We start from the raw sequence: 40,433 nt of genomic DNA, 5'->3' as shown, positions 1-40,433 counted from the left end.
TGTCCTTCATCATGGCCTGCGCTTCTTTAAACTTACTGAGTGATTCCCGGACTCCCACCACTTCAATATCGGCAGCACGCTTTGTATCCGTCGCCGCTTCAACAAGATCATCGCCGGCTTTCTTTAATTCACGGGCACTTTTGCCGAGAGTGCGGGCAATTTCCGGAAGCTTATCGGGACCGAACACAATAAGGGCGACGATAAAGATTAGTATCATTTCACTCATGCCTATATTAAACATGAAATGTATCCTCCTTAAAAATTTCTGTCTGTTCAGTATATCATAAGCGGAAATCAGAGAAAACGAGATTCCTTATACGACCTTTTTATAAAAAGGATAAAATAAAAACAGCGCCCCTTCAGGGCGCTATTTTACTTGGTGCCGGAGGTGGGACTTGAACCCACACGACTATTCATCGCTTGATTTTGAGTCAAGTGCGTCTGCCATTCCGCCACTCCGGCAAGCGGACCCGTGCATTAGCACGTTATTAATTATATCGGTAAAAGGATGGTTCGTCAAGAAAAAGACAGGCTGCTTCAGCCTATATCAAAAACCCGATATCGTGCAACTCTTTCGGTCCGGATTTCCAAGGAAAGAAAAAGATATAAATCAGTCAAGCCGCCCGGGAAATTTCTTTCAGGCGGCTTGTCGATCAGGTACCTTTACTGTTTTTCCACAACAAATTCCCTTACTGTTTCTTCCGCTTTCTTTTCCTCTATGTGTGCAAAATACGCCTTTGTTTCGGCCACGACAATGCTGCTCAACCCGATAAGGGCTACAAGGTTGGGAATCGCCATGAGCCCGTTTACAATGTCGGCAAGGATCCAGATAACATCAAGTTTAACAAAGGCTCCGCAGGCTACAAGAAAAATGAAAAATACACGGTACGGCAAAATCCCTTTAACCCCTACAAGGTACGCAATGCAACGCTCACCGTAATAATTCCAGCCAAGGATCGTCGTAAACGCAAAGAGAGTGAGGCTGACACAAAGGACAAGGCTGCCGACTGCCGGGTATGCCTGTTGGAAAGCTGCGTTCGTAAGCGCCGCCCCGTTGAAATCGCCCGTCCAAGCACCGCTGATGACGATAACAAGACCCGTAAGCGTACAGGTAATAATCGTATCAATAAATGTACCTGTCATGGAGATAAGCCCCTGTTCCGATGCCCATTTTGTCTTGGCCGCCGCCGCTACGATAGGAGCGGAGCCAAGTCCGGATTCATTGGAAAACACGCCGCGGGCAACACCGTTGCGCATGGCTACGAGCACGGAAGCTCCGAGAAAACCGCCTGCCGCAGCCGTCGGTGTGAAAGCGTCCGTAAGAATTTCCATAATAGCTGCCGGCACCTGGGCATGACAAATTATAAGGAAACCGACTGTAACGATGATATAGAGGACCGCCATCGCCGGAACGATTTTCGAAGCCGCTCTGGAAATAGACTGTAAGCCGCCAATCGTTACGGCTGCAACAACAATTGTCAATACAGCCGCCGTGTACGGCACGGGAATATCCGTAGCCAGCTGCGTAATTTCTACAATCGCATTGACCTGTGCAAAGGTGCCGATACCGAAGAAAGCTACAAGAACACCGAAGACAGCAAAAATAACCGCTAACGGTTTAAACTTTTTACCAAGGCCGCGTTCGATATAATACATCGGTCCGCCGGCAATATCGCCGTTCTCGTCCACCGTTCTGTATTTAACGGCAAGGCAGCCTTCCGCGTACTTCGTTGCCATACCGACAAAAGCGGCCACCCACATCCAGAAGACGGCGCCGGGACCGCCGGCATGAATAGCCGTTGCTACACCGACGATATTCCCGGTCCCTACAGTTGCCGCTAAAGCCGTACAGAGAGCTTTAAAACTGTCAATATCACCGCTGCCTTTATTCTCGGCCGTAAAAATAAGCCTTAACGCGCGCGGCAACTTGAAGATCTGGATAAGCCCCAAGCGGACGGTAAGCATAATCCCTGTCCCGATGAGGAGTATCAGGAGAGGCGGCCCCCAAATAAAACTGTCTACAGCATTTAACATCTCTACATTCATTACAATCGGCTCCTTTTCCTTAAAATAAAAAACCTGTCACCGACATCTCCGGAGACAGGAACAAGGAAAACACATCTATATACGTTTATCTGCGTCGTTATAGATTATCCTAAGCTCTGTCCTTTTGCCTGAGAGATAAGAAGTACTGGTACTTCGTGCACCTTCGGCGCCCGTTAGGGACTCTCCAGAGATATGTCCACATACGGTCCCGTCCTTTCGGACACCTGAGAGTTTAACTCCTTCGGTAGACTTCCGTCTTCTCCCATATGCTTCATCCATCTATATGCGGTTGTGTGCCCATTATAAAGCAAGGTTGTTTTTTATGCAATACCTCTTCACTAAAATTTTATTAATCAGTGGTTATGAAAAATCAGATGCGCAACCGTTTCCATCGCGGCGGTTGCCGTCTGCTGCCAGCGCAAAGGCGTAACTGTCACATGACCCCTGCGGATACCGGCTATATCACTGAATCGCGGTGCCGTCGACATATCACTGTCCCCAACGACGCGAAAGCATGTCGCTCCGTCGCGATCTTTCTTTTGCAGAATGACGTTACGATAAATCTGTACCGCCTGAGGTACTACAACAACATTATCAATACTGATTTTCCCCTTTTTTCCGGGAACGTTGACATTCAAAATACCGGGAAATTTACCGCCTACAATAACACGATCAATAATTTCCGCGACAAGCCCGGCCGTTTCATAGCCGCGGACTTCCGTAAGTTTACCGATAGATACGGCAATAGCCGGCATCTGATAATACGGCCCTTCCATCGCTGCCGAAACGGTACCGGAATAAAGGACATCGCTGCCGAGATTATACCCGTCATTGATGCCGGAAATAATGAGGTCCGGCATATCATCGGCCAAAAAGAATTCCAGCGCTGTTTTCACACAGTCGACAGGCGTGCCGTTGACAGAGAATTTACGGACATTGGGATAATTGCTCTCTATTTCCTGACAATAAAGATCCTTATTGATGGACATGGAGTGAGACGCGGCACTGCGTTGTCCTACGGGTGCCACAACAGTGACTTTATCTGCATGGACAGACATAACTTCTTCAAGAATACCTATGCCGCGAGCCGAAACACCGTCATCGTTAGTTAATAAAATGTGCATGACATACTCCTATTTCTTATTTTCTTTTCGCAAGAGAGCCGTACTGTCATAAGAAACGGCGCGCGTATGAAGAGTATGGCTCCACCTCATATCATGACGATCTTTAAAACCGAGGAAATTGACGGGAATCCAGCTGTACATAAAGAGCGGATAGACGATGAGATAAGCCCACGATTTAAGAGGTACTTTAATTTGCAGGAGAACGATAATCGGAATAGCGTATTGCGCTACAAAGAGAACCGTCCATATTTCCATCGGCACAAGTTGATTTAAAATGTTGGTGTAGAAAGGGTACCAGGTTGTATTAATGTATGAAAAAAAAGCGTAAATAGTCGACATCATCATAAAATACGGCTGCGACAGCGTAATAATCCCGTCGAGCATACGAATATTACCGGTCCGAATGCCTTTCACAAAAAGCTTCGGCATGAACCGCTCCCCGCAGTCCGTCTGCCCTTGTGCCCAACGTTTACGCTGGCGGCAGGATGCTCTGAAACCGACGACTTTTTCGTCATAAATGATGGCATCATGAGCCCAGCATGTACGTACGCCTTCGAGAAGTATTTTCATAGAAAATTCCATATCCTCTGTAAGGCAGTCACATCCCCAGCCGTAGGTGCGAACAATATCCGTAGCGATGCACATGCCCGTTCCGCCGAGAGCCGTCGAAAGACCGATATTGTACTTAGCGCGATGCCACATATGGTTGATGAGCCAAAAGGCGATAGAAAAGGTCCCGGCAACCCACGAGTCCGTCGGGTTTTTCGAATCCATATAGCCTTGAATGACCTTTTCTCCTTTGCAGAGATGATTGTTCATTTCCCGTAAAAATTCGGGATGAACCAGGTTGTCCGCATCGAAAACAACAAAGGCATCATATTGCTTTTCCTGTTTTAAAAGCCGGTCAAACATCCAATCCATAGCAAAACCTTTACCGACTTCTTTTGTATTGACGCGGACTTTTACGAAGGCCCCGTGTGCTTCACAGACCTTAGCCGTATTGTCCGTACAATTATCGGCAACGACATAAATATCGTACATACTGCGCGGATAATTGAGTTCCTTCAGATTATCGATAAGCTCACCTACGACGGTTTCTTCATTATGTGCGCAAATGACGGCGGCAAAGGTATGTTCGGGCGGTGCCATGGTTTTATCTTCTTTTTTTATTAAGCCAGACAGGGCAAGAACAAAGTAATAGAGCGTATAGAATACGATTATTACCTGTACGGGGATCATAAGCAGATCCGCTATGTGTTCCATTCTCAACTCCCAGTTTAAATGAGTTTCCCATTCATTGCCGTATTAAGTAAACCGTATACGATATATAACGCAAAAGGCAGGGTAATAGCGAGATGCCAATCATAGACACACATAGCGGCACCGGCGGCAAGGGTAATAAAAAGAGCCGATTTGTGCAGCATGTCCGCACTTTGTCCCTTGAAATCGGGGTGATGTATTTTACTGACCAAATCATACCCGACCAGAATTACGATTACGGCGATAAGCGGCGCCGGCAGATGAACGCCCGAAAGGACATACGTCGCAAAAAGACAGCCGCCGTTAGGAATCGGCATGCCTTGGAAATAGCCGTGAACAGTATCCGTATTAATGTTAAAACGCGCTAGACGAATACCGCCGAGAGCAGAATATATAAGGACCGGAATCACGCCGATCCACCCCAACGTATGAAGGGTGTAATTATACATCAAAAACGCGGCGGCGGCACCGAAAGAAACGCAGTCGGACAAAGAATCCAACTCTTTGCCGAAGTCACCGCTGACGCCGAGCGCACGAGCGGAACGGCCGTCCATAGCGTCACAAAGCATGGCAAAGAAAATACATAAAGCGCCCCACGTAAAATTCCCCTGTGAGGATAAGATCATACTGAGAACACCGAAGCATAAATTTCCGGAAGTAAATAAGCAGGGATTTATGTATTTCTTTCACAATCCTCCCTATTATTGATTCTCCGCCGCGAACGCGATCACCCTTTTTAACAGAGATCTCCACATTATCCTGCACATAGATTTCAATGCAGGAGCCGAATTTGATCATACCGTACAACTGACCGTGTTCCAGTACGTCACCCAAGGTAACCCATGAAACGACACGTCGTGCCAAAACGCCTGCAACCAGAGTAATCAATAACCGTGTACGCCCGTTATCAATACCCAGGGCATAGCGTTCATTTTCATAGCCGACACCGTCCTTATAAGCAGGTCTGAAACGGCCGCACGTGTACTGTTGAAATTTAATGACCCCCGACAGCGGCGTGCGGTTGACGTGGGCATCAAAAATGGACAGGAAAATAACTATTTTGCAACAGTCCTGCCCCAAATATAAGTCTTCATGGGCCGGTTCCACACTGACAACGGTACCGTCGGCCGGTGAGACGAGAAGCGTTTCATCGCTCGGAATGGTCCTATGAGGATTGCGAAAGAAATACATAAAGTACGCCGACAGGACCAGAGGCACTACGGCAACATAGAAATTGACAAAATACGCCGCAAGAACCGCTAAAAAAAAGGGTACGGCAATAAAAGGATATCCGTCCTCAATTATAAAAGGTTTTTTCATCTCTGTCACCTCGGCCTAGGAGTTACTGCCGAATTTCACGGCAGCTACAAACTTAGGCAGAGCCAGCATACGCCATGCCCTGCTCGGCTCTTTGCAGAGGCGGTAGAGCCATTCGAGACGATTTCTCCGCATCCATTCGGGTGCACGGCAGACCTTTCCCGCCAGTACGTCAAATGTACCGCCAACGCCCATGCAGACACAGGGACCCAATTCATACAAGTGCCTGCTGATCCATTTTTCCTGCTTCGGCACGCCGAGAGCGACAAAAAGAATCTGCGCTCCCGAATTCCGAATATCATTGACAATAGATTGTTCTTCCGCTGCCGTAAAAAATCCGTCATGCATGCCTGCAATATTAAGCTCACCTACTTGCGCCCTCATATTGGCCGCAGCCGTTTCGGCAATACCCGGAGCGCCGCCGAAAAAGTATATCTTCGTTCCCTTAACGACACAATTTTTCATAACGGCATAAGCCAAATCAACGCCGGCGACACGTTCTTTGAACTTTCTGCCTTGTTGTTCCGCGGCCCAAAGTACGCCGGCGCCGTCGGGAACTACCATATCGGCATCTTTTAAAATCCGGGCCAGTTCACTGTCTTCGCGGGCGCGGATAAGCATTTCCGCATTTGCCGTAGCAATTGATGCGGCCTTTCCTTCTTCGATGCAGTTAAAAACAAACTCCGTTGCTTCCTCCATCGATACATTATCGACAGGGATGGACAATATTTCGATAGTGCCGTCCATTACGCCCCTCCGCTTCCTAGTTTACGCTGTAGTTCGGAGCTTCCTTCGTGATGCTGATATCATGAGGATGGCTTTCACGCAAGCCTGCGCTCGTGATCTGAATAAATTGCGTATTTTCGATCATTTCCTTAACCGTATGGCAGCCGCAATACCCCATAGACGCGCGCAGCCCGCCGACCATCTGGAAAATAGTACTTGCAGCAGGCCCTTTGTAGGGCACGCGGCCTTCAATGCCTTCAGGAACGAGTTTCTTCGCATCTTCCTGGAAGTAACGGTCCTTACTGCCTTTTTCCATGGCACCCATGGAGCCCATGCCGCGATAAACCTTATAGCTTCTGCCCTGATAAATGATCGTTTCACCCGGGCTTTCTTCCGTACCGGCAAGAATATTGCCGATCATACACACATTGCCGCCCGCGGCAATGGCTTTAGCCATATCGCCGGAATATTTGATCCCGCCGTCGGCAATAATAGGAATGCCGAAACGCTGTGCCACTTGCGCGCACTCATAGACGGCCGTAATCTGCGGCACACCGATGCCGGCAATGATGCGAGTCGTACAGATAGAACCGGGGCCGATACCGACTTTAACCGCATCCACGCCGCATTCAATAAGCGCTTCCGTTGCATCGGCCGTAGCGACGTTACCGGCAATAACGGGCAGATAAGGAAAGGCCTTTTTAATTTCTTTAAGCGTATGCAAAACGCCTGTCGAATGACCGTGTGCCGTATCAATGACGACAACGTCCACTTTAGCCGCTACAAGCGCATCAATACGATCAATCATATCGTGCGTTACACCGACAGCCGCAGCGGCAAGAAGACGTCCGTCCGAATCTTTGGCGGAATTCGGATATTTAGTGGCTTTTTCAATATCTTTAATCGTAATGAGGCCTTTCAGGTTGTTATCCTGATCGACTAAAGGCAGTTTTTCAATGCGGTGGCGGCGAAGAATTTCTCTTGCTTCCGCAAGAGACGTGCCTACCGGAGCCGTAACCAGGTTTTCCCGCGTCATCGTATCGCCGATACGCCGGCTCATGTCTTCTTCAAAACGCATATCGCGGTTTGTAATAATACCGACAAGCTTGCCGTTAACGGTAATAGGTACGCCGGAAATACGGTATTTTCCCATCAATTCGTTAGCATCGGCCAAAATGTTGTCCGGATGAAGGAAGATCGGATCAATAATAATACCGTGCTCCGAACGCTTTACCTTGTCCACTTCGCGAGCCTGTTCGGCAATGGACATATTCTTATGAATAACACCGATACCGCCTTCACGGGCAACGGCAATAGCCATAGGCGCTTCCGTAACGGTATCCATACCGGAACTCATAATAGGCACGTTCAGCTTAATGTCCCGTGTCAAGTTCGTGGAAATATCGACGTCTTTCGGCAGCACATCGGACTTTGCCGGCACCAGCAGCACGTCATCGAAGGTTAAGCCTTGCATACCAAATTTATCAGTTCTCATATTCACACCTCTATAGTAAATATAAAAAGGGGAATTTCACCCTCAACAGCTTTATCCCTAATTATAACTGATAAACCTCTTTCTGTATATATTTCCGGCCCATAGTAATTTAATTATTGAGAATCTTTGCAAAGCTGTCGCCGAACCGATGTTTCAGCGCTTTAACGATAATTTCCTTCCGCCCCGGTTCACGCAAATAGTGTTGTGCCGCTTCTCTCGCCGGCACGAGAAGAGCCGCGTCACCGACAATATCGGCTACACGCAAATCAGGTAAGCCGTGCTGCATATACCCGAATAGCTGTCCCGATCCGCGCAGAAGCAAATCCTTTTCAGAAAGCTTGAACCCGTCATGTATCGTTTCCATCCATTTCATGCGCTGCCGCGTCTCTTCACTGCCGCTCTTGGCAAGCAGGATACAATAAGCTTGAAGGATGCCGCGGCCGACCCGGCCGCGCAATTGATGGAGCTGAGCCAAACCGAAACGCTCAGCTCCGTCAATGAGCATAATCGTTGCATTCGGTACGTTTACGCCTACTTCTATAACGCTTGTCGCCGACAGGATATTAAGGTCCCCCTGTCGAAATGCATCCATAACGGCATCTTTTTCTTTACCGCTCATACGCCCGTGGACGAGGCCGCAACGGTATTCTTTAAAGGCATGCCGACTCAAATCCTCATAAAGAGCCGAGGCTGCCTGTAAATCGGCGCTTTCCGATTCTTCCACGAGAGGACAGACGACATAAACCTGCTGCCCTTCGGCAATTCGTTTCTTCATAAACGCGTAAACACGCGCACGCATGCCTTCACCGACGGCGTACGTTTTAACGGGTTTACGGCCCGGCGGCACCTCTCTAATAGTTGAAACATCCAGATCCCCGTACACGGAAAGCGCCAATGTCCGCGGAATAGGCGTAGCCGTCATATAAAGCGAGTGGGGGGCTTTTCCTTTATCGCGCAATTTTACCCGTTGTTTTACACCGAAACGATGCTGCTCATCCGTTACGGCAAGAGCCAAATCGGCAAAAACGACATCCTCCTGAATGAGCGCATGAGTACCGACAAGAATATCTATATCCCGATTTGCCAACCCTCGGAGCAGCTCGGCTCTTTCCTTGGCCGTTGACCGTCCGGTCAAAAGAGCGACCGTCACGGGCAATCCGGTAAAGAGACGGGTAAACTCTTCATAGTGTTGCACTGCCAAAATACCTGTCGGCGCCATCAAGGCGCCCTGATAGCCGTTTTCCACAGTCTTTGCCAAGGCCAGAGCGGCAACGACCGTCTTACCGGAACCGACGTCCCCCTGTATCAAACGCTGCATCGGAGACTCCGTTTCCACATCATTTTGTATATCCGAAAAAGCGTCTATTTGCCCCTGCGTCAGGGTAAAGGGTAGGTTATTGAGAAGTCCTTTGACAAGTTTCCCGTTCGGACCGAATTTGACGGCGCGCCCCGCTTTATTTTCCTGCCGCTTGAGAAGAAGTCCCGCCTGCAGTGAAAAAAGTTCTTCAAAAGCAAGGATTTTACGCGCCTTTTTAAGTACCTCAAAGTCAGGCGGAAAATGTATGGCTTTATACATCTCCGCCGTCACGGCACGACCCGTTACTTCTGCAGATAAACAGGCCGGCAACACATCGCCGTATTCTTTTGCGTACGCAAAAGCGGCGGTGACGGCCTTACGAAAATCATTTTGATAGAGTCCGTCCGTCAACGCATAGACAGGAACCAAGCCGCCCGGCGCGGCAACCCCCGGCTCGGCTTCAGGCGAATTCATCTGCAAACGGCCGTACCGGTGTTCTATTTTACCGAAAGCATGTACTTCCATGCCTTTACGGAACATACGCTTTTTAAAAGGCCGGTTAAACCAGATGAGTTCCACTGCTCCCGTACTGTCGCTTATAAAAACTTTAAGAATCGTCATGCCGCGACGGGGCCGTACTTCCGTCACGGATGAAACCGTGCCGTTGATAAGAACGGACAGGCCTTCCGCCGCGGCGGCTTCACCGATCGGTACAATGTGTGACCGGTCTTCGTAAGCGCGGGGAAAATACTGCAGTAAGTCCGTCACGGTCCTGATCCCGACTTTGGCAAAGAGTTTTCCCTTTTGCGCACCTATTCCTTTTATTTCCGTAATGGCAACAGTCATTATTTCTCCTCTTATCTACACACGCGAAAGAGTCCGCTTGTTATTTTACCCGTTTTATTGTACCATACCGTGTATCTTGAATCATGAATAAACAGGCAAATAATTCTTGCCTCACCTTATTTTTTATGCTATTATTTTTATGTTGTACTGTGACACTGCAAGGAGGTGTGTGCGTTATGGCAAATTATTGTGAAATTTGCGGCAAAGGTACCATGAGCGGTATGAACGTCAGCCATTCCCATTTAAAAACAAAGAGAACGTGGAAACCGAATATCCAAAGAGTACGTGCCATCGTAGACGGAGAAGTAAAACGCATTAATGTTTGCACTCGTTGCCTTCGTTCCGGCAAAGTACAGCGTAATGCGTAGTTTACCATAAAAAGAGATGATCTCGGACAGGTCATCTCTTTTTATTATGAGCCATATACTGTAAGTAAAGGCGTGCGGCACCATTCCCGCACGCCTTCTTTTATTCATCGTATAATTCTTTATTGCGCTTAATAATATCGAGAACAAGATTAGCCGTTTCTTCAATGGCCTTGGCAGACACATCAATGACGGGACAATGAAGCCGGCGCATGACATTTTGAGCATACTCCAGTTCTTCATTAATACGGTCTACATCGGCGTAGCTGGCATCCGGTTCGAGTCCCATCGTACGGAGGCGTTCGGAGCGGATAAAATTCAATTTATACGGATCGATGATCAGACCGACGATCTTGCGGGCCGGTACTTCAAAAAGTTCCTGCGGCAGAGGTACTTCCGGCACGAGCGGTAAATTAGCCGCTTTTACGCGCTTATGAGCCAAATACATGGATAACGGGGTCTTCGATGTACGCGACACACCGATAATAACAATATCCGCCTTTAAAAACCCGAGAGGATTCTTACCGTCGTCAAATTTCACGGCAAATTCAATGGCATCGACGCGTTTAAAATACTCACCGTCCAGGCGGTGGATCATACCGGCCTTAATAGTCGGCTCCGTATCGGTGAGTTTACCGATCCCCCTCATCATGGGGCCGATAATATCAATAACGGGAATATGGGCCCCTTCCGCCAACGACTGTAAACGTTTACGCAATACGGGCGAAATGATAGTATAACAAATCATAGCGTTCTCGTCCGTTGCCTTCCGAACAATTTCTTCTATTTGCTGTTCCGAACGAATGTAAGGCAAGCGGACAATATTAAACTCCTGCTTGTCATATTGGCTGGCTGCCGCACGAGCAACACGTTCCGCCGTTTCACCGAGCGAATCGGAGCAGGCGTAAATAATCGGTTTTTCCATTTATGCTCTCCTTCCTGCGGCACAATCCGTAAAGAGCCGGGTAATATTGGTTTTTGATACGCGCCCCAAAATATGCAACCCTTTCTTTTTTGTTGCTCTGTCTTCAACGATACGCACAACGGGAAGGCAGTCGATTTCATATTCCAAAAGACGCTGTGCGGCGACAAGAGCTTTTTCATCTTCTTCGACATAAATGATCTTGCTCACCGGCGTCATGACCATACGCACCGGCAGGGAACGAAGATCATTATTCCCCATGGCCGCTTTCAAAAGATCTTTGCGCGATACGAGACCGACAAGCATGTCATCGGCCATAACGAAAACTGTCCCCACATCTTCTGTAAAAAGGGCGATAACCGCATCATAGGCAGTCATTTTTTCATCAACCGCAACCGGCTGAGACAGGTAGTCGGCCACTTTGATTTCCGTCAGGGTGCGGGAAAGAAAGTCTTCTTCCTTATTGCCCGTATAAAAATACCCCAACTTCGGCCGTGCGTCAATGAGTCCCAACATGGTCAGAATGGCCAAGTCGGACCGTAAAGCCGCTCTGGTAACGTGGAGCCGCTCCGCTATATGCTGCCCCGTCACGGGGCTGTTAGTTCTGACAATCTCAAGGATTGTCTCCTGACGTTCCGATAACACGTGTTTCACCTCCGACACGTGAATAAAAAAATGTACTGCTGTTTCTCACCGTACTCACGATCATTTTTCGAAAAAAAGCCTTGCCAAAAATTCAGCAAGGCTTTTTATCTAAAACAAAGCGCTCTGTCCGTGCAAAAGCCGCTACACAGGCTTACCATATAGTCTTCCGCATCCGCTCTGCCTTTTCCCGTAAGAGAATCCATGAGAATACGCTGTTCGATCTGCGCTACACTCTTACGCGTTGAAGCAACGACATCGGGATTGACGGAGATGGAATCGATGCCGCTCTTAATAAGGAATTCCGTGAAGTCCGGATACACGCTCGGGGCCTGACCGCAGATAGATACAGTCTTGCCTTCTCCATGCGCCACTTCGATAAGATGGCGTATAGCCCGCTTAACGGCAAGATTACGTTCGTCGAAGAGAGAGGCAACCGTTTCGTTGTCTCTGTCACATCCCATAACGAGCATCGTCAAATCATTGGATCCTATAGAATATCCGTCAACGAACTTGTTGAATTGGTCTGCAAGAATGATATTGGACGGAATTTCGGCCATAAGCCATACTTTAAAATCCGGCCCGCGATGGAGGCCTTCGGCATCCATAAGGGCGACGATTTTTTCCATTTCGTCAACACGACGGCAGAAAGGAACCATAACATTGAGATTCTTCAAGCCGAATTCTTCACGGACCTTGCGTACAGCCTTCAATTCAAGCTTAAATGCTTCAATGTATTTCGGATCATAGTAACGGGAAGCGCCGCGCCAGCCGAGAAGAGCGCTGCTTTCATTCGGCTCGAATTTATCGCCGCCTTTAAGGTCGCGATATTCACTGGACTTGAAATCGCTGAAACGGAGCGTTACAGGGCGGGGCGCCATAGCCTGGCACATCTTACGGATGCCTTCGGCAAGTTGATCGACAACGCGTTCGGGATGCCCGATTTCGATGAGGTACAGGGGGTGCTCATGAATAAATGTTGTCCAAATAAATTCTTCACGCATGAGACCGATACCGTCGCACGGTAAGACACTGTATTTTTCAGCCATATCCGGATTCCCGAGATTCATGTAAATCTTCGTTCCCGTAATAGGAGCCGCTTCCGCAACAGTCATGACACCGCCCTCAGCATGGCTGTCTTTCGCTTTGACAAGGTCTTCCACATATCCTTCGTAAACAACACCGTTAGTGGCATCGACCGTAATTTCAGCACCGTCCCTGATTGTCGTTGTAGCTTCCGTACTGCGGCTTTTTGTGCCGACAATGCAAGGGATACCGAGTTCGCGACTGACAATGGAGGCATGGCAAGTCATACCGCCTGCATCCGTAACGATAGCTCTGGCTTTCTTCATAGCCGGCACCCAATCAGGGGCCGTCATGGTCGTGACAAGGATTTCGCCGTCTTTAAATTCTCCGATACGGGCCGGATCCAAAATAACGTGGGCTTTACCTGCCGCACGGCCGGGACTTGCAGGCAGGCCTTTAACTACTATTGTACGTTCTGTCGTCGTTTCCATGGGTTCTCCTTCCGATACGGTTTTCTTATCTGTCATTCTTGCAGACCAAACAGTTTCAGGCCGGGCCTGGAGCAACCAAATTTTGCCGTCGCGCTCGTCAACGCCCCATTCCATATCCATGTAGCAGCCGTAGTGTTTTTCAATCGCTTTAGCATAGGCCGCCAGCTCTTTAACCTGCTCCTCCGTCAGAACCGATGCCTTTTGAAGTTTTTCCGGCACAGGCAATTCTTCACAGTCGCCGCCGGCTTTACGGACGAGTTGAACCGGCTTCGCATTAATTATTTTCGATACGATAGAGAGATCATCTTTTTTAATGCGGAAATTATCGGGCGTAACCGTGCCTTGCACAACATATTCACCAAGACCCCACGCCCCTTCAATCGTAATGGTTGAATCATCACCCGTAACGAGGTCAACCGTAAACATAACGCCGGCACACTTGGAGAAGACCATCATCTGAACCGCGGCGCTGAGAGCGACATCCAAATGGTCGAATCCCTTCTTTGTGCGATAGTATGTCGCACGATCCGTAAAAGTGGACGCAAGCATTCTTTAACCTTCTGAATAACCATATCGGCGCCGCTGACATTGAGATATGTATCCTGCTGACCGGCAAAACTCGCGTCAGGCAGATCTTCAGCGGTGGCGCTGGAGCGAACGGCAACGAACGGTTCCGGTTCTCCTACTTTTTCCGCCAATTCCCGATATCCCTTACGAATTGATTCAGCAAGCTCTGCCGGCATTTCTTCAGCACAAACGGCTTCACGAATCTTTGCCGTTACCGAGCGAAGTTGTACAGGATCTTCTACATCGGTCAGCTCTTTCAACAATTCTTTTATCTTCTTATTAAGGCCCGTCTTCGTCATAAAGTATCTGTAGCCTTCCGCCGTCGTTGCAAAGCCGTACGGTACAGGTACGTTCGTAGCGGACGTCAATTCACCTAAAGATGAGGATTTGCCGCCTACAAGATTAACGTCACTGCGACGAAGTTCATCGAACCATAAAATAAAAGCACTGTTTCTATCCATGTCTTTTACCTCCAATTAAGATATCCTCATTTGTAAATACCAATTTCTTATTCCCGCCTCTTTATGGTATATCACTTATTCTATTTCTGTCAACTGTTTTACGATAAACAGTATTTTTTATTTTATTAGCATACTCTATTTTCCCGTGCACTGTTCCTTATGTATAAAAGGCGGGAAGATAAGGCTATATTCTGTTTCCGAACGGTCTACACAGTTTCAAAAACATTTCCCTATCTCATACAGATGCGATATAATAGGAACGATAATATAAAATGTAGTACATTTCGTACGGCAAATTACATTCGAAATAGTACAGGAGGATATAATGTATACACCCAGACGCAGAGCCAACCATGCGAAAAAACGCGGACCGCTCCACTCTTTCCGCGTCATGGCGGCTCTGGTACTCGTCATTATTGCAGGCCTCACGTTCGGCTATATTTTCGCAGCCTATCACAGCCTGCCGGAGGTCGGCAATAATATGCGTCCCGCCGTGTCATCGCAAGTCTTTGACAGTCAGGGTAAATTAATTACCATTCTGCATTCCGACCAAAACAGATTACCCATTGACATCAATAAAGTGCCGCAAAATCTGCAAAATGCTTTTATTGCCGCGGAAGATAATCGTTTTTACGATCACATCGGTATCGATCCTATCGGTATTCTCCGCGCTGTCGCCGCCAACGTGACACATCGCGGCATCGCCCAAGGCGGCAGTACCATTACGCAGCAGCTCGCCAAAAATGCCTTTCTTTCTCAGGATCAGACACTAAAACGCAAGATCCAGGAAGCCATGTTGGCTCTTGAGCTGGAACGTAAATACAGTAAAAAAGAAATTCTCGAAATGTACATGAACCAGATTTATTTCGGTCGCGGCGCATACGGCATTCAAACAGCGGCAAAGACGTACTTCAATAAAGACGTCGGTGAATTAACCCTTGCCGAATGCGCCATGATCGCGGGCCTGCCGAAGAGCCCGAATTATTATTCTTCCAGTATCAGTGAAGCGACGGCCCGCAAAAATGTCGTCGTCGGTCAGATGGAAAAATACGGGTATATTACTCCGCAACAAGCGGCAGAAGCGAAGCGGTCGGAGCTGGATATCAAACAAAAGACGACGAGCGATGCGACGGATGAAACGGCATACTTTATCGACTACGTAACCCAGGAAGTCGCTCAGAAATACGGTGACGACGCGCTGTATAAAGAAGGCCTGAAAATTTATACAACCCTTGATACGGACAAACAACATGCCGCCGTCACAGCCATGGATAACCTGCCGGAAACACATAAAGACGATCAAGGTTTGACACAGCCGCAGGGAGCTATCGTTTCGATTAACCCGAAAAACGGTTACATCCTTGCCATGGTCGGCGGTCGCGGCCAGGACAGTTTCAACCGCGCCAGCATGGCCGTCCGTCAACCCGGTTCGGCCTTCAAGCCTTTCGTCTACATGACAGCATTGGAACACGACATGTCTCCCGACACGACAGTGGAAGATAAGAAGGTATCCTACGGCAGTTGGTCTCCGAACAACGCGGATAACACGTTCCGGGGCAGTATGCCTCTCTGGAAAGCACTGGCGCTCTCCGTTAACACGATCGCCGTTCAGCTTGCCGATAAAGTCGGTCCTGCCAACGTCATTGCCAATGCCAAGAAACTGGGCATTACAACGCTTGTTGAAGACGGCAGCCCGAATGACGATAATCTGGCCGCCGCCGCCCTCGGCGGCTTGACGAAAGGCGTTACACCGCTTGAAATGGCCAGTGCATACGGCACCTTTGCCAATAAAGGCGTTCACATCAAACCGACAGCCATTATAAAAATCCTTGACAGAAACGGCAACGTTCTCGAAGACAACAGTTCGGACAGCGAAATGCAAAAGACGCAGGTTATGTCCGAAAAGACGGCCTATGAAATGACCTCCATGCTCGAAGGCGTTATCACTCGCGGTACGGGTACGGCCGCTTCCATCGGTCGTCCGGCTGCCGGCAAGACGGGCACGACCGATGACAATCACGACGCCTGGTTTATCGGTTACACCCCGGATATAGTAACGGCCGTTTGGGTCGGCGATGACACGGGCAGCCAGAGCCTCGGCGAAATTTACGGCGGCACTGTACCGGCTCAAATCTGGCATGACTATATGGTTTCGGCGGTAAGCGGCACGCCTGCGGATGACTTCGAGGTTCCTGCGGGGATGAGCAAAGCATATTACGAAGAACCTAAAGAAGAAGTCAAAGAGGTCAAAGACGATAAGGACAGCGATAAGAGCGGCGATAAAAAAGATGCCGTCAAGGAACAAAAGGACAATTCAGACAAGCAGGACTCACAAAAGCAACAGAAACAATCAAAAAAGAAACGGTAAAAATAAGACCCCGTTCGTTCGAACGGGGTCTTTGTGTTAACATCCCTAATTTTTTATAATCTTATGAAGAGCAATGCTCAGGAGCATAATAATCACTATAACCGGAAAGGTTACACCGAGAGGCGTATCCATATCAAGCACCTGACGATAGAGGCAGAACCCCGCTATCCAAAGAATGATATTAAGGACATTGACGCCCTCCTCTCTTCGGTCGGCACCGAGAATGAAGTAATCCGCCAAAAGTATGGCCGTCATCGGTGCGAAAACAGAACCGATGAGGTACAGAAACGCCTCGAACTGTCCGGCATCGGCAATCACCGCCAAGACAACGCCAATGATGCAGGCAACAAGGGCCGCTCCCGTTTCGGAAAAAGAGTCCGCAACGGTCTTGCTGCTAATGCCGGCGGACAACGCATCGAGAAACGTAGTCGTAACCGTCGACAAGAGAATAATTATAATACCGGCAATACCCATACCGGCCTGGGCCATAATACCGGCCAGGTCGTCATTACCGATATAAAGGACGGCACCCATACCAATGAAAAACATCCAGCAGCTGGCAATAAAATAAGCGAGACAGCTCCCTGCAGTGGCGGCAGCGGGTCTCTCGGCAGTCCGCGTATAATCGGCAATAACGGGCAGCCATGAAAGAGGCATGGCGACAGCCAGTTCAACAGCCCCGCCGAAAGTCATACTCCCTTCCGCAATATGCAATGTACCTTGAAAAATAACATGGGAGAGGAATACGGTCAACCCGAAAAGGGCTGCCATGACGACGATATTAATCCTGCCGAGGTTCTTCAGGCCCAAGACGATCCATAAGGCAATCCCGGCGCCGACAACAATGCTCCACACTGTATTGCCGAGCGGTACAAGCACATCGGCTGCAACGGCAGCCACGGCAATCATGACGGCAGTCCAACCGATAAGCTGGATAACATTTAAAAAGGCAAACCATCTGCTGCCGTTGCGGCCGAAAGCGAGGCGTACCGTTTCCATTGCGGATAAGCCGGTACGTGCACCGATAAGACCGGCACCGTACATAATCAGACCGCCGATAATATGACCGAGGATAATAGCAGCGGCCCCTTGCCGAAACCCGAGCGGCGCAACAAGCATACCTGTCAAAATTTCGGCAATAGAAATCCCCGCACCGAACCACAACAACCCGTTACTTATAACAGAAGTCTTTAACTTTTCCATCTATATCTCCTTTACATAAAAAAGGAGCCATCTGAAAGATGCCCCGTCACAGTTCCGATTGTTTCCTACGGTGGGATTATCCACATCAGGTTCCGGGTCGAAGCAGTACTTCCTCTCAGCTGTTACGCTCCCCTGTTGAATTTTGTTTTCAGTATAAGCACCTTTGTAAGAACTGTCAATGAAAATACGGTCCTTAATTTACTATAAACGGGATTCATCAAAAATCCATAAATTCCATACCGTATATACACAAAAAAAAGTAACGATATCCCCGCTTTTATGGTATACTGGTACTCAAGTCTTTAAAATATTTTTCTAAACGGCTTTGTTGCCGGCAGGTGAGGACATGAAATTAACCAGACAATTATTTATGCGAAAACGTAAGGCCCTTATTGCAGCAGCTCTCATAGCATGCTGTGCAGTCGGTGTCTATGCCTATTTTCAATACACGGCAACATCACAAAACAGTGCGGCCACCGACACGGTTGAAGTTACACACATGAACATCAAATCCGTTGTATCGGCAACCGGTGTTATCAGCCCGGTCAACTCTGTCGAAGTTTCACCGAAAATTACGGCCCGCCTGAGTACCGTACCGGTTAAAGAAAATGACCGGGTCGAAAAGGGACAGGTTGTGGCAACACTGGACGGCAAGGACTACGCCGCTAAGAAAGACCAGGCACAATTCAAACTGACTAATGCGGAACTGAAATTCGAACGGACCAACTCATTGTACGAACAAGGGGCCGGCTCCAAGCAGGACTATGATGACGCAAAATTCGCCTATGATACGGCAGCCAGCGAACTGAGCGAGGCCGAATCGGACGTTGCCGAAACAGTCATTACGGCGCCGATGAGCGGCGTCATCGTCGGCGAACCGAAAACCCCCGGCACAATGGCCGTCCAAGGCAACAGCAATCCGACAGTCATCATGCGCATCGCCGATACGGGAACAAAGCAAATCATCGCCAAAGTCGACGAAACGGATATCGGCAAGATAAAGGTCGGTCAGGAAGCAACCTTTACCGTAGACACATATATGAACAAAACATTTACAGCCCATGTCTCCAAAATTTCTCAAACCGATACGGGTAACTCATGGGACACAACAAATACCGGCAGCACCACATCATCCTCACCTGCCGGCAAGTGTCATTTATTACTATGTCACCTTAGACGTTGACGACCCGAATGATGAACTTCGACTCGGCATGACAGCCCGCGTCGACATCAATACATCAGAAAAAGACAATGCTGTCGTTGTTCCCATTGCGGCGCTTAAAACCAATAATAACGGGGCTTACGTCATCGTTGTCCATGAAGACGGCTCGACGGAAAATGTTACTGTTACAACGGGTATATACAGTGACGAATACGTCGAAATTACACAAGGCCTCTCTGTAGGGGAAAAGGTATCGGTATCCTATACTTCAACCGAAAATAAATCAAGCCACCAAGGCGGAGGCCCCCCCATTTAAGGCAGGATAAAGATATGGATAAAATAATGATAGACTTACAGGACATCCGCAAAACATACCGCATCGGCTCACAGGATTTTGCCGCCCTTGCCGGTATTACACTGCAAATTGCAGAAGGCGAATTTGCAGCCCTTATGGGGCCGTCCGGATCCGGTAAGTCTACACTCATGAATATTCTCGGCTGTCTCGACCGCCCTACATCGGGATCTTACAAACTCGACGGCAGAGAGGTGGCAAACTTGTCCGACAATGAGTTGGCCTTAACAAGAAATAAAAGTATCGGCTTCGTATTCCAGAACTTTAATCTCCTGGGTCGTATTTCTGCCCTCGATAATGTTGCCCTTCCCCTAGTATATGCCGGTATAGGCAAGGAAGAACGGACAGAAAGGGCCATGGAAAAGCTCCGTGCCGTCGGTCTCGGCACATGGTCCCACCACAAACCGAACGAACTCTCCGGCGGGCAGCGGCAACGCGTCGCTATCGCCAGGGCACTGATCAATAATCCTCATATTATCATGGCCGACGAACCGACAGGCAACTTGGACACAAAGTCAACCCACGAAATTATGGATATTTTCGAAAGCTTACATCAGGAAAAGAAAACGATCATTCTCGTCACGCACGAACCGGAAATCGCCGCCCGTGCGAGCAGACAATTGCTGCTGAGTGACGGTGTAATTACGAAGGACGCCGGCAAAGGGGTGGTCATGGATGTTGTTTAGAGAAAGTATTTCCATTGCCTTAACGGCGCTTTGTTCCAATAAACTGCGTTCCGTTTTGACGATGCTCGGCATCATTATCGGAGTTGCCGCGGTTATCATCATGATTGCTATCGGTATGGGCGTCAAAAAGAACGTTACCGACTCCATCGCCAGTCTGGGCAGTAATATGCTCATCGTTACGCCGGGCTCAACGAACTCCCGCGGCGTCCGTTCGGCAGCCGGTTCTGGACAGAAACTGAAGCTTGATGACGCAACGGCAATTAAGAAAAAAATCAAGAATATAGATTATGTGGCGCCGACTGTAAACAGTGCCTACCAGATCGTCAACGGCAATGAAAACTGGAATACTTCCGTCTATGGCGTCACTCCGGAATACCTTAATATCCGGTCGCTTATTGTTACATCGGGCTCTTTCATCAGTCAGACTGACTTGGATTCTCGTAATCGCGTCGCGGTTATCGGCCCGACCGTAGCTTCCAATCTCTTCGGCACGGAAAATCCTGTAGGCCATAATATTCGTATCAACAACCAGCCTTTTAAAGTCATAGGGGTGCTGGAACCAAAAGGCCAGGCTTCAATGGGAGGAGATCAGGACGACGTTGTTCTCGTTCCGTTAACAACGGCACAGGAACGTCTCATGGGAATTACGTTCATTCGTTCCATCAATATCCAGGTATCTTCCCCCGACAAAATCAACGAAGTACAAAGTCAGGTGGAAGCATTGCTGCGTCAACGCCATCATATTACAAACGGCAAGGAAGACGACTTTACCGTCAACAACCTGACAAGCATCCTGGAAACCATGAACAGCACGACCGCCATGCTCACCCTCTTTCTCGGCAGTATCGCCGCAATCTCCCTCATTGTCGGCGGCATAGGCATCATGAATATCATGATGGTATCCGTCACGGAACGGACAAGGGAGATAGGCATCCGCAAGGCATTGGGCGCAACATATGAAACGATTATGACTCAATTTCTCATCGAAGCCGTCATTATCGGCGTAATCGGAGGTTTCCTGGGTATTCTCATCGGCATAGGTATCGCTGAAGCTGTCAAATCAAGCGGCGCCTTCACACCGGTTATCACGCTCAGTCCGATCATCATATCCTTCTCCTTTTCTGTCGGTATCGGACTCTTCTTCGGTATCTATCCGGCCAAAAAAGCGGCAAAACTCGATCCCATCGAAGCACTTCGATATGAATAAACTCAACATATGCCAAAGGTCCGACCGCACAGTCGGACCTTATTTTATGTTTATGTAAATTTTCTTTGCCGCCATATATGCTGTACAAACCCGATACCCGTACCTGCAGTCACAACCGCTGCTATACCTGCGGTTACTGCGGCAATACCCGCAGCATGCGGTCCCGGTCCCAGGAGCGCAAGACTCGTGCCGCAGGCGGCCGTCGCAAAGATGACAAGAGGAAAAGTAAAAGACGCCATAGTCGGATAAAATTTTTGTTCTCTCCAGAAGCGAATGATAACGACAAGGCTGCAAATATAGAAAAAAAGCCCCGACACGGCAAGAAAAACCAAGAGAGGTAAATCAGGCAAGCCCACCGTATGAATGTACGCGGAAAGACAAAGCGCCGGCGGGGCCGAAAAGATAACCAGCGTCGGTATTTCAAAGGGCTTCAGAGGGATATATCGCAAACGATAAAAAATAAGGCCGCCTATAAAAATATAGGCCGTAAGCCCCCAAGCAAGAAGTATTGTTACCAACCCGATACGGCTGAAGGGTTCCTCCGGAACGGAGGAACTTATCGCCCCTATGGTCCCGCCTGCAGTGAGAGGCATGGTTATAACCGAGATGACAATACCGACATAGACGACAAACCACGACGGCAGCACCCGTTCGAGCCGGAAATTACGAAGTGTCCGTTCCGTGAAATCGAGAATATACCAGCCGTGCCAAAGAAAGCCAATATACCGCAGACAAAGCCCCGGCACGGGATGAAGCTCGGAACCATAGCCGGAAAGGGCGAGGATCGTCATGGGCAATAAGGGAATAATCGGCGCCGTCAGCGGGTTCTCCTTTTCCTCTTTATAAAGAGGACTTTTCACATAGCGCAGCAGAAGACACACTAACAGCGCCGCAGCTGTCAGCCCGCACAGGTCTTGCAGAAAGACGGCATATGCTCCCAAAAGCCGGCCTAAGGAGGCGGTCGCCAAAGCTATTCCGGCAACGGGTAACGGTAACGAGGCAAAAAATTTCATATCCCCTCCGCAAGTACAAGGTCAACGGGCGGCAATATCTTTCAACGCGGCCGCGGCCGCCCGCACTTCTTCTTCCGTCGTATAAAGGCTGAAAGAAAAACGGACGATTCCCCGCTTATCCGTATGCAATTCTTTATGGATGAGAGGGGCGCAATGAAAACCGGCACGCGTAGCCATTTCAAATTCTTCCCAAAGAATCTCACCGACGAGGGCCGCTTCCGCTTCGCCGATATTGACGGCAAAGACATTAACGCGGGGCCGCCGGAAATCGGCATATAAGGTGAGATTGGGAATATCTTGTATCCCTGCCGTGAAAATATCTGCCAAATGTTGCTGCGTAGCCATGATCCCGTCCTCCCCCCGTTCCAGGAGCAGACGTACGCCTGCTGACAGTCCGGCAATACCGGCAATATTTTCCGTTCCCGCCTCAAAGACGCCCGGCACGGTATGAGGGAACTCACGGTCAAAGGTATGCAGCCCGTCGCCTCCCGTAATAAGAGGTTTCACGTCGAGTCCTGTGCGCACGACCATACCGCCGGTTCCGCCGGGACCGTAAAGAGACTTATGCCCCGTAAAGCAGGCTGCCGTAATGATACCGTCAGCCATATCGATCGGATAGGCACCGGCAGTCTGAGACATATCGACAATGAGCATAAGACCGTGTTTCTTACAAAACCGCTTGATAAAATCAAGATCCATGATGTTCCCTGTTACATTCGACGCGTGATTGCAAACAACGGCCTTTGTTTCGGAACGAAGAAGTTTTTCGAATTCATCATAATGCAGGGCCCCCGTCCCGGCATCGGACGTGACAAAGTCAAGGCTTGCCCCCGCCGCTTCAAGCTGATATAGAGGACGCAGGACAGCGTTGTGCTCCCATGTCGTCGAAATGATATGATCACCTGCACCTAACAGCCCTTTGATAATCATATTCAAGGCAACGGTCGAATTATGCGTGAAGGCGACTTCATATGCATTACCGGCACGAAAAAGGGTTTTTATATCTTCTTTAGCCGCCGCGATAATACGATAAGCACGCATGGCGTAATCATGTGCGCCGCGGGACGGATTACCGTATTCTCCTGCAGCTAACGCATCATAAACAGTTCTGGCAACGATTTCCGGCTTGTGTGCCGTCGTTGCGGCGTTATCAAAATACACAGTTAAAAACCTCCTCCGGAAAAAACCATCCGCACCGCCGCAGCAATATAAGTACAGTCAGTTATCTTACAAGCCGAAACGAGCAAAAATCGTATCAACGTGGCGGAGCATTTTTTTAACGTCAAAGCATTCCTCAATTTCTTCGTTTGTCATGACGGCAGCAATATCTTCGTCTTTTTTCAGGTTATCCAAGAAATCTTCCCCTTCAAGCCATCGTTTCATTGCATTACGCTGTACCCAACGGTATGCCTGTTCGCGAACGGCTCCTTTTTCGACAAGCGTATTAAGAAGAATGGGGCTGAAGATAAGGCCGCCTGTAAGTTTCAGATCTTGCATCATTTTTTCCGGATAAACGATAAGCCTGTCAATAACACGAGTGAACGTGGTGAGCATATAGTCGAGAGCAATCGTACTGTCCGGAAGAATGATGCGTTCCACGGAAGAATGAGAAATATCGCGTTCATGCCAGAGCGCTACATCTTCAAGAGCAGCCTGCGCATTGCCGCGGATAACACGGGCTAAGCCGCACATACGTTCGCATGTAACGGGATTACGCTTGTGCGGCATAATGGATGACCCTTTTTGTTTGGGACTGAAATATTCTTCCGCTTCGCGGACTTCCGTACGCTGAAGATGACGGATTTCCGTTGCGAATTTATCAATTGAGCTGGCAATAACGGCCAAGGTCGTCATGAATTCGGCATGACGGTCCCGCTGCAATGTTTGTGTCGAAACGGGCGACGGTGTAATATCCAGTTTTTTGCAGACATACTCTTCGACGAAAGGATCTATATCCGCATAAGTACCGACGGCACCGGAAATTTTGCCGACAGAAACGACATTTTTCGCACGCTTCATGCGTTTAATATTGCGTTCCGTTTCGGCAAGCCACACGCAGAGCTTTAAGCCGAAAGTTGTCGCTTCGGCATGAATGCCGTGCGTACGCCCGATAGTCGGCGTATATTTAAATTCAACGGCACGACGGCGTAAGACATTACGGAATGCTTCCAAATCCTTGCCAGGAGAATCTCAGAAGCTTGTTTTAACATGTAACCCAAAGCCGTATCCTTAACATCTGTAGACGTGAGTCCGAGATGGACATATTTTCCTGCTTCGCCGATATTTTCGGAAAGGTTGGAAACAAAAGCGGCAATATCATGATGCGTTTCCGCTTCTATTTCATGAATGCGTTCAACGGAGAAAGCCGCTTTTTCACGAATTTCTTCAGCTGCTTTTTTCGGAATATTGCCGAGTTCGGCCTGTGCTTCACTGGCAAGGATTTCCACCAGTTTCAGCGTATCCCATTCGTTCTGTTCACTCCAAATATGACCCATTGCTTCATTGGTATAGCGTTCAATCACGTTAACTCTCTCCTTTGTGCGCAAGCATGAATATAATTTATATTCTTTATTATACACCATATCAGGCGATTTTTTTATGTCTTTTAACTTATCTCAGTATCGTGCACTCCGGTACAACTTTTACTGAAGCGCGTTTCCGAAAGGCCGCCCGTTTCAGCTCCAGAAAAGCCCATGTGGCGGGATTGATCAATTTTAATCATTCATTAAGGATCTGTCCGTTTCTTACGGCTAAAACATCCCGCTCATTCACGGGATTATTTACACAAATATATACAAAAAGAAGGCATGCATCACACGATGTATGCCTTCTTCAATACACCTAGTCAATAACAAGGTCAGCATCTTCTTTTGCCGTTACATGGCCGATGATTTGCCCGCACGGCAGGCTGCCCTTCAATTCTCTTTCCAAAGCGATTGCGTCTTTTTCACTGACAGCGATCATGAGGCCGCCGGAAGTTTGCGGATCATAGAGAATATCCAGAACCGGGGCGCTCACATTACCTTCTATGCGAACATGGCCTTCCGTATAATCACGGTTGCGATAAGCTCCGGCAGGAATGAATCCCTGCTCTGCCATTGCAATCGCTTCTTCATGATACGGCACGTCCGCCGCATCCAGGTGAATGGTCACACCGCTTCCCGACGCCATTTCATAAGCATGCCCCATAAGGCCGAATCCGGTAATATCCGTACAGCTGTGTACATCATACTTGATCATGATATCACGGCCGTACTTGTTGAGTTCCGCCATTTCTTTGAAGAGCTGCCGTTCCAATGTTTCATCAACAAGGCCTACCTTGGCGGCCGTCGTCAAAATACCGACGCCAAGCGGCTTCGTCAGAAGCAAGATATCTCCTTCCCTGGCTGACGAGTTGCTGAGAAGTTGAGCGGGATGCATGAAACCGGTTACGGAAAGGCCGTACTTCGGTTCTTTATCTTCAATGGTATGCCCTCCCGTAATAAGCACGCCCGCTTCATAAGCCTTACTGTAGCCTCCCTGCAAAAGGTCCCGCACAGCCTCCTGCCCCATGGCCGAATTGATAGCCATAACATTCATTGCCAGTTTCGGTTCAGCGCCCATAGCGAAAATATCGCTTAACGAGTTTGCTGCCGCAATCTGTCCGAACGTATACGGATCGTCTACGATAGGAGGAAAAAAGTCGACGGACTGAACAATCGCCAAATCGTCGCGCACTACATAGACAGAGGCATCGTCACTCTTATCATACCCTACGATAAGACGATCATCGTGGTGGCGGGGAATGCCGTCCAACATTTGCGCCAGTACACCGGCGCCGATTTTAGCGCCTCAGCCGGCGCAGGACGCCATTTCCGTTAATTTAATATTACTGCTCATTGTAATCACCCTTTATGTCGAACTGTAAATCTGTTCAAAACCGTTGTCCGTTTCACGAACGACCTGTTCGACTTCACCACTTTCATCGCATTGATAGGTATAGTCGTCAGGTGCCTCGAAACGGGCACACGTGCCGCAAGACGAACTCAGGTTTCGCGGCACGGGCATCAATTCAATCGACGTCACCGAAGAGTGCGCTTCGTTTTTAAAACGAATGGCACCGAAGTGCGAGTAAAAAGTAGCGATATAACGCATGATCACACCTGTTTCTTCGTCTCTATTTCTTTTTAAAAACGAGCCGGAAATCGCCGCCTTCCGGGGTGGAAGTAACGGCATACCCGTTACGCGATACATAACGAGTTACATTTTCCATGGCCGTATGAGTGTCAACCATCATTTCATATTCCTGTTCACCGGATTCCAACGCTTTTTTTGCCATAATGACCGGTTCAGGGCAAGAATATCCTCTTGCGTCTATCATCGTAATCCCTCCTTTTTACGCGTTTTGCTTACGCGTATTTGCGACGGCGATAATGAATGCTATGACAAACCCGAAAATAACAGCCACTTCACCGTTAAATGTCGGGCCCGCACCGGAAGCGGCCAAGCCGAAATTATGCGAAAATGCCGCACCTGTCGCGAGTCCGAGAACGGCAATTGCCGAGTCGGAGTTGCCTTCGCCCGTTAAAATGAGCTGGCGTAAAGGGCAACCGCCGAGAAGAATGCTGCCGAAACCGGCAAGTGCCATGCCGAGAAGGTTCCACAGGCCGTCTGTATGGGCAATGGGCTGATTAGCGAAGCCCGGATGGAAGTTGCCGAATGCGAGATTTACGAGAAATGCCGCAACAAATACAGCTACAAACCCCATAATCAATTTTGTTTCGTGGAACAAAATTATATCACGAATACCGCCGACCATGCAAAGGCGCGTATACTGCGCCAAGCCGCCGACTACGAGACCGGCAATAAGGGATACCGCCCAGAATGCATGCGTTGCACCGGGACCTTTTTCACTGAAGAAGATAAAGGCGGGGGCCGTAACGAGAAGAATCAATAAAACAGCCGTAATAGCCGGCATCGCTGCCGAATCAAGTTTGGTAAGCGTATATGTGCGTTTCAGAGAATATCCTCTTTTAAGGAAAATCGTGCCGATACCGATGCCGACAGCAAAACCGACAAATCCCATAACGGCATTCCAGTCACCCCCGGCAAGACGAAGAATCAGGCGGAAGGGGCAACCCAGGAACATGAGGCATCCGATCATGACGAAAAAGCCGAGGACAAAACGCGTCAGCGGCGACGAACCGCCTTTCGTCTGATGTTCACCGCGGATAAGCGATAAGAAGAACGAACCTAAAATAAGACCGACAATTTCAGGACGAATATACTGTACAGGCGCGGCGCGGTGCAACCCCAGCCCGCCGACAGTATCGCGGACAAAGCAGGCAATGCAAAAACCCATGTTTGCGGGATTTCCGGCAAGAACCAGGAATCCGGCGATAGCGCCGATGATTAAACCGGCAATGATAATAGCTCGTTTTTCATGTGTTAATTCCAAAATAAATCCTCCTTTCAAATCCGAAAACTGCACCGTTCTGCATTACATATTTTATTTTTCTGTATTTAAATATCCTTATTAATATTTCTCATCCGGATATTTGAAAAACCTCCCCATGTCCACTATACTGAACGGAGTAAGGGAATTTACATGGAGGAGACAGAAAATGCAAAGAATATACTTGGACAACGGCGCGACAACCTTTCCGAAACCGGCGGCCGTACCCGCCGCCATGAGTGATTTCATCACAAACAGCGGGGTCAATATCAACCGCGGTTCTTATGCTCCCGCTTACGACACGGAAGAAAAAGTCTTCATGACCCGACTCTGGCTGAAAGAACTCTTCGGCGGCAGCGACGTGAAAAATGTTATTTTTACACAGAATGTAACTATGAGTTTAAACATGGTCATAAAAGGACTCTTTGGCAGAGGTGACCATCTCCTTGTTTCGGAAATGGAGCACAATGCCGTTATGCGTCCGATCGTGCAACTGGAAAAAGAAGGCCTTACCTTTGACAGGCTTCCCTGTCATAAAGACGGCAGCCTTATCCTCACAGAGATGGACAACTATGTCCGGCCCGAAACAAAAGCCGTAGTCATGACCCATGCTTCTAATGTATGCGGTACCGTTATGCCTTTAAAAGAAGTAGGCGCGTTCTGCAGGAAGCATAATCTCTTCTTTATTGTTGACGCGGCGCAAACGGCGGGGACAGTCCCCATCAATATGGCGGAGATGAACATTGGCGTCCTCTGCTTTACCGGTCACAAAGGGCTCCTCGGCCCGCAGGGCATCGGCGGTTTTGTCATCACCGATGAACTCGCCGAAGTAATGACACCCCTTTTGCAGGCGGCACAGGCAGCCTCTCTCATACGGAAGAGATGCCGGATTTTCTGCCGGATAAGTTCGAAGCGGGCACGCTGAACCTTCCCGGGATTATCGGTCTTCATGCGGCCCTGGAATTCGTCCGCACGGAAGGTATCGAAACCATCCATAAAAAGGAACTGTCTTTAACAGAACACTTTCTCACGGGAATCTCCGATATGACAAGCATTACCGTTGCCGGCAGGACGGATATCATTGATCGTACAGCCGTCGTTTCCATAGCTGCCGAGGACATGGACAACTCGGAAATAGCCGTTCGCTTAGAGTCGGAATACGGCATTTTAACTCGCGTCGGCCTTCACTGCGCACCGTCGGCCCATAAGACCTTAGGCACTTTCCCCTGCGGAACTGTACGCTTTTCTTTTGGTTATTTTAACACAAAAGAGGACATTGCTACAGCCATAAAAGCATTACATACCATTTGCGGCTGACGGAGTAAAAGACCTGCTCTTCCGGCCAGGTCTTTTATCGTCTATTCTGCCCCGAGTTTACCGCAGGCATCGGCACGGCAACGACTGCAATGGGTCATTTGCCGCATATTTTGCCCGATAAATTGACGCAAGCGATGAATGTCTTTCTGAGACGGTGTTTTTTTGCCTGCAAAAGGAGTGTCGTGAACGGGAATCATGGCCATACAGTTCATAATATTCGCGCCCCAGGCCTTCGCCTTGGCCGCGATTTCGGGAACATGATCCATATTGACCTCGGGAATGACGACTGTATTGATTTTTACGATCATGCCCTTTTTTTTCAACTTCCGAATACCTTCATCCTGGCGTTCCAAGAGAATTCTCGCACCTTCAATGCCTTTATAAGTTATGCCGTTGTAACGCACCCACGCATAGACATCGGCGCCTACTTCGGGCCGAACCGCATTAACCGTAACGGTCACGTGACTGACGCCTACAGAAATGATTTCATCAATATGTTCGGGCAACGCCAGTCCGTTCGTTGAGAGACAGAGCATAAGGTGAGGAAACCGGGCCTTACACTTCTCGAAAGTAGTCAGAGTTTCATCGGCATCAGCCATAGGATCCCCCGGTCCGGCAATACCGATAACGGAAATATCACTGCGCTTTGCAAAAAGTTTTTCCAGATACGGGACCGTTTCGTCAGGTTTGTATACCTTTTGGGTTACGCCGGGACGATTTTCGTTGGCACAATCATACATCCGGTTACAGAAATTACATTGGATATTGCAGTGCGGCGCAACCGGCAAATGTACGCGGCCCCAATTGACAGACGCTTCCTTATTGAAGCAGGGGTGATTATTAAGGAAGGACTGCGTCTTACTGCCTGTCATCATTTTTACCCTTTCGCCCGAATTTGATGGCATCGGCATGACACACATTCAGGCAATCACCGCAATTAGTACAGTTCATTTCGTCAGGACGCGTACCCATTTCACACTTACGCAAACATGCATCACAATTGTCGCAGGCTGCCGTCTTATAAACGCGGAAAAGAGAAATCTTGCGGACAAGTTCCATCGCTCCGCCGACGGGACATACAAAACGACACCAGAAGTTGGCAATAATAAGTGACGCCGCAATGAGCGAAACGACTATAACCGTACGAACGGCCCAGTACCAATCGGAAAACCGGACGGACATGATGACGGCATTAAAATATTCATCACTCGTACGGATCGGAATCATGACGCGCGGGTTATCATAGGCAAAGTATACCCACAACCCGATGAAGACGGTCAGAACCATGCCGATTTGTGCCAAACGCATGTACTTATTACGAACTTTCAACTTCGTAACAGCCAATTTACCGAGCAGTTGATTGACAAAACCGCTCGGACAGAGCCAACCGCAGAAAGCACGTCCCAAAAAGACGGCCAGAAGCGGAATAAAGAGCCAGAAACCGAAGAAGTAAGCGGTAATACGTCCCCAACAGGTGATGACAGGACATCGTTCACAATTGACAAAGGGAACGATAAAGGGACATCGGAATATTCCGTAATAGATCCATTTGCCCATGACTGCGAGGAAAACGAGTTGTACAAGACGACGCAGCTTGGGGAGGTAAAATTCTTTTGTTTTTGCATTATTGGACATCTTTTACGCCGAACCTTTCTATTAAATCCAGACCGCGAGCCGAATGAACGGACGTGAAACCGCCCTTCTCAAGAATTGACTGGCCTTCTTCGGAACGGACAAAATCCGCATAGTCATCTGCCAGCTTTTTATCCTGAACATACTTCATGATATTAATAGTAAAAGTAAGCGGTGCAGGCGGGATAAATTTCGGTTCAATAGGCATGTATTCAATCTTATCTTTGAAACGAGCATGCGTGGTAAGCCGTTTTTCAATGATGGAAACATCGCCTTTGCCCTCAATGAGACCGCACAGCATCTTGATAACACACGTTTCATTGACAGTCATGTTTTGCATGATCGGATCCGTAAGGCCCGACTTTTTCAAAATCCCCTGAACGGAGGCGCTGCCCGGTGGAGACGCGCCTAAAGGCAACATAACCCGAACACCCGGTTCGGACAAATCTTTAAGGTCACGAATGCCTGCCGGATTGCCCTTCGGTACTGCAATGACATAATCTGTAAAACAAAGCGGTTTAAACCCGAGGCTGATACCTTTTTTGCGCATATTCTGCGCCAGCTCCAGGCCGCGCGCACCGAAAACCTCGGTCTGCCCTTTAAGGGTCAACAGAGCCTTGCCCAGTGCGCCCGCAAACGCACCCGTATATTGAATATTATGCCCGGTTTTCGCTTCATATAAATCATTTATCTGAAGAAAAGCTTCCGATAATCCCCCGCAAGTCCAGACATCCAAAGAATCGGATTTAAACGGCGTATAACCCGCCGAAATCAGGTTCGGCACTGCAGTGGCGGCGGCTGTAGCGGCGACCGCACTCTTAATAAGCTGCCGTCTTGAAATCCGCTCTTTCCAAAAATTCATACTGACTGACCTCCTTTCTGTATAGACTTTATATATTATATCTTTGTTCTCATTTTTCGCATAATATTTATAAAAAATATCCATAATCAGCAGTCTGCCGATTATGGATGGTAATAAATTATGCAAAGTATGATTACTCTTTTTAATGATTAAAAGGTCACTTATTTTTTGGCTGAACCTTTCCGCTCCCGACAGGGATGACAAAACATGGTCCATCCTTGAGGAAAGTAGATATCAAACAGCCCGCAACAGACAGGTCCCCATGGCTATTAAAATATGACGCCCCGTTCCGGCATTAAATACAGTATCCTTAACGACGTTCCCGTTCACGGACGGCTATTTCCCGCCCGACCGTTACGCCTGCCGCCGATGCCTGAATAAGGCCGCGTGTAATCCCGGCGCCGTCGCCGATAGCAAAAAAATTCTTAATCTTCGTTTCCAGATTCGGGCTCAATTCAATGCGGTTCGAGTAGAATTTAACTTCCACCCCGTATAAAAGAGTATGCCGCGAATTGGCGCCGGGCGCCACCTTATCCAGCGCTTCAAGCATTTCTTTAATATCCTGCAAGTGCCTGTACGGTAAAACAAGCGACAAGTCACCGGGCGTTGCCTTATCCATAGTCGGGCGGACGAGTCCGCGCATGATTCGTTCAGGCGTAGAACGACGGCCGTCATTAAGATCCCCCAGACGCTGCACTATAACGCCGCCTCCGAGAATATTCGCAAGGTTGGCAATATATTTACCGTATTTAATCGGTTCCCTGAAAGGTTCTGTAAATTTTTTGGAAACAAGAACGGCAAAATTCGTATTTTCACTCTTCTTATGGGCATAACTATGGCCGTTTACCGTAAGCAGGCCGTCATTATTTTCTTCAACAACGAAATCAAAGGGGTCATGCAAAACGTGCGCACGCGGTCATCAAATGAACGGCTGAAATAAACAAGCTTCGACTCATAGATGACATCTGTAATAGATTCCAGAACTTCCGCCGGCATTTCCACACGCACACCGATATCCACGGCGTTACTGGTCAACTGAATACCGAGTTTTTCCGCTTCTTCCATAAACCATTCGGATCCCTCGCGGCCGGGAGCGCTGACAAGATAACGACAGCTGTAAAGCTGCCCGCCAATGATGACCCCTTTGATTTCATCCTCTTTCGCCACAATGTGTTCCACTGCCGTATCGGCCATGATATCTACTTTACCTTCAAGGAAATCGCGCATATTCGTCAGAATTTCCGCATTGACATCCGTCCCTAAATGACGGATACGCGCCGGTATAAGACGCAAGTCCGCCGCCGTAGCTTTGCGTTGCAGCTCACGGATAAGCTCCGTATGCTCGTCACCGTATACTTTACGTTCAGCGCCTCCGAAAAGACAGTATGTATCGTCTACATAATTGATTTTCTCCGTCAAATCGGCCTTGGACATATAATCATCCAGATTACCGCCGAATTCGGTCGTCAGAGTCAGCTTCCCGTCACTGAAGGCGCCGGCACCGCCCCAGCCGCAGACGACGTTACGCATCTTGTCTTTGGCGGGCGCATTCTTATTGCGGCTTGTCACTATACGCTCACGAATATCCTGCCCCTTTTCGACCATAAGGATTTTCAGTCCCTTATCGGCCAGCTCCAGAGCCGTAAAGATACCGGCGGGACCGGCGCCGATAATAATCAGATCATAGGCTTTAACGGGTTTCATTATTCATTTCTCCTCTGCCGAAGATTCGGCGCAATGTGCTATAATAACGTAGACCATGCAGTATGGAAAGGAGTTCCTCATGTCACGTCACAGGCAACGTCACCGCGATTACGATATATCTGATCCGCAAAGAGATTTACACTTGCAAATCGGCATCTTTTTGTGGACCCTCCTGCTTATGATTATACTACTTACAGGTTTCTTTTTCCAAACACCCGTTACTGTCTCGGCAACCGTCGGAGGCGTTCTCTTATTTTCAACAATTGCCCTTTATATTAAATTCAAACGCTTTTATACTCTTCGTGACAGAGGCCAACGAACCTGGTGCGCCGTAATCGCTCTCTATATCAGTTTCATCCTGACGAGCGGCTGTCTCTACGTCTATGGGCAAACGGAAGTACTGACCTGGGATTACGGTCTCGTCTTCCTCTTCGGCTTCCTCTTCTTCACCGATATGGCGTACAAGAGTCTGTCCCGCACAATGGTTGTCGGCAACAAACGCGTGCGGCAAAATCGCCACTGATACAATCAAACTGCCGGACGCGCCTATTCCCATACAAAAACGGTAACGCGATTACTCCCGTTACCGCAAGCAACTAAAACAAAAACCTCATCCCGAAGGATGAGGTTTTTCTCGATGGTGGGCGATGACAGGATCGAACTGCCGACATCTTGCTTGTAAGGCAAGCGCTCTCCCAGCTGAGCTAATCGCCCGAGTGTGGTGACCCCTACGGGATTCGAACCCATGTTATCGCCGTGAAAGGGCGGTGTCTTAACCACTTGACCAAGGGGCCGTGGCTCCTCAAGTAGGACTCGAACCTACGACAAATCGGTTAACAGCCGATTGCTCTACCAACTGAGCTATTGAGGAATATACAATTTCCTCTAAAGAGAAAAATGGAGCGGAAAACGAGGCTCGAACTCGCGACCCCCACCTTGGCAAGGTGGTGCTCTACCACTGAGCTACTTCCGCATGACAACAAATATGTTATCATAACTTTTTTACTCTTGTCAATGATTTTATGATCGGCCATTGTGATTTCTCTCTGTAACCACCATCAGGATGCCCGTTCATAGTAACAGAACGGCGATCTGCTGTCAAGTCGGACACCCCGGCCGGCCTGTCGATGACAAAACTTTATTTTATGATGTCTGCAACCAATCGATATACATCTTCATGAATAGATTCAGCAGAACGCAATTCACCGTCAACGGCACAAGCAACTTTCTGCCAGCCGTATTTATCAGCCAATTCACCGTATGCGGCATGGCATTTGCGAAGAAAATCACGATCTTTTTCATGAATATCTCCCGTTTCACCGCCGGTTTTTCCCGTGCGCACAGCCATCAGCCGCTCACTGACATCCTGCGGTACGTCCAGAAGAATCACTCCATCCGGTTCGGGCAATCCGAGCTTATGAAACTCAAATTCCCAAATCCAGTCAAGGTATTCTTCCTTTTCTGCAGGATCATTTATCTTTATCATCTGATATAGCATATTGCTCGTCGTATACCTGTCAGCGAGGACAATACCGCCGGCAGTCAGAAATCCCTTCCATTTTCGCTCATATGAAGCTACCCGGTCGACCGCATAAAAGGCCGAAGCGGCATACGGATTTACGGCGTCCGCTTTGGCGCCGAAATCACCGCGTAAGTACATCTTCACAAGTGCGCTTGATTCACTGCTGTAATCAGGAAAGGCAACGGCCATAACAGAATGACCGTCCGTTCGCAGACGGCGACGCAGAAGTTCCGTCTGCGTCGCTTTACCGCTGCCGTCACTGCCTTCAATAATAATTAATTTTCCTGCTGCCATATGTTCTCCTATGTCGGGATAATCTGCAAGGTCCGCACAGTCTTATCCATACAACCGTGTGCATCATATCCTTCACTTCGTTTCTTCTTTATATATGTGACGCACTGGGCAGTCACTTTCTCACCGGGAGTCAGGACAGGTATACCGGGCGGGTAAAAAATCACCGGTTCTGCCGCTACGCAACCGACTGCATGTGTAAGAGCGCACGGTTTTGCCGATCGCTGCCAGGCTTGACGCGGCGACAGGGCTACTGTCGGTTCCGGCAGCGGTATTTCTTCATATGTGCCGGCACCTGCCGTAACATCGTGTTTTGCGGAAATTGCCCGACACGCTGCAACGAGTGCCTGCACACTTTCTTCATCGTCTCCGATAGTAATGAGACAGAGAACATGTCCGCCGGCAGTAAGTTCCGCTTCTACGCCTTCATGACGTAGAAATTTTTCCGCTTCTGCGCCGGTCAATCCGAGACCGCTGAAATCAATAGTGATCTTCGTCTCATCAAAGGCGGAAACTCCTTCATATGCGGTAATTTCCGCACCGAAAGAACATATGCCGGGAATCTTATTCAGGTCGATCCTGGTTTGTCGAGCCAGTTCCAATGTCCTGCAGAGCAGCGTTTCTCCTTCAAGCGCCAATTGTTGCCGCGCGCTGTCAAGAGACGCCAGAAACCAATAATGCGGACTCGTAGACTGAACGAGCTGCATGGCTGCGGCAACTCTGTCAATAAACGGCAAATTTCGCCGGCAATGGAGCATCGAGGTCTGCGTCAAAGAACCTGTTGATTTATGCGTACTCTGGGCCACACAATCCGCGCCGTACGCCAAAGCGGACAACGGTAATTCGGGATGCATCCCGAAATGGGCGCCGTGCGCTTCATCAACAAGAACATACATACCTGCCTCATGAGCAAAAGATACCATCCGTTTTAAATCGACACAAACACCGTCATACGTAGGGTAGGTAAAAAGGACGGCTTTTGCCTGCGGATGGGCTGCCGCAACCCGTTTCAATTCAGCCGGGTCGGAACCGAGTGAAACCTGTTCAGGTACGGCAAAACGGCTTTTCATATAGACCGGTACGGCGCCGCTCAAAATAAGTCCGTTCATGACACTTTTATGGGCTTCTCTGGAAATGATGATTTCATCTCCTTCCTTGCAGACAGCCAGAATCATGGCTTCTACGCAGGCCGTCGTCCCGTTAACGGAAAAGAAGGTCCTGCCCGCACCGTACAGGTCGGCGGCCAGCTCCATGGCTTCGCCTAAAGGGCCGCCGGGATCAAACAGATCATCCAACGCATACATGAGCCCCAGATCTCGGCGCAAGGCATCTCCGAAAAGCTTCCGCAGGTAGGCTGATCCCCCCTTGCCGAGCTTATGCCCCGGCGTATGATAAGAAAAAAACCGTTCGTTACAATACTCCTCCAATGCCGTTACAAAAGGAGCCGCAATCTGTTTTCTATTCATTAGCCACCTCATGGGGAGCCGTAACGAAAATTTTCAGCAAATCCGCCGTCTCCGCTTTCCAGGTTTTCATCTGCTCCAGCGCATAATGCAGAGAACGGTGAATAGGATACCGATATAATTCCCCAGGCTTTACCCAGGCATAAGTCAAATGCTCACGGGAGACACAAACATCGTTTTTATCGGTCGTAGCCATAAAGATTAACCCGTTCAAAAGCTGTCCGTTCCGTTTCTTATATTGCCATGTACCGGCAATACCGTCCACGTTAATGTGCAGCCCCGTTTCTTCCGCTACTTCCCGTTTCAGGGCGGCAAGAAAATTTTCACCGCGCCGCAGGCCGCCGCCGGGAAACTCCCAATGATGCACCTTTTCGCCGTCATTTTTCTGCAAGAGCAGCAGTTTTCCCTCAAAAAAAATCATTGCTTTCACACTTAAATCTATAGTTGTGTCTCCGGCCTGTACCATACGTACCTCCACACAAATACAAATAAATCGCCGTGATTGTATTATTGTACCATAAGTAGCATACCTGCGATAGTAGAGACGACGGTACAGTTGAGCGGTCTTATACGGTGATTCTGTCTATTTACAAACCGAGTATTCTCGCAATAAAATATAAGTACAGTTTTTTTTCGAGGAGGTACATGTATGTCTGCAAAAAGAGTCTTGGCTATTCATGATCTATGTTCTTTCGGCCGTTGCTCCCTAACGGCCGCCATCCCCGTCATTTCCGTATTGGGAAGTCAAGTATGCCCTTTTCCCACGGCTGTATTCAGCAACAATTTGACTTACGGTGAATTTACGAGCACCGACCTGACACAGCAAATGCCGGGCCTCATCACTATGTGGGAAAAGCTCAATCTTCATTATGACGCCGTCTACAGCGGTTTTCTCGCAGGCCCCGCCCAGGTAGACCTTGTTAAAGAAACAATTGACCGCTTTGCCTCTGCAGACAGTTTAACCGTCGTCGACCCGGCAATGGCCGATAACGGCGCCCTTTATCCCGTCTTCGATACATCTATCATCGCTGCTATGCGGTCACTTATCGCCAAAGCCGATTTAATTACACCGAATTATACGGAAACCGCCTTCCTCCTGGAAACCGCTCCCGATACCGCCACTATGCCGACAACAAAAAGCTTGCTCGAAAAATGCCGCGCTCTCGTTAAAATGGGTCCGAAACAAATCATTATTACGAGCGTACCCACAGCTGAAGGCATCAAAAATATCAGCTATGACGGTATGAGTGAATCTTTTGACGAAGCGATCACTCACAGAGTGGACTTTTCCACCTGCGGTACCGGCGATCTCTTTACGAGTACGGTTACAGGCTTGCTTTTACGAGGCAGCGATCTGCACGGTGCCGTAAAAACAGGAACTACATTCTTGACTCATGCCATTGAATATACACGCAAAGCCGGCTCGGATCCGCGAGAAGGCGTACAAATCGAACCGTGCCTCGGCCTTTTGGCGACACCGGAAAAATTATAATAAAAAAAGAGGGAAGGCTAAGAAATGAGGTATGAGGTGACCTCAAAAGCCTTCCCCCTTTTATGTCACAGGACCATTACAAGTGTTCCTGCCGCAATAAGAATCGCACCGGCAAGTGTCTTTGCCGTCAAGGCTTCACCGGCAAACAATGCCGCCAGACCCACTGTCAGAACAATGCTGAACTTATCGATTGCCACAACTTGGCCGACCTTACCCATCTGCAGGGCCTTGAAGTAACAAATCCAGGAAAATCCTGTTGCCAATCCGGAAAGGACGAGAAAAATCCAGTTGCGCCGTGAAAAAGCATGGATATGCTGCATGTCGCCGGAAGCCCAAACTATCCCCCACGAGAAGAGCAGAACGACAGCCGTCCGAACGGCTGTCGCCAAGGTCGAATTAACCCCGTCTAATCCGAGTTTGGCTAATACTGTAGTCAACGCCGCAAACAAAGCCGATGCCAATGCATATACAAGTACCACGAAATCGCCTTCTCCCATCGTTTCTTTCACCGCCGTAATACACTGAACGGGAACCGCCCGTTGTTGCTGCTTCATATATTCTTTAAAAACGCAGCATAGAACGCAAGAAATTCTGCGTCCGTTCATTTTCAGGATGCTCAAAGATCCGTTCAGGCTTACCTTCTTCCTGAATAATACCGTCCGCCATAAAAATAACTCTGTCCGCCACTTCTCTGGCAAAGGCCATTTCGTGAGTAACAATAATCATGGTCGTTTCTATCATCGGCCAGCTGCTTAATGGTGCGTGAGACTTCACCGGTCAATTCCGGATCGAGTGCCGATGTCGGCTCATCGAAAAGCATAATATCCGGTTTCATAGCCAAGGCGCGCGCGATAGCGACACGCTGTTTCTGTCCTCCTGACAACTGAGACGGATAAACATCCCGTTTTTCTTCAAGACCGACCTTATGCAAAAGCTGTTCCGCCAAAGGAAGAATTTCCGTATCTTTCATTCCTTTAACGACACGCGGCGCTTCAAGAATGTTATCGAGAACCGTCATGTGCGGAAAAAGATTAAATTGCTGGAATACCATACCCATACGGCGGCAGATCTCACGCACTTTAGCCGGTGCCGCATACACGGCCCGCCTGCTGCCGTCCGGCTGACTGGCCATTATTTCACCTTCCACAATGATTTCGCCTTTATCAATTTTTTCAAGTTCACAAAAACAACGCAAGAATGTACTCTTACCGCTGCCGGACGGACCGATGATAGAAACGACTTCGCCCGCGTCCATATGGAGGGTAACGTCTTTTAATACTTCCAAATTCCCGAAGTATTTGCCTATATGATTCATTTCAATAAAGCTCATCACTTCCCCTCCTAACCTTCATATACATTAAAACGTTTTTCAAGATACATGAACAACCGCGTCAGAACAAAAGTAAATATCAAATAGAACACGGCTGCCACAACAAAAGCCGTCGTATCGAAGTCACGCTGTACAATGGAGCGGGTAATGCGGAGAATATCGTTCATCGCCAGGACATACACGAGAGACGTGTCTTTTAAAAGATTGATCGTTTCATTCGCGACAGGCGGTAAAACCCGTTTTATCACCTGCGGTAAAATAATACGGCGCATCGTCTGACCGTAGGTCATGCCCAGGACTTTTGCACCCTCGTATTGTCCCCTGTCAATCGACTGAATGCCGCCGCGGAAAATTTCCGCAAAATATGCTGCATAGTTGAAGACAAAAGCAATGATAGCGGCCGGGAAATCGGGCAACCGCAGGCCTTCAATGATAAAGGGCAACCCATAATAGATAAAAAGGATCTGCAACATAAGCGGCGTGCCGCGCATTAAATAAATATAAGCCGCCATAAATTTACGAAGCGGCACAAGAGGCGCAAGCCGGGCCATCGCCATTAAAATACCGAGGGGTAAACTGAAAACTATGGTAATAACAAAAATTTTTAATGTTACTTGTAAACCTTCCGCAACGGAAGGGACAATTGTAAGAACGTAATCCATGAAAACTCCTCTGAACGCAAACGAAATGAGGGACCGGAGCCCCTCATTCGCAAGTTTGCAAATTATTTACGGACTTTAATCGTAATATCTTCACCGAACCATTTCTGTGATAAGGTTGTCATCGTGCCGTCTTCACTCATCTGTCGGA

The 40,433-nt window shown here is 48.7% G+C and carries 35 protein-coding genes, 5 tRNA genes, 5 pseudogenes and 1 riboswitch; of the genes and pseudogenes, 10 read left to right on the top strand and 35 right to left on the bottom strand.

The window, feature by feature from the left end; genetic code table 11:
* The 10 genes and pseudogenes from HMPREF0080_RS11395 to recG all read right to left on the bottom strand — a co-directional run.
* A partial coding sequence (locus HMPREF0080_RS11395; RefSeq protein ID WP_006790771.1) for a twin-arginine translocase TatA/TatE family subunit occupies window positions 1-241 on the bottom strand: 241 nt, incomplete at its 3' end.
* 136 nt (window positions 242-377) lie between these two features.
* Window positions 378-462: transfer RNA gene (locus tag HMPREF0080_RS07320), tRNA-Leu, on the bottom strand.
* Between the two features lie 201 nt (window positions 463-663).
* Window positions 664-2,046 (bottom strand): alanine/glycine:cation symporter family protein, encoded by a 1,383-nt coding sequence (locus HMPREF0080_RS07315; RefSeq protein WP_006790770.1) that lies wholly within the window; start codon window positions 2,044-2,046, stop codon window positions 664-666.
* A 106-nt stretch (window positions 2,047-2,152) separates the two neighbouring features.
* Window positions 2,153-2,244: riboswitch (glycine riboswitch) on the bottom strand.
* Between the two features lie 155 nt (window positions 2,245-2,399).
* Window positions 2,400-3,170 (bottom strand): 5'/3'-nucleotidase SurE, encoded by a 771-nt coding sequence (surE, locus tag HMPREF0080_RS07310; RefSeq protein ID WP_006790769.1) that lies wholly within the window; start codon window positions 3,168-3,170, stop codon window positions 2,400-2,402.
* A gap of 9 nt (window positions 3,171-3,179) precedes the next feature.
* Window positions 3,180-4,433 (bottom strand): glycosyltransferase family 2 protein, encoded by a 1,254-nt coding sequence (locus tag HMPREF0080_RS07305; protein WP_006790768.1) that lies wholly within the window; start codon window positions 4,431-4,433, stop codon window positions 3,180-3,182.
* Window positions 4,434-4,447: 14 nt separating this feature from the next.
* Complete coding sequence (locus HMPREF0080_RS07300) at window positions 4,448-5,056, bottom strand: CDP-alcohol phosphatidyltransferase family protein (RefSeq protein WP_050808849.1); 609 nt, start codon at window positions 5,054-5,056, stop codon at window positions 4,448-4,450.
* Between the two features lie 58 nt (window positions 5,057-5,114).
* A pseudogene (locus HMPREF0080_RS07295) lies at window positions 5,115-5,750 on the bottom strand (phosphatidylserine decarboxylase); the annotation flags it as partial.
* Window positions 5,751-5,765: 15 nt separating this feature from the next.
* Complete coding sequence (locus HMPREF0080_RS07290; protein WP_006790765.1) at window positions 5,766-6,494, bottom strand: WecB/TagA/CpsF family glycosyltransferase; 729 nt, start codon at window positions 6,492-6,494, stop codon at window positions 5,766-5,768.
* 16 nt (window positions 6,495-6,510) lie between these two features.
* Window positions 6,511-7,968, bottom strand: a complete 1,458-nt coding sequence (gene guaB, locus HMPREF0080_RS07285; protein WP_006790764.1) for an IMP dehydrogenase — start codon at window positions 7,966-7,968, stop codon at window positions 6,511-6,513.
* Window positions 7,969-8,077: 109 nt separating this feature from the next.
* Window positions 8,078-10,111: an ATP-dependent DNA helicase RecG gene (gene recG, locus HMPREF0080_RS07280; RefSeq protein ID WP_006790763.1), complete on the bottom strand. Its 2,034-nt coding sequence runs from the start codon at window positions 10,109-10,111 to the stop codon at window positions 8,078-8,080.
* Between the two features lie 176 nt (window positions 10,112-10,287).
* Between recG and rpmB the strand changes: the two genes are divergently transcribed.
* A complete protein-coding gene (rpmB, locus tag HMPREF0080_RS07275; RefSeq protein ID WP_006790762.1) occupies window positions 10,288-10,479 on the top strand; it encodes a 50S ribosomal protein L28 in 192 nt (63 codons plus the stop codon).
* Window positions 10,480-10,579: 100 nt separating this feature from the next.
* Here rpmB and HMPREF0080_RS07270 read toward each other — a convergent pair whose 3' ends face one another.
* The 3 genes and pseudogenes from HMPREF0080_RS07270 to ppsA form a co-directional block, all read right to left on the bottom strand.
* Window positions 10,580-11,401: a pyruvate, water dikinase regulatory protein gene (locus HMPREF0080_RS07270; protein WP_006790761.1), complete on the bottom strand. Its 822-nt coding sequence runs from the start codon at window positions 11,399-11,401 to the stop codon at window positions 10,580-10,582.
* On the bottom strand, window positions 11,402-12,043 hold the full coding sequence (gene ccpN, locus HMPREF0080_RS07265; protein ID WP_040347470.1) for a transcriptional regulator CcpN: 642 nt from the start codon (window positions 12,041-12,043) through the stop codon (window positions 11,402-11,404).
* Between the two features lie 104 nt (window positions 12,044-12,147).
* Window positions 12,148-14,585, bottom strand: a pseudogene (ppsA, locus tag HMPREF0080_RS07260) (phosphoenolpyruvate synthase).
* 325 nt (window positions 14,586-14,910) lie between these two features.
* Between ppsA and HMPREF0080_RS07255 the strand changes: the two are divergent.
* Window positions 14,911-16,953, top strand: coding sequence for a transglycosylase domain-containing protein (locus HMPREF0080_RS07255; protein WP_040347469.1), 2,043 nt, complete (start codon window positions 14,911-14,913; stop codon window positions 16,951-16,953).
* A 45-nt stretch (window positions 16,954-16,998) separates the two neighbouring features.
* Here HMPREF0080_RS07255 and cytX read toward each other — a convergent pair whose 3' ends face one another.
* Window positions 16,999-18,156: a putative hydroxymethylpyrimidine transporter CytX gene (cytX, locus tag HMPREF0080_RS07250; protein WP_006790756.1), complete on the bottom strand. Its 1,158-nt coding sequence runs from the start codon at window positions 18,154-18,156 to the stop codon at window positions 16,999-17,001.
* A gap of 346 nt (window positions 18,157-18,502) precedes the next feature.
* On the opposite strand from cytX, the gene HMPREF0080_RS07245 reads away from it, so the two are divergent.
* The 4 genes from HMPREF0080_RS07245 to HMPREF0080_RS07235 are packed head-to-tail and all read left to right on the top strand — an operon-like array spanning window position 18,503 to window position 21,563.
* Window positions 18,503-19,339, top strand: a complete 837-nt coding sequence (locus HMPREF0080_RS07245; RefSeq protein WP_006790754.1) for an efflux RND transporter periplasmic adaptor subunit — start codon at window positions 18,503-18,505, stop codon at window positions 19,337-19,339.
* A gap of 28 nt (window positions 19,340-19,367) precedes the next feature.
* Window positions 19,368-19,634 (top strand): permuted SH3 domain-containing protein, encoded by a 267-nt coding sequence (locus HMPREF0080_RS10965; RefSeq protein ID WP_006790753.1) that lies wholly within the window; start codon window positions 19,368-19,370, stop codon window positions 19,632-19,634.
* 14 nt (window positions 19,635-19,648) lie between these two features.
* Window positions 19,649-20,356: an ABC transporter ATP-binding protein gene (locus HMPREF0080_RS07240; RefSeq protein ID WP_006790752.1), complete on the top strand. Its 708-nt coding sequence runs from the start codon at window positions 19,649-19,651 to the stop codon at window positions 20,354-20,356.
* Complete coding sequence (locus tag HMPREF0080_RS07235) at window positions 20,346-21,563, top strand: ABC transporter permease (protein ID WP_006790751.1); 1,218 nt, start codon at window positions 20,346-20,348, stop codon at window positions 21,561-21,563. The genes HMPREF0080_RS07240 and HMPREF0080_RS07235 overlap by 11 nt, the downstream gene beginning before the upstream one ends.
* Window positions 21,564-21,613: 50 nt before the next feature.
* Here the strand turns inward: HMPREF0080_RS07235 and HMPREF0080_RS07230 are convergent, their stop codons facing one another.
* From HMPREF0080_RS07230 to yedE, 7 genes and pseudogenes are all read right to left on the bottom strand, one after another.
* Window positions 21,614-22,576: an SLAC1 family transporter gene (locus HMPREF0080_RS07230; RefSeq protein WP_006790750.1), complete on the bottom strand. Its 963-nt coding sequence runs from the start codon at window positions 22,574-22,576 to the stop codon at window positions 21,614-21,616.
* A 21-nt stretch (window positions 22,577-22,597) separates the two neighbouring features.
* Window positions 22,598-23,737 carry an aminotransferase class V-fold PLP-dependent enzyme gene (locus tag HMPREF0080_RS07225; RefSeq protein WP_006790749.1) on the bottom strand — a complete coding sequence of 380 codons (1,140 nt, stop codon included), beginning with the start codon at window positions 23,735-23,737 and terminating at the stop codon, window positions 22,598-22,600.
* Window positions 23,738-23,803: 66 nt separating this feature from the next.
* A pseudogene (gene purB / locus HMPREF0080_RS07220) lies at window positions 23,804-25,098 on the bottom strand (adenylosuccinate lyase).
* Window positions 25,099-25,417: 319 nt separating this feature from the next.
* Window positions 25,418-26,455, bottom strand: coding sequence for a selenide, water dikinase SelD (gene selD, locus HMPREF0080_RS07215; RefSeq protein ID WP_083817920.1), 1,038 nt, complete (start codon window positions 26,453-26,455; stop codon window positions 25,418-25,420).
* A 12-nt stretch (window positions 26,456-26,467) separates the two neighbouring features.
* Window positions 26,468-26,710, bottom strand: coding sequence for a putative Se/S carrier protein (locus HMPREF0080_RS07210; RefSeq protein ID WP_006790743.1), 243 nt, complete (start codon window positions 26,708-26,710; stop codon window positions 26,468-26,470).
* Between the two features lie 22 nt (window positions 26,711-26,732).
* Window positions 26,733-26,936, bottom strand: a complete 204-nt coding sequence (locus tag HMPREF0080_RS07205) for a sulfurtransferase TusA family protein (protein WP_006790742.1) — start codon at window positions 26,934-26,936, stop codon at window positions 26,733-26,735.
* 15 nt (window positions 26,937-26,951) lie between these two features.
* Window positions 26,952-28,013 (bottom strand): YedE family putative selenium transporter, encoded by a 1,062-nt coding sequence (gene yedE / locus HMPREF0080_RS07200; RefSeq protein ID WP_040347467.1) that lies wholly within the window; start codon window positions 28,011-28,013, stop codon window positions 26,952-26,954.
* A 166-nt stretch (window positions 28,014-28,179) separates the two neighbouring features.
* On the opposite strand from yedE, the gene HMPREF0080_RS11390 reads away from it, so the two are divergent.
* A complete protein-coding gene (locus tag HMPREF0080_RS11390) occupies window positions 28,180-28,935 on the top strand; it encodes an aminotransferase class V-fold PLP-dependent enzyme (protein ID WP_280959845.1) in 756 nt (251 codons plus the stop codon).
* Window positions 28,893-29,327, top strand: a complete 435-nt coding sequence (locus HMPREF0080_RS11385) for an aminotransferase class V-fold PLP-dependent enzyme (RefSeq protein WP_006790739.1) — start codon at window positions 28,893-28,895, stop codon at window positions 29,325-29,327. The genes HMPREF0080_RS11390 and HMPREF0080_RS11385 overlap by 43 nt, the downstream gene beginning before the upstream one ends.
* A gap of 41 nt (window positions 29,328-29,368) precedes the next feature.
* Here HMPREF0080_RS11385 and HMPREF0080_RS07190 read toward each other — a convergent pair whose 3' ends face one another.
* The 4 genes and pseudogenes from HMPREF0080_RS07190 to HMPREF0080_RS11550 all read right to left on the bottom strand — a co-directional run bounded on the left by HMPREF0080_RS07190 (window position 29,369) and on the right by HMPREF0080_RS11550 (window position 33,525).
* On the bottom strand, window positions 29,369-30,202 hold the full coding sequence (locus HMPREF0080_RS07190) for a radical SAM protein (protein ID WP_245527258.1): 834 nt from the start codon (window positions 30,200-30,202) through the stop codon (window positions 29,369-29,371).
* A complete protein-coding gene (locus HMPREF0080_RS07185) occupies window positions 30,186-30,962 on the bottom strand; it encodes a 4Fe-4S binding protein (RefSeq protein ID WP_006790737.1) in 777 nt (258 codons plus the stop codon). The genes HMPREF0080_RS07190 and HMPREF0080_RS07185 overlap by 17 nt, the downstream gene beginning before the upstream one ends.
* Complete coding sequence (locus HMPREF0080_RS07180) at window positions 30,952-31,821, bottom strand: substrate-binding domain-containing protein (RefSeq protein WP_040347487.1); 870 nt, start codon at window positions 31,819-31,821, stop codon at window positions 30,952-30,954. Before HMPREF0080_RS07180 ends, HMPREF0080_RS07185 begins: the two co-directional genes overlap by 11 nt.
* A gap of 310 nt (window positions 31,822-32,131) precedes the next feature.
* A pseudogene (locus tag HMPREF0080_RS11550) lies at window positions 32,132-33,525 on the bottom strand (NAD(P)/FAD-dependent oxidoreductase).
* Window positions 33,526-33,703: 178 nt separating this feature from the next.
* On the opposite strand from HMPREF0080_RS11550, the gene HMPREF0080_RS07170 reads away from it, so the two are divergent.
* On the top strand, window positions 33,704-34,048 hold the full coding sequence (locus tag HMPREF0080_RS07170; protein ID WP_245527256.1) for a hypothetical protein: 345 nt from the start codon (window positions 33,704-33,706) through the stop codon (window positions 34,046-34,048).
* A gap of 115 nt (window positions 34,049-34,163) precedes the next feature.
* Here the strand turns inward: HMPREF0080_RS07170 and HMPREF0080_RS07165 are convergent.
* The 7 genes from HMPREF0080_RS07165 to HMPREF0080_RS07135 form a co-directional block, all read right to left on the bottom strand.
* Window positions 34,164-34,239 (bottom strand) — tRNA-Val (locus HMPREF0080_RS07165).
* 5 nt (window positions 34,240-34,244) lie between these two features.
* Window positions 34,245-34,319 (bottom strand) — tRNA-Glu (locus HMPREF0080_RS07160).
* 1 nt (window position 34,320) lies between these two features.
* A tRNA-Asn gene (locus tag HMPREF0080_RS07155) sits at window positions 34,321-34,396 on the bottom strand.
* A gap of 27 nt (window positions 34,397-34,423) precedes the next feature.
* Window positions 34,424-34,498, bottom strand: a tRNA-Gly gene (locus HMPREF0080_RS07150).
* A gap of 165 nt (window positions 34,499-34,663) precedes the next feature.
* The gene (locus tag HMPREF0080_RS07145) at window positions 34,664-35,341 is read right to left on the bottom strand and encodes a dTMP kinase (RefSeq protein ID WP_006790731.1); all 678 of its coding nucleotides are present in this window, start codon (window positions 35,339-35,341) and stop codon (window positions 34,664-34,666) included.
* A gap of 8 nt (window positions 35,342-35,349) precedes the next feature.
* Window positions 35,350-36,804, bottom strand: a complete 1,455-nt coding sequence (locus HMPREF0080_RS07140) for an aminotransferase class I/II-fold pyridoxal phosphate-dependent enzyme (RefSeq protein ID WP_006790730.1) — start codon at window positions 36,802-36,804, stop codon at window positions 35,350-35,352.
* Window positions 36,797-37,267 (bottom strand): NUDIX domain-containing protein, encoded by a 471-nt coding sequence (locus tag HMPREF0080_RS07135; RefSeq protein ID WP_006790729.1) that lies wholly within the window; start codon window positions 37,265-37,267, stop codon window positions 36,797-36,799. The genes HMPREF0080_RS07140 and HMPREF0080_RS07135 overlap by 8 nt, the downstream gene beginning before the upstream one ends.
* Before the next feature lie 183 nt (window positions 37,268-37,450).
* On the opposite strand from HMPREF0080_RS07135, the gene HMPREF0080_RS07130 reads away from it, so the two are divergent.
* Window positions 37,451-38,293, top strand: a complete 843-nt coding sequence (locus tag HMPREF0080_RS07130) for a pyridoxamine kinase (RefSeq protein WP_040347466.1) — start codon at window positions 37,451-37,453, stop codon at window positions 38,291-38,293.
* A 65-nt stretch (window positions 38,294-38,358) separates the two neighbouring features.
* On the opposite strand, the gene HMPREF0080_RS07125 is transcribed toward HMPREF0080_RS07130, so the two are convergent.
* The 3 genes and pseudogenes from HMPREF0080_RS07125 to HMPREF0080_RS07115 form a co-directional block, all read right to left on the bottom strand.
* Complete coding sequence (locus HMPREF0080_RS07125) at window positions 38,359-38,898, bottom strand: EamA family transporter (protein WP_245527255.1); 540 nt, start codon at window positions 38,896-38,898, stop codon at window positions 38,359-38,361.
* Window positions 38,855-39,623: pseudogene (locus HMPREF0080_RS07120) on the bottom strand (amino acid ABC transporter ATP-binding protein). The gene HMPREF0080_RS07125 and the pseudogene HMPREF0080_RS07120 overlap by 44 nt, the downstream one beginning before the upstream one ends.
* Window positions 39,624-39,634: 11 nt before the next feature.
* Window positions 39,635-40,285, bottom strand: coding sequence for an amino acid ABC transporter permease (locus tag HMPREF0080_RS07115; protein WP_006790725.1), 651 nt, complete (start codon window positions 40,283-40,285; stop codon window positions 39,635-39,637).
* Window positions 40,286-40,433: the final 148 nt, after the last annotated feature.

This window comes from Megasphaera geminata F0357 (assembly GCF_000239275.1).
Taxonomy (GTDB): domain Bacteria; phylum Bacillota; class Negativicutes; order Veillonellales; family Megasphaeraceae; genus Megasphaera; species Megasphaera geminata.
The sequence above is the reverse complement of the archived record's forward strand: the minus strand, read 5'-3'. Positions and strand labels throughout refer to the sequence as shown.

Excerpts from the sequence above, each read along its gene's own strand:
- HMPREF0080_RS07300 (WP_050808849.1), bottom strand. The coding sequence starts at position 5,056 with ATGATCTTATCCTCACAGGGGAATTTTACGTGGGGCGCTTTATGTATT.
- guaB (WP_006790764.1), bottom strand. The coding sequence starts at position 7,968 with ATGAGAACTGATAAATTTGGTATGCAAGGCTTAACCTTCGATGACGTG.
- HMPREF0080_RS07315 (WP_006790770.1), bottom strand. The coding sequence starts at position 2,046 with ATGAATGTAGAGATGTTAAATGCTGTAGACAGTTTTATTTGGGGGCCG.
- HMPREF0080_RS11385 (WP_006790739.1), top strand. The coding sequence starts at position 28,893 with ATGCCGGATTTTCTGCCGGATAAGTTCGAAGCGGGCACGCTGAACCTT.
- HMPREF0080_RS07115 (WP_006790725.1), bottom strand. The coding sequence starts at position 40,285 with ATGGATTACGTTCTTACAATTGTCCCTTCCGTTGCGGAAGGTTTACAA.
- HMPREF0080_RS07190 (WP_245527258.1), bottom strand. The coding sequence starts at position 30,202 with ATGATGACAGGCAGTAAGACGCAGTCCTTCCTTAATAATCACCCCTGC.
- rpmB (WP_006790762.1), top strand. The coding sequence starts at position 10,288 with ATGGCAAATTATTGTGAAATTTGCGGCAAAGGTACCATGAGCGGTATG.
- HMPREF0080_RS07130 (WP_040347466.1), top strand. The coding sequence starts at position 37,451 with ATGTCTGCAAAAAGAGTCTTGGCTATTCATGATCTATGTTCTTTCGGC.
- cytX (WP_006790756.1), bottom strand. The coding sequence starts at position 18,156 with ATGGAAAAGTTAAAGACTTCTGTTATAAGTAACGGGTTGTTGTGGTTC.
- HMPREF0080_RS07135 (WP_006790729.1), bottom strand. The coding sequence starts at position 37,267 with ATGGTACAGGCCGGAGACACAACTATAGATTTAAGTGTGAAAGCAATG.
- HMPREF0080_RS07205 (WP_006790742.1), bottom strand. The coding sequence starts at position 26,936 with ATGATAGACGCAAGAGGATATTCTTGCCCTGAACCGGTCATTATGGCA.
- surE (WP_006790769.1), bottom strand. The coding sequence starts at position 3,170 with ATGCACATTTTATTAACTAACGATGACGGTGTTTCGGCTCGCGGCATA.
- HMPREF0080_RS07180 (WP_040347487.1), bottom strand. The coding sequence starts at position 31,821 with ATGAATTTTTGGAAAGAGCGGATTTCAAGACGGCAGCTTATTAAGAGT.
- HMPREF0080_RS07185 (WP_006790737.1), bottom strand. The coding sequence starts at position 30,962 with ATGTCCAATAATGCAAAAACAAAAGAATTTTACCTCCCCAAGCTGCGT.
- HMPREF0080_RS07230 (WP_006790750.1), bottom strand. The coding sequence starts at position 22,576 with ATGAAATTTTTTGCCTCGTTACCGTTACCCGTTGCCGGAATAGCTTTG.
- HMPREF0080_RS10965 (WP_006790753.1), top strand. The coding sequence starts at position 19,368 with ATGACAGCCCGCGTCGACATCAATACATCAGAAAAAGACAATGCTGTC.
- HMPREF0080_RS07125 (WP_245527255.1), bottom strand. The coding sequence starts at position 38,898 with ATGAACGGACGCAGAATTTCTTGCGTTCTATGCTGCGTTTTTAAAGAA.
- HMPREF0080_RS07170 (WP_245527256.1), top strand. The coding sequence starts at position 33,704 with ATGATTATACTACTTACAGGTTTCTTTTTCCAAACACCCGTTACTGTC.
- HMPREF0080_RS07270 (WP_006790761.1), bottom strand. The coding sequence starts at position 11,401 with ATGGAAAAACCGATTATTTACGCCTGCTCCGATTCGCTCGGTGAAACG.
- HMPREF0080_RS07145 (WP_006790731.1), bottom strand. The coding sequence starts at position 35,341 with ATGGCAGCAGGAAAATTAATTATTATTGAAGGCAGTGACGGCAGCGGT.
- HMPREF0080_RS07255 (WP_040347469.1), top strand. The coding sequence starts at position 14,911 with ATGTATACACCCAGACGCAGAGCCAACCATGCGAAAAAACGCGGACCG.
- recG (WP_006790763.1), bottom strand. The coding sequence starts at position 10,111 with ATGACTGTTGCCATTACGGAAATAAAAGGAATAGGTGCGCAAAAGGGA.
- HMPREF0080_RS07245 (WP_006790754.1), top strand. The coding sequence starts at position 18,503 with ATGAAATTAACCAGACAATTATTTATGCGAAAACGTAAGGCCCTTATT.
- HMPREF0080_RS07290 (WP_006790765.1), bottom strand. The coding sequence starts at position 6,494 with ATGGACGGCACTATCGAAATATTGTCCATCCCTGTCGATAATGTATCG.
- HMPREF0080_RS07140 (WP_006790730.1), bottom strand. The coding sequence starts at position 36,804 with ATGAATAGAAAACAGATTGCGGCTCCTTTTGTAACGGCATTGGAGGAG.
- HMPREF0080_RS11390 (WP_280959845.1), top strand. The coding sequence starts at position 28,180 with ATGCAAAGAATATACTTGGACAACGGCGCGACAACCTTTCCGAAACCG.
- HMPREF0080_RS07235 (WP_006790751.1), top strand. The coding sequence starts at position 20,346 with ATGTTGTTTAGAGAAAGTATTTCCATTGCCTTAACGGCGCTTTGTTCC.
- HMPREF0080_RS07240 (WP_006790752.1), top strand. The coding sequence starts at position 19,649 with ATGGATAAAATAATGATAGACTTACAGGACATCCGCAAAACATACCGC.
- HMPREF0080_RS07210 (WP_006790743.1), bottom strand. The coding sequence starts at position 26,710 with ATGCGTTATATCGCTACTTTTTACTCGCACTTCGGTGCCATTCGTTTT.
- HMPREF0080_RS07305 (WP_006790768.1), bottom strand. The coding sequence starts at position 4,433 with ATGGAACACATAGCGGATCTGCTTATGATCCCCGTACAGGTAATAATC.